Below are 56,869 nucleotides of genomic sequence, written 5' to 3'. Positions count from 1 at the left end.
TGAGCCCAGCGACTTCCTACCCGGCGCCAGTCTTTCCAGTCCGCGCGCCCATGTCGACCTGCTCTCGAAGCAGGACAGGCACAGCCTGTTCGTGAGCGGGGAACAGGAACTGACCGCCGGCCTCACCTTTTATGCCGAAGGCCGCTATTCCGATCGCAAGTTCGATGCGAAATCGCAGCCGTCGCTCACCATCATGAGCGTGACCCGCGCCAATCCCTGGTTCGTTTCGCCCACCGGCGGTTCGTCAGTGGCGATCGCCTATGATTTTGGCAGGGATATCGGCCCGATCCTCACCAGTGGCCGGGTGCGCAGCCATTCGGTGACAGCGGGCGTCCGGGCGGAACTGGGCGGCGACTGGCAGGTCGACGCCTATATGTCGCACGCCCGTCAGGTTGATCGGCAGCTGAGCGATCATCTGCTCAACAGCAGCGCGCTCAATGAAGCGCTGGGCCTCACCGCCGATAATCCGCTAACCGCCTATAGCGCGGCGCGCGACGGCTATTTCAATCCTTTCGGTGATGGCAGCAGCAACAGCGCCGCCATCATCGATTTTATCGGCAGCGGCTTCATCCGCCAGCGCTACAGCAGCGAATTGCTGAATGGCAGCATGATCGCCGACGGCACGCTTTTCGACCTACCCGGCGGGCCGCTGAAGCTCGCCTTCGGGACGCAGGCGCGCGAGGAGCATTTCTCCCGCTCGGTCCAGACCTTCGCCTCGGGCGTCACGCCGCCCGCGCCGGTGACGCCGAAGGCGAACCGGACGATCGTTGCCGTATTTGGCGAACTGGCCGTGCCGATGGTCGGCCCGGGCAATGCGCGCCCCGGTGTTGAGCGCCTCGACCTGTCGGTCGCGGTCCGCCATGAGCGCTATTCCGATTTCGGTTCGACCACCAATCCCAAGATTGGGTTGGTGTGGGAGCCGGCGCAAGGATTGCAGCTACGGGGAAGCTGGGGAACGTCGTTCCGCGCGCCTGCGCTCCCAGAGATTTTCGACCCGTTCCGCGTCTCCTACACCCAGCTCCCGACCACGGGTGGTGGCAACCTGCCGGTCCTCACCCAACGCGGCGGCAATCGCAGTCTCGAACCAGAAAAGGCCAAATCGCTGACTGTCGGCTTCAGGGTCCAGCCCAAGGCTGTGCCGGGCTTTGGCTTGGAGGCCAGCTATTTCCAGACGCGCTTCTCCAACCGGATCGGACAGCCGGTCACCGAGAATATTCTCCAGGCGCTCACCAACCCCATCTATGCGCCCTATGTAACTCTGATCGATCCCGCGCATAACGCCGCCGATCTGGCTCGCGTGCGGGAACTGCTCGCGGTGCCAGGGTCGAGCGTGCCGACGACCTTCGCCCCGGAATCCTTCCGCGCGATCCTCGACGGGCGCTATGTCAACTCCGCCCGGGTGGATGTGCGCGGGGTCGATATCCAGATGCGTCAGAGCCTCACCCTGGGTTCGAACCGGCTGAACATCTCGGTCAACAGCATGATCCTCATTGATTATAAGGATCAGCTCACGCCTGCTTCACCCATGATCGAGCGAGTAGGGACGTTGGGCAATCCCGTAGACTTCCGCCTGCGCGGCACTCTCGATTGGGCGCGAGGCGACGTCGGGGCAACGCTTTCGCTCAACCATGTTGGTCCCTACACTGACAACATCAGTGCGCCCGCGCGTCCGATCTCGTCGTGGAACGGCGTCGACCTGCAATTGCGCTATGAACCGCGAACAGCGGAGGGTTGGCGCAAGGGGCTGAGCCTGGCTGTCACCGTGCAGAATCTCTTCGATAGCGATCCGCCCTTTGTCGACCGCAATTTGGGCTTTGCCTACGACCCGGCCAATGCCGATGTGCTGGGCCGCTTCGTATCGATGCAGGTGAAAAAACGATGGTAGCGCCGCGCGGCTAGGCCGCCGCTTCGCTCAGACCCCACCAATCAGGAATCCGTGACATGCGTTTCCCATGGCTGGCGGCGCTATGCCTGGCGATGGCCGGCATCGCCGACGCACGCCCCTATGGCGTGGACGATATGCTGCGCGTCGAAAGCTACGGCCAGGCGCTCATCGATCCCGACGGCCGATGGGTGGTGATCGATCGCTATCGCCGCTATGACAGCGCCGCGAGCTACCGCTATGACGGCTTTACCCGGCGGGGGCTGGGGGTCGTGATGCGTCTCGACCTTCAGCATGGCGGGCGTCTTGAACCGCTTTTTTCGCAGGATGATGGCGCGGGCTATTGGATCGCAAGCCTGTCGCCTTCGGCCAAGCGCCTAGCGGTTTTCAGGCTGAAGGACGAGATGCTCTCGCTCGGGATCGTCGATATGGCGACGCGGGAGGTGCGCTGGCTCCTGCAGCATCCCGTGACCTCACTGTTGCATCCGGCACCAGACTGGCTGGACGATCAGCGCCTGTTGTTGGTTGCAGCGGACAGTCCGGCGCTGCCGTGGCCGTTCGCGACGGGTAGCCGCTATCAGGCCGAGGTCATCCCTCTCTGGGCGCGCACGGCACGGGGGCAGGAGCCCGGTGTCTCAGTCGTTGGCGGCACAGGCGAGGCTGCGCCGCTTCCGCAGCGTCGACTTCTCATGATCGATGTCGAAACCGGACAGACCACCCAGCTTGGCGATGGACCGATTGCGGATGTCGCCATTTCTCCTGACGGCGCCTCGATCGCGCTGCTCCGCGAGGGACCGGAGCCGGTCATCCCTTTGAACGTCCCGGTTCGGTCGAGTGACCAGAACCGGCAATATCGACTGTCGGTCCTGCGCACTAAGGGCGGATTGGAACGGGAGGCCTGCATCGGCTGCGACATCCAGCCGGGTTTCCTCGAATGGGCACCGAGGAGCGACCGGCTGATGTTCTTTGCGCGAGCGCCCGGCCAAGATTGGGCGGCAGGCGAGCTACGTCTGTTTGACGCGCGGACTGGCCGCATTCGTGCAGCTTTCGACGACGTGACCCCCTTCCTGCCGCCCGACGACAGCGGCGTGCGTTTGGTGCGCGCGGGCTGGTGGGGCGAAGTTCCACTCGTCTTTGGCCAGCGGGGCGGGAGATCGAGCCGCTGGAGTGCTCCGCGTGCCGCAGCCTCCATCAACAAAGCTCTGGAGCGGCTGCCCTGTCAGCCACCATTGCTGCAGGCGGGGAGCGCCCGACTGCTCCTCGCCTGCCCTGATGGACTATGGACGATGGACCGCACTGGAAATTCCAGGAGGATCATAAAAGGTGGGCCGATCAGCATGCCGCGATCGACGAGCGAAAGCTTCGATATCGGCATTCGCGCCAACCATCGTTCGATTACTGCCATTAGCGACGATGCCCCCATTGTCATCCCGCAGGGTGCGCAGGCGCAGCTTCGTTGGCTAGGCTGGGCCAATCGAACGACTGATCACACAACCGATCCGATCACGCGCCTGCTTTTCGGCAGCAGGCGTGCAGGTATCGCGCTTTTGATCACGCGCGATGCCTGCGGTGTCGGCCGGCTCATGGCCTCGGGGCCGGCCGGCATTCGCGAGATCGATCGGACCAACGCCCATCTGGCAGATGTCGATCTGCCTGACATGCGGCCGCTGACCAACCCCGCTACGGGCCTTACGGATTGGCTGATCCGTCCAGCAGGAAATAGGAGCAAGCCATTACCGCTCATTGTCGTGCCCTATCCTGGGATGACCTTCACCATGGATCGTCGACCGGCCGTTGCGCCCGACATGGTCGCCGCGTCAGTCAATCCATTGCTGCTCACGAGCCTTGGCTACGCCGTGCTGATGCCCAGCCTTGTCGATGCGCGGGATGGCATGGACCGAGGTGCGACCCTTGGCACGCAGGTTGAGCAGGCGGTAGATCGGGCCATTGCGACCGGCTTAATCGATAGTGAGCGGGTGGCAGTCTACGGCCATAGCTTCGGTGGTTACACCAGCCTCAAGATCGCCACCCAAAGTCATCGCTTCCGCGCCTATATCGCGAGCGCGGCACCTTCTGACCTTGCGATTCAGCATGGCGCGCTGTCGCCGGCCGACCGGGTTGCACTTGAGGAGGGGTTTCCGCTGACGGTCGGCTTTGGTTGGGCGGAGGGCGGGCAGGGGAGCATGCAGACAGGGCCGCAGGCAGCGCCAGAACGCTATCGGTTGAGCAGTCCCTATTATCAGGCCGATGCGATCAGCGATCCGGTGCTGCTTATCCACGGTGATATCGATCCGGTACTCGCCATCAATTCCGAGCGGATGTTCACGCAGTTGCACCGTCGCGGCCGCGACGTGACCTTGCTGCGCTATTGGGGCGAAGCGCATAACCTTCGCAGCCCCGGCAATATCCGCGACATGTGGCAGCACATTGCCGCTTGGCTTGGCGATCGGCTGGCGGTCGGAGGAAGCCTCAAGCCCAGCGCTGCGCCCACAATTCCATCGCCACCAGCGTTGCGAGCAGCGAATGATCACCGCGCCAGAGCAGCGCTTCACCGTTCAGCATTGGCTCCAGCGCTGCGCGGTCGATAATATTTTGCCGCACCAGATGACCCTCGCGCAGAAGCGGCCCCAGGCGGTCGAGCTGAAGAGCGATGGCCCGGCTGTAGAAGCCGGTGGCCTCACCCTTTGTACGACGCTCGCGCACCGCTGGCGGCAGCCAGTCTGCCAAGACGTCGCGCGCGCCGCCCCGGTCGCGCTCGTCGGGAACCAGCTCCCATGTCGGCACGCGAAGGCAATGCTCGACCACCGGTTGCGACAGCATGGGATGGGCGAGCCGAAGGCCAGCGGACGTCAGCGTCGGTGCGTGGAATATCTGGCAGTTGGAGAGCATGGCGATCTGCAGCCGCTTGCCTGGCGGCAGTCGCTTCGCCTCCTCCATCCAGGGATGGAGCGGCAGACCTGCTTCCAACTGGGCACGCAGCAGCGCTCCGGCCAAAGCCGGCTGGAAATTGGCGGCCGCGCGCATGGGGAGTGGGCGCAGCGATCGCCAGAGCGACGACCAGATGGATCGGTTGGTCGATGCGGCGCTCTCAGCGAGCAGGCGCCAATAGGTCGGCCCAGGCCCTTTGGCGCGCAGCCGGTCAGCCGCGATGTGGGGACCGCGTGGCTGGAACAGCACCGCGTCGCCGCCCTGGCCGCTCAATATTGTCGTTGCGCCGACAAGGTCGGCGGAGCGCACCGATGTCTGGTCGGCAATATGGTCGAGACCATAGACGAGCGGCTGCTCTGGTCGCGATCGCTCCATATGCGCCATATAGTCGATCTCGCTGGGGTGGATACCGACCTCTACCAGGGGCACGTCCCAGTGATCGGCGACCGCGCTGGCAAAGCGGCTCTCTCCGCCTCCGGTCGCGCCCGGCACGAGATTGAGCGCGTGGATCGCCGGTCGGTCTTTGCGTCGGGCGAGGCCTCCCAGAATGAGGGAAGAATCAAGGCCACCCGACAGTTCGATCGAAACCGGGCTGGAGCCATTGCCCCAACCGGCAATGCAATTCGCCAGGACGCGCGGGAGATCGGCAAGGGGCGCCGGATCCTGGCGGGCGATCGCCGTCGGAGACCAGATGCCCTGCGTGGTGATGCCGTCCTTGCCGACATGATAGATAGTTCCCGGCAGGGGGATGGTGACATCCGTCAGCGCGCTCAGGCTTCCCACCCGTTCGGGCAAGGCCGTCAGTGTTGCGAGCGCGGACCAGTCGACCACGGGTCGCACGCCTACGCTGTCGAGCAATGCGTCGGGCAGGCCGCTCGTGATCAGCGTCAGACCATCGACCTTCCAGATATAGGCGCGCAGCGCCCCCGACGGATCGCGCATCAAGCTTGTCTGTTGGCGTTCCGGGTCGTGAATGAACGCGACGTAGCGGCCCCAGCACAGCCGGGTGATCGCGGACATAGCTTCGACGGGATCGGTGGAGGTCTCCAGCGCGGCGGGCAGCGAATCCTTCGGCAGCGTTCCCGGCAACAGGGAGCCGAGTACCTGGGTTCTGCCCTCGCGCGCAGCGTGCAAGGCCCATCCCGGATTCGGAGCGCCCGCCAGCAGCAAAAAGCCGGGGTCGTCTGCCTGCACCATGAGGTCGGGGAGGCGCGAGCGCAGCGCTCCGCCAATGGTTCGAGCGCGCTCCATGGTTGAGGCACCCGGTGGCGCCAGGAGTGCGCAAAACCGCAGGGGATCAGAAGCGGGCAATGGGGTCGTACCAGCGGACATGATCGGCCCAGTCATTGAGAACACGCCCCTGCCATTCGACCCAGCAATGGGCTTCGAAGGGATAGGTGCGAACGCCAAAAATCCATTCTGCCGCTACGCCGCGCTTGCGCAGCAGGCGGAGCAGGAGCCAGGACTGAACAAAACAGCGACCACTGCGCGGCAGCAGAATCCGCAACTGCCTGAAACGCTGAACGAGACGTATGACCCCTGCATCATCCAGCCTCACTTTCGCAGCGGTACGGATCGGGCGGCGCAGCAGCGCCTTGCGGCGAAGCCCATAGTGGACGAGGCCCAGGATCACAGCGGGAATGAGGGTCAGGCTGGCAAGGGCGTTGCCGCGCGGCGGCATGCCATCGACCGGCCATGTCGGATCGAGTATGGTCGGGACATGGTTGTCCACTGCGCGGAGCAGCCCTGCATCGATCACTTCACGGATGACGGGATTGCCGGGATCATGGTCATCACCGCGAAGGGCGAGAATGACATCCTCGCCATCAGCGCCCTGCAGACACAGATAGCTGTCGTCGGAAAGGTCGAGGAGGATGAGGTCTTTGCCGACATCGGCGGCACGAACATGGGGTGCAGTGGTGAGTGGCATGGAAAGCAGCCCAGGAAAATGGGGAGCGGCGTCAGATTTGGAGCCGCTCCCGTTGAAGGTCAGGGCCAGCAGAGGACAGGCATGAAGTCTTCGCTCTCGCCCATCTGCGTGATCGCACGGGTATCGCGCGAAACGCTGCCTAGGCGCCGAAGGCGCAGGGTCAGTGGCTTGGTCATTACAAACCTCCTTGGGGGTATGAAGGTCATCGTCCCGGCGGTGAGCCGCGAAGGTCACAGTGCGCCGAGCTATTTCATGAAAGGGAGGAGCGGCCTCCACAAAAGAAGGCCGCTCCCGGTGGGGTCAGGCGTAGGACAGGACGGGCAGAAATTCTTCCTGTTCGCCGGTCTGAACGATCGCCTTGGTGTCGCGGGAGACGCTGCCGAGGCGCCGCAAGCGAATGGTCTTCACTTTGGTCATCACGAACCTCCTTCATTGGATTTGCCGAACATCGGCATGTTCATGAGGCGCCCCGGCCCGAAGCTATTCAAATGATATTGAGACTATTTTCATTGTGTAGCCGATCGTGCGAGGGAATCGTGTCGCCGCGCGATTTCAAGGGCGGCTTTGCGACGGCGGCTGTAATAGGCGTTGGTAAAGCGCTGGAGGAGTCGCCGATCGCCCGCGGCAATAAGGGCGAGAAACTCAGCGGACTCAGCTGTCGGGTTGAACATTGTCGCTTCGGCGGGTTGCACGGGCGCCAGCCTTGCATCGAGATTGGCGGCGATCAGGCAGAGCAGTGAATTCGCGGTCTGGCCAGCGAGCGTCACCAATATGGTCCCGCTGTCGAACAGTGTTTCCTCAGCGCCATTGCCCGCGACGTTAGCGGACAGAACGACCGGTTCACTCAGCAGCGAAACCGCCGTGCTCTGCGCGACAGTGTAGAGCTCGCTCAACTCCACCGGGCCAAGCCGGGGTACGAAATAGCCAAGGCCGCGCCGCTCATCGAGCAGGCCTTCGCCCGCGAGGCGGGCCATGGCTTCACGAACCGGCGTTGGGCTGAATTTGCAGCTTTCTGCGCACCTGGCGACCGAGACATGTTGGCCTTCGGGCCAATAGCGCTCGCGTAGTGCCTGACGGATGGCTTTATAGGCTTGTAGATACGCCCTGTCTTCTGAGGTGCCCATGAACATTCTGCGTCCCTTCCAATTCGGAATCATGGAAGTTGCGGTCATGCAAGCCGCTGGCGAGGACAATTTGATCCATATGGGGTTAAATGGAGCACGTTTCGGATATTGGGGTCAAAGCCCGCAGTTGTCTGCCGATTTCCCGCAGCTATTTGCGCATATCACGCCAAAAAATGGCGCGGATTCGGCATTTAGCCGATCCATTTAAAATCAACGGTTTATTTGTGCCTGATTTTCTGGTTTTCTTGTGCAACTGGCGTTGCTCCCTGTCAGCGCCGGGCCAGCCGGAATGCATGGGAAAGATGTGGAGATGAGGGAAAAATCGACCGAAGAGACGCTCGACGTGGAGCTGATCGCGAAGGCCATGCGCATGATCCGCACGGAGCGCCGTCTGAAGCCATCCGAGGTCGCGAAGGTCATGGGTCTCCCTGTGCGGTCCTACGAGCATCTGGAATCTGGCAAGGGGCGGATAAGCTATGAGCGGGTCTGCCGATTTGCCGAGGCAACGAATAGCGATGCCGATGCACTGTGGTCGGTTCTCCAGATCGGGTCGCCGGAGTTTGCTCTGCTCTGCGCTGACAATAAAGGGATGAGTATCGTCATTTCTTTCATGCGCGAACTCCATGAAAAACTCGGCGAGGATATGATATTCCTGGAACCCGGCGCCATGATTGGCGGCATGTCTAGGCTCGTCAATGAATGGGTCGCGCACGTCCGCCAGCGCGACACTTATGCCGAGAAATGGTTGGAGCTGCAGAAAGGCAAATCGCGTAAGTCCGCCGCTTTGCCGGCTGGGTTGAGAAAGGGGCGGCTTGCCGAAACCTGAGCGAGCCATCATGTTCGGTGCATCTTTTCGTCGGAATAACATTTCAAACCAAAAGGGCTTTTTTGTGAAAGTTTAGGTCTCCGCATTGGGCTAACAGCGATAGCTGCCTGCACTTTGGCGCAGTGGATCGCGACGGTTCGGGATCCGCATAGATAGAGCCAACGTGATCCCGACCACCGTCCTCAGAGTCGACGGCCGTCGACCCGAATGCCAGTTCGAACCGCGCCTTTCGAATCTGTCTGCCCTCCAATCACTTGTAGTGGTGCGGCAGGCCGCTATGTCAAAAATTGCGCATCTTATGTTATCATGCTATGCCGCTGAGGGACATGAATGGAGGGTCGGGTGAACGTTTCTGTTGGCGAACGCTGGGAAGGCTTTGTGGAAACCGTGGTTAAATCCGGCCGTTACGGTTCGGCAAGTGAGGTTGTGCGCGAAGGCCTTCGCCTGGTCGAGGAACGGGAGGTCAAGCTAATATCGCTGCGAGACACGCTGAACGCTTCGATCGCCGCGCGTGGCGAACATGACGCTGACGATGTGCGGAGTCATCTGACGCGTGTGTCGGAAGAATTGAACCGCAGCAAAAAACTGAGTGCGTCGCCTCGTCTATCTGACGTCAGCCAGAAACGATCTGGCTGACGTCCTGCGTCGTATCGCGGCTGAAAGCGGGGATCTGGCGGTCGCTCAAGCCTTTGTCGAAAAACTCGTGGCCCGATGCGACAATCTTGCCGATCTGCCCGGTACGCTTGGAACCCATCGCCCTGAATTGCGGTCCGACATCCGGTCTCTTCCGCATCAGGGGTATGTCATTTTCTTTCGTTACGGCGAGGAGCGTGTGGAAATCGTGAATGTTCTCAATGGTCGCCTGGACATCGAGCGTTACTTCGAAGGCCACTAAAGATGAGAATTATGCTGGGCGTAAACGCCGGAGATTTTTGCGGCTGTCCGACATCGATTGACTGCTGATGAAAGAACAGCCCCGACAATGCGGGGCTGCCTTCAAAATTGCAGGTCTATTTGGCGTCCGGCGATCAGCCGTTGGCCGGGGGCACCTCCGCCTTGGCCTTCGCATCCCCATTCAACGCCGGGGCGGCTGTCTTGGCGGCCTTTTTCGGGGCATCCGCAGGTTTGGCCGCCTTAGGCGCAGCAGCCGGCTTGGCCTTGGGCGCGGCTTTCGCCTTGGGAGCGGCAACAGTCTTCACTTCCGGCTTGGCGGCAGCTTCAGTCTTTGCAGCGGGCTTTTCATCCTTGGGTGCGGCGATCGACAGGCGCTTGCGCGCATCAGCCTTTGCCGGTGGGGCCTTGGCCTCTGCGGCAGGCGCTGATTTCACCGGGGTGGAACTCTTCGGCGCGGCCGTTGCCGCGGCCGAAAGAGCAGCAGGCTTCGCCTTGGCATCACCATTCACGGCCTTCTTGGCGGGAGCGGGCTTGGGCGCTGCCTTGACCGGGGCTTTCGACTTTGCCGGAGCGGGTGCGCTCGGGGCGGCAGCGGCCGGCTTCACTTCGGCGGCGGGGGCAGCCGGAGTAACGGACTTGCGGCCAAGGCCGATCTTCGAGGCAACGGCGCGGCGCGCGTCCGAGTAGCTGCTGGCGACCAGCGGATAGCTTTTGGCCAGATTATAGCGGGCGCGATATTCCTCCGGGGTGAGGCCATGCGAGGCGAGGTGGCGCTTCAAAGTCTTATACGGCTTGCCGTCAATCAGGCTCAGAATGTGATCGGGCGAAGACAGGCTCTTACGTACCGAGACAGCCGGCGTGTAAGTCGGCGCTTCGGATTCTGCCGGGGCCGGATTGAGTTCATTGACGAGCGCGGCGCGCGTCGACTGGATCAGGCCGGCAAGGTCGGCACTCGGTACCGTATTGTTGGAGACGAATGCGCTCACCAACTGAACAGTGAGGGTAGTGATATCGGAAGAATTGTTGTCGGCCATGCTCGCGGACCCGTCTTCGAGGGATGTTCTGCGCCTCATGCGCGCAATCCAGAAAAATGTAAATCTCCAATTGCATCGATCAAGACGAGATGAGTGAACGACTTGGCGTCTGCCATGGTTCCAGTTGCGTCTGTCCTGTAAAAAATATGGTGAATCAGATTAAAGTCATGACAGGATCATGTCGATCAACATTGGCCCTATTCGTCGGCGCTCCGCGTCCTTCGGTGTGACTGGCAAGACAGGCGCGATCTGTTGCATGCGTGGCAAGGTGACGGCCTTCGCCGCGAGGTAGACATCGTCGTGAAAACCCATCGCCTCGATGATCAATTGCCGTACTTCGCCGGACTCCCGCGAACGAGCCTCGATCATGAAATCGGGCCTGCATGGTCCGAAGTCGGTTAGTCGATCGAAGACCGGCTTTTCGATCGAGAGATCAATATTCATGCGATTGAGATGCTGCTGGGCTTCCAAAAGCTGTCGCAGGACCAGTCGTTCGAACTCGCTATCTACTGGAACAAAGCGGCGTCCTGAGTAGATGGGCTGTGCATAGGCGCGCAGTGGCGCGAAGCCGCGGGACTCTGGATATTGCCCGATAACGACCAGGGCGAGATAGGGGCCTTTGATGACATTGGTCCGCACCGATGGCGACTGCACGCGATTGGCAATCAGCACCGGATCGCAGCCGGGCACATCGATACTGCTGCCTTGGAAGGCAGGGGCGAACAGGGTGAGGAAAGCCTGGGGCGCATGGCCGTGCGGCCATCGCTCGGAGAGCCTGCGCAGCGAGGCATAGACCTGTTTGCTGTGAAGCGGCCCGGCATGGGTCCAGAACGCGCTCGCCAGTTCCATGCCAGGCGCGATCTCGATCTTGGCGGCGGCCTGTCCCAAGGCTTTGAACTCGTCCCCGATCGACATGGGACGGTGTTGGTGACTGATAGGCTGGCAATGGTTGAGGCCCGCAGCGTCGATCAGTCGCCAGAGTAAGCGCGCGAGACGGGGGATCGACGCGTTTCGCGTACGGTCATCGGTCAAATCCTCTTCCGGCTTTTGGGCGAGATTTTGAGGGGCGGGGCGCAAGACCTCGAAAAAGCCTGCGGGCGGATCAGCCGGGTTGAGAGGGCTTCGCACCTCGGTAATGCGGTTCGTCGCCTGGTCGCGGAAGAAGGGGCAGTCGGTCCGATGTTCGGGCCGCTTCGCACTGGTGAGCCGCCGCAGATAATAGGTTTCCGCTTCGCTCAAATAGGCCGGCGTCAGGATGGGCGGCGGCTGACCCTCCTCCAGGCAATCACAGGCAATCCACTTCTCGCCAATGCGCGCCTGCTGGACGAGGAGAATGCCCGCCTCCTCATCATGATGATCACCCACGCCTTCATACCAGCGGACGAGCGCCATGCGGACAGGGGGAGGGAGGGCTATGCGCCGTGTCTGGAGGCCGTCGCTATTGCGATCAATTAACCACATGAGGGCCTCGCCGAGCGGCACCGAGGGGAGGGGTGTCCGGATGCTCCGAATTGACAGCCGCCATGGCGCTGATCTCCACTTGGGCTTCAACAGTCAGGAGGATGGTATGCACAAGGCGTTGCTGTTTGCTGGAATGATGCTCGTGGGGACCGATGCCGCAGATGCTGCGCCTCCCAGGAATGTGCGGATCGTGCAGATGATCACGATGGGCGGAAGTCCATCTGTAGATGGGGAAAACGGACCGAATGCGATGACCGGCGCAGTCGTCGAACGCCTTGGTGAAGGGCACGTCGCGCTTGCAGGTGGCCCTCATCGTCGATCGGTCGAAATCGAGATGGCGAACAGTTTTGCGGAGCGGGGGCCGGTGCCCATTGATAGCTGGAACGACCTTGGTCGCGGCGGCCCGGCGAACACCGAAACGCCCACGGGTGCCCTGACAATCCCGTCGTGGATGACCCGCTCGCCGCTCTATCCTTCGGCGGCGGCGCGCTGGGTACCGGCTTGCCTGCCCATTGCCTACCGCCCGACAGGGTTTCTCAAGGCGGACGCGGAGAACCGGCGGCAGGGCTATTATGGCCTGATGAGCCAGGTTGCCTGCGAATTCGGCATCCCGGTCGGCCTGTTCGACGCGATGATCATCCAGGAGAGTCGTTATCGCCATCATATTTTCTCGTCCAAAAATGCCTATGGATTGACCCAGCTCATGCCCGACACAGCAGCGGAATTGGGGGTCGATCGCTACGCGGCTGACCAGAATTTGCGCGGTGGTGCGCGCTATCTGCGCCGACAGCTCGATCGTTTCGGTCAGGTCCATCTGGCGCTTGCCGCCTATAATGCCGGGCCTGGCCGGGTTCGCAACGCGACGATCCCGCGCATCCGAGAAACCCGGCTCTATGTCGACGCCATATTGCACAATTGGTCGCTGCTGAGCGGTGTCGCGGTACCGAACCGGCGCATGGAAACGCTGCCGATGCCCGGCGATGGGTGGGACCAAGGCCCATACCGCATCGTGCGAGTTTCGACATTTCAGGAACGGATCAGAAGCGCAGATCGGTGAGCGCATTGCGCCGTTCAACGACGCGGGTGATCTCATGCGCCATGCGCTTGGCAACCGCGTTGGAGAAGGGCTCCGACCATCCACGGCGCAGCTCCGTGCCGTCAGCGCCTTCGATCTGCGCCAGAGCGTCGAGCAGCTTGCGGGGGAGATCGAGATAGAATTCCGCGAGCAGGGGCAAGAGCCGGTTCAGCCGGCTATCGCCATATAATCCGATATGGATGAGTGCTTCGCCCCTGAGCCAGGCCTGCAGGATATGGATGTCGAGCGCGTCGAGCAGCATTGCAAGCTCGGGCACGGTGATCGGCGGCCGCTTGGCCACATTGCGGTGCAGAACAGCGCCCAGGCGACTTTTGCCGATGCCTGTCGCGCCGGAAAGATCGCGGACACTCAGGCGCTTGTGCGCCATATCTTCGAGGATAACGGCAAGAAAGCCCGCCTGCACATCCGCGCGCCTGTCATTGGACCTGGAACTGGATTGATTGGGGTCATCACCGTCAGATTGCCATACCATGTCTTTCTCCCTGTTGGTCGCTCGTTACTTTTCCCCCGGATTTGCGCATAGTTGGGCTAAGAAATGGGCTGCCCGACCCATCGTTCTTGGCCCAAACGGAAAGCTGCTGGCCCTTGAATTCAAGGGACCAACTGACTTGCCGCAGTGCAAGATGCGGCCCGGCGAATTCGATATTCAATCAATTTTCATGCGATTGCGGGAACCGAGTCAAAGGAGCGAGCCCGAGCATCCTGTTTTGCCGCCGGAGCAAGTGAAGTTCTGGTCGGTTTCGATATCATGACGCCCTGAGATGGATGATATCTTCAAATCGGCAAATCCGTGAAGACTGTCCGAATCAGCTTCAATGCAATATTCAACTGTCCGCAATCGCGGGCAGAAATCCGCGAGATCGGACAGTTGCCCGCGAGCGCGGACAGTTTCGCGCAATTTTCTGTCGAGGCTCACGGGATTGTCCATTTATTTTCTGATTTGAGGACTTTTTCGCCGCTTCCTTCTTGGTGAAGAGCCGGAACGCACCCAGCCTTTCTCTGGAGCACGGATCAGCCGCGCTCGGAACATAAGGAACATCTCATGCAGTCTGTTCTGAAACAGGCCGGGCGCTTGGAGATGGCGGTGCTCGCGCTCGCTTTTCTCGGCTTTGCCCTGCTGCTGATGGTTGGCCCCGCCTTTGCCGGCGCCGACACGACCTTCGATACGGCGGAAAACACCTTCACCGGGTTTCTCGAAGGCTCGGGCGGTCGGATCATCACCATCCTCTCGCTGGTCGGCGGGGTCGTGGGTCTCGCATCGGGCCGTTTCTCGCTGGGACAGATCGCCATCCCCGTGGGCGTCGGCGTGGGCGCGGGCACCGGCGTTCCCATCGTCACCTCCACCGTCACCGCGACGATCTGAAGCTTCAAGTGGTCCATAGTGGCTTTCAGCCACGCCGGACCGACAAGAGGGTGGTGTATGGCACAGGACAAATATGTGATCCCGGCTCATCTGGATGATCCTGAATTGATAGGGCTCTGGACGCTGGATGAGTTCCTCGCGCTGATCATACCGTTCACGTGGGGTATCCTGACCCAGCATATCTTCATTGGCGTAGCGCTTGCGGGCGCGGGTTGGTGGGGACTTAAAAAGGCAAAGGCTGGCCGGGCGGGATCATGGCTTTTGCACCTGGCCTATTGGCATCTTCCGGCCGGTTTTACGGGCCTGAGAGCCACACCACCTTCCTATCTCCGGCTGATGGCAGGCTGATATGGACCTTAGCTACCAACATTCGCACCACCAGCGAATCCTGCGGCAACGCAATCTGCTGTTCGCGGCCGTCGCGGCGCTCGGGGCATTCAGCCTGCTGCTGCTGACCATGACCCTTTTTCGCGGTCGGGAGATCGTGCTCCAGCCGGTCCTGCGCTCGCCGCTCACCATTTCCAGTTCGGGCGTCAGCCGGGACTATCTGGAGATGATCACGCGTGATGTCGTGGTGCTGACCCTCGATCGCAATCCGCAAAATCTCGAATATTGGATGGAGAGCGTGCTCGCCATCGCTTCGCCGCGGGCACAGGGCAAACTCAAGGCCGATCTTATGCGCATTGTCGAGGAGCAGCGCGGGTCGTCGATATCGCAGTTCTTCACCATCCAGTCGATGACCATCGATACGAAGGCGCTCAGCTCGGAGGTGACCGGCGAACTCCACACCATCGTCGGCAGCAAGGTCGTCTCCAAACAGCTGCGCACCTTCCGCTACCGCTGGGAATATGCGGGCCTCACCCTGAGGCTCATCGGCTTTGGCATGGTGGAGGATGAGAAGGGCCACCGTGAGAAGGGGAGGGCGTCATGATGTCGGCTTATGTCATCGGCAGCGCAGCGGGCGGCCTTGCCTTTCTCTCCCGTCTCCAATGTTTTGCAAGCCGGATGATCGGCCTGCTCCTGCTCGGGCTGGCGATGCTCCTCATCAGCGCACCGGCCTTTGCCGACCAGAATATCGTGGCGGCCGACAGTGCGCAGGTCGATTGCCAGGCATCAGCCAAGGACCTGACCCGCATCAGCCTGGTTGAAGATGAGTTTGCCAGCGTGTCGAAAATCTCGACCGGCAACCCGACCGAGGATTTCTCGGTGGTGAACGAGCCTGTTCGCGGCGACATCTATCTCTCGGTGCCCGACGGTTTCCAGAAAGGTGCGCTGTCCTTCTTCGGAACGAGCAAGCGCGGCTATGTCTACAAGTTCCTCTGCCGGATCACAGGCGATCAGGCCGCGCAGATCTTCGTCACCAATCCCGCCATCGCTCGTGAGAGAGCGGAGGAGAATAGCCCGCAGGGCAAGATCGGACCGCAGGACGCGGCGGTTGCCTTGATGCAGGCGATGGCCGCCAATGGCTCGGCGCCGGGCTACGAGATGCGGCAGCGTTCGCTCCGCCCTGTCTATGTGGGCACGCTCAAGGTGCAGATGATCGCGGAATATCGCGGCGCGGATTTGACCGGCAAGGTGCTGCGCATCGAGAATAAGGGGGCGGCGGCCATCGAGCTTAATGAAGCGACGGTTGCGCCGTCGGGCACGCTGGCCGTCTCGATCGCCGAGCCGCGCCTCGGCCCCGGCAAGATCACGACCGCCTATCTCGTATCGCAAAATGGGAGGCCCTGATGGCATTGGCTGATCTTTTTTCGCGCAAGCGCCGGACGCTCGATGCCGATCAGGAGGCGGGCGAGGGCGTCTCCCCTGTCAGCGCTGACCTCGCCGGCAACGAGGCCGTCCGCCGCAAGCAGCAACTGCTTCTCGCCGGCGCAGCCGGCATCGGCCTCATCGCCTCCTCCTTCTGGATCTTCAGCGGTGACGAGAAAAAGGAGGATCCCAAAGCCACAAGCGGCGAAGAAATCGATGTCTCGACCAAGGATCTGGTGAACCGCAACCTCTCCCAGCAGGAGTGGATGGCGATGTCGGAAAACCAGTTCCAGGCCCAGGAAAATCAGCTGAAGGCCGTGGGCGGCCAGCAGCGGCGGATGGACCAGCTCGCCTCGCAGGTCGAGGCGCTGAAAGCCCAGAACCAGTCGATGCAGGCCGACGGGCAGCGGGTGCTGACCGCTTATCAGGCAGAAAATGAGCAATTGAAGCGCCAGATTTCCGAGCGGCGCACGGCACAGCCAGCGATGGCAGGCCCTTCCGCGCTCTACGGCCCCAATGGCCCGCAAGTCTATCAGCGGCCCGATGCACCGGGCGACGCAGGTGCGGTGCGCGCCGATGCGCTCCCCCGCGGCAATGAGGTCAAGATGGTGAGTTTCACCAGCAGCGATAGTGGGATCGCGTCCAAGGTCGCCAAGGGCAATACCGTCTATACCGACAGCCCCAATTATCTCCCGCCCAACAGTTTCGCTCGCGCGCGGGTGATTGTCGGGGTCGATGCAAGCGCGGGCGTCAACAGCCAGACCGATCCGTTGCCCGTCGTGCTGCGCATCACCGGTCCCGCTCGCTCGGTCTTCGCCAATGGCAAGCTGCTCACGACCAAAATCGAAGGCTGTCTCATCAATGGTGCCGCGCGCGGCGATCTCTCGAGCGAGAAAGTCTATGTGAAGCTCCAGAAGATGACCTGCCCGCAACCGGGCGGCCGCTATGCGGTGTCCGAGGTCAAGGGGTTCATCGCCTTTGGCGGCAAGACGGGCGTGCGCGGCCGGGTGGTGTCGCGCGAGGGATCGCTGGTCACCCAGGCCTTCATGGCGGGCCTGGTGGGCGGCTTTGGCCGCGGCTTTTCGGCCAATGCGAACAGTGTGTTCCAGGGCACCAACATCTCGACCAATGGCAAGCGTGACAAGCTCTCGACCGGGGACATCCTCGAAGGCGGGCTTGGCGAAGGCGTCGCCCAAACCGGCGACATTGTGTCCAAATATCTGATCGAACGGGCCGAGCAATATCAGCCGGTGATCGAGATGCCGACCGGCATCGATGTCGAGATCGTCTTCCTGGAGGGTGTTTATGTTCGCAACTAGGCTGCGGCGCCTTGGGCGCTTCCTCTCATATCGACCTGCATCGATCGGGTTAGCCTTCGGTTGCGTCGGCCTCGCGAGCCTCAGCCTCGCGGCCGATGTTGGCGGCGCGGAGGGCGGGGTCAGAGAGGCGCTGAAGGCCCGGCTCCCCAAGACCCAGGTTGGCGCAGTCGATTGCCAGAAGGTCAGTGGCTTGTGCGAAATCACCGCCGGCGCCAATCTCTTCTATGTCGATCCCGCCGCACGCTACCTCATCATCGGCCGTGTCTATGACATGCAGACCCGCCAGGACCTGACGGCAGCCAAGCTGCTGGAGATGAACCCCGACATGCTGGTGGGCGCGGCAGCCTCGGCCAATGCGGCGGCGAACCTGACGGGCGAGGATGCGCAAAAGGCCGCCTTCGCCGCTGCCGCCAAGGGTGGCCGGATGGAAAAGCCGACACCGGAACGCCGATCGCCCAAGCTCTCACTCGAAAGCCTCGGCAAGGACGGCGCCATCATCTGGGGCAATCCGCAGGGCCAGAGCCTCACCATCTTCACCGATTTTCGCTGCAGCTATTGCCGCGCGCTGTCCAATGTCCTGCGTTCGATGAACGTCAAGGTGATCGAGCGGCCGATATCGGTCCTGGGCAGCCGCGACATTGCCGACCGCGTCTATTGCGCGAAGGACAAGGAGCGGGCCGTACACGCCGCCTATGCCGGAGAGCCGCTGGCGGGCGGCGCGACCTGCGACACGTCGGGGCTTGATGCCAATGAGGCTTTTGCTCACAAACACGGCCTCAATGGCACGCCGGTCATCGTCCGCAGCGACGGTGCGGTGCTGGAAGGGTATCGCCCGCGCGAATTTCTCGAAGCCTGGCTTAAGGACGCACGGTCGTGAGCGGGGCCGTCACGACAAGGCCGCTGGCCGCGATGATCAGCAGCGTCCTGGCTTGCCTTCTTTCAACCGGCTGCGCGAGCCTTGGCGGTAATGTGAAGGGCAGTTTCGCCTGCGCCGCGCCCGATGGCATTTGTGCGCCGAGCGCGGTCATCGATGATCGAGCGCTCGCCATGATCACCGATGATCCCTCGGCCACGCCGACCCCAGCAGGGCCCTATGAGGAGCAGCGCAAGAGTCCGGCGGCCACCAAGGTCGCGGCGGCTGAGCCGGTGCGCATGGCGGTCAGCGCCGACGCCACGCGCAGCCGCGAGCGGTTGATGCGCATTGTGTTCCCGGCTTTCATCGATGAAGGCGGTCGGCTCCATGAAGCGAGCGCCATCCGCGCCGTGGTCGCCCAGGGAGAATGGCAGAGCGCGCCCGAACCTCAGGAAGCGGTCCTGCCGCGCAACGCGTTTTCGGCCGCGCCGCAGATGCAGAGCCTGGCCGAGGCCGTCACTACCACCGAACCACCGCTCGCCGTTGATCCCGATCTGCCGACGCCGGCAGCCGTCGAAGCGGCGCGGGCGCGGAAGGCGGATCCCGTAGCGGCCATCAAGGCTGATGTGGCGCGTCGGCTTGGGACCGCCGCGCGGGCCGGTTCGCCGTCGGTTCCGACACCTTCCGCGCCGCAAGCGGCCTCATCTACCCCAGCGGCGCTTCCGAGCAAGCTGGTTCCGGCGAAAGGCGCCGCCGCAGTTTCCGTGCCCGCGTCGCCTAAGCCGGTCGTCCAACCCATCGTGCGGGCAACCGCCTTTCCTGCCGCCATCCCGGAGGATGAATGATGGCTGATCCCAATATTTTCGAGCGCCTGATGGCGGGGATGCTGGGCGACACCAAGCGCCCGGACAGCGGCCGCCCGGATCTCGGCGTCCCGATGCTGGCGCATTGGTTGCCCTACCGCAGCTACGACGCGAAGAGCGGCATCTTCTACAACAGCGCCTCGCGCGGCTTCGTGCTGGAGGTGGCGCCGATGGTGGGCGCGGATGAGCGCAGCGGCGAGATCCTTGCGCAATTCCTCTCCGAAGCGATCCCGACGCCCGGCTGCCTGCAATTTCACCAATGGATGAGCCCGCGCGTCGGCGAGCTGCTCTCCAAATGGTATGTGCCGCGTTACCGGGCGCACGGGATTTACGAGCGCATGGCCAAGCACCGGGTCGAGCATATGACCCAGGGCGTCTGGACCTCGCTCTCGGCCGACGCGCCCTTTGGCCTGCGAAACCACCGTGTCGCCATCTCCTATTCGACGCCGGAAAGTTCGCGCGTCTCCAACGAGGAGATTGTCGGCGTCATGGACGGGCTCATTTCCGCGCTGGCCTCGATCAACGTCACCGCCCGCAAAATGGACCCGCCCGCGCTCATCGCGTGGATCGACGACATCACCTCGCCCACCACCGCGCCGGGCGACGACGCGGTGAGCTATAATGCGTTCGATCCCATCGCCGACCAGGCGATCCGGCGCGATGTCGAGATGCGGGTTGAGGCGGATCGCATATTGCTGCGCACCGAGCGCTTCCGTCCCACCGGCCGCGAGATCGACGGTACCCCCGAGATCGGCGAGATTTACCCCGACACCTTCGATGTCCGCTCCTTTTCGGTGCGCAACTTGCCCCAGCGCTGGGCGCCTTGGGATGTCGCGCGGCTGATCGGCGACATGTTCACCGACAAGCTGCGCATGCCCTGTCCGGTCGCCACCAATCTCTGCATCGATTTTCCCGATGTCGAGGCAGCGTCCAGCAAGGCGGGCTTCAAATTCATGCGCACGACCAGCCTGGCCGACAGCAAGTCGGCGCGCTTCCTGCCGCAATTGAAGGAGCAGAGCCAGGAATGGCGCTATGTGAATGACGAGATGAAGCAGGGACGCAAGCTCGTGCGCCTCTTCTATTCGGTTACGGCCTTCTCGCCCAAGGGGAAGGGGGATACCCATGAGCGGGTCCTCAAATCCGTCTATCGCGCGGCGGGCTGGGATCTGCTCGACGATCGCTATCTCCAGGTCATGGGCCTGCTCTGCGCCATGCCCATGACGATGGCGAACGGCCTTTCCAAGGATCTCGAGCGCATGAAGCGGATGCGCACGATGCTGACCACTACGGCCGCCAATCTGGCGCCGATCCAGGGCGAGTATCTGGGCGGCCGGACGCCGCATCTGCTGTTGATCGGCCGGCGGGGCCAGCCCTTCTTTTGGTCACCCTTCGAGAATGCGGCGGGCAATCATAATGTCGCGGTGTTCGGCAAATCGGGGTCGGGCAAATCGGTCGCCCTCCAGGAACTCTGCGCCTCGCTCTGCGGCGCGGGCGCGCGGGTGGTGGTGATCGACGACGGTCGCTCGTTCGAGCACAGCGCCAAGCTCCAGGGTGGCGCCTTTGTCGAGTTCACCATGTCCTCGGGCTTCTGCCTCAATCCCTTCAGCATGATCGACGCCGATCTCGCCGCGCGCGACGAGGATTATCAGCTCGACTGCATGGCGATGCTGAAAGCCATTGTGAACCAGATGGCCCGCCATATCGACCGGCTGAACGATACCGAGCGGGGCCTCATCGACGGGGCGGTGAATGAGGTCTGGGAAGAAAAGGGGCGATCCGGGTGCATCGATGATGTGATCGCGGCGCTCGACCGGACCGGCAACGAACTTGCCAATGCGCTGGGCATCGCCATGCGGCCCTTCTCGTCGCGCGGTACGTTCGGCAAATTTTTCGAAGGCGAGGTGTCGTTCGAACTGTCGGCGGACCTCACCGTCTTCGAGCTTTCCGATCTTTCCGCGCGCGAGGAATTGCGCAGCGTGGTGCTCACCGCGATCATGTTCCTCTCCCAGCAGATGATGCGCAAGATTGACCGATCGATCCCCAAGGCCTTGCTCCTGGACGAGGCCTGGCAGATGCTGCGCGGCGGCGCGATGGCGGACTTCATCGAGACTTATGCGCGCACCTGCCGCAAATATGGCGCGTCGCTGGTAACGGCGACCCAGTCCTTGAACGACTATTATAAGTCGCCAGGATCGATCGCGGCACTCGAAAATAGCGACTGGTTCGTCATTCTCCAGCAGAAGCCGGAAACCATTGCCGACTTCAAGAAGCATGACCGCTTCGAGATGGATGACTATACCGATGCATTGCTGCGGTCGCTGAAACGCAACGGTTTTGAGTATTCCGATATCATGATCAAGGGACCCGAGACATTGGCGGTCGGCCGCCTCGTGCTCGATCCCTATAGCGCGACGCTCTTTTCATCGAGCCCCAGGACCTTCGCTGCGATCGAACACCTGGTGGCGCAGGGTCTCACCATGGAGCAGGCGATCGAGCGCGTCGCATTCCCGGACATGCCGGAAAAATGGTCGGCGGACCCGGGCGATCTTCCCCTGACAGCGGAGTGATGGAGTCATGCGAGAACTGACAATCAGTGCTAGTGAGGAGATCGTGCGGAGAGCGGAGCGGCGGCGGTCGCGCCAGTTTTGGGCGGGCCTGGCAGCGCTGACGCTGAAACTGGCGGGCTTTTTGGCCACGACCCTGCTCCTGAGCTGGGGTCTCCTTGCCCTGTTCTTCTTCGCGATCGGCGGCTTTTCAATCGATGGCATGGTGATCCAGCTCCATAATTTCACCACGCGCTATTTGGCGGCCGATCCTGCGCGGCTTGCCGCTTTCCGGCACTTGGCCGTCGCCATCTATTGCGGCGCGGCCCTTCTCCTCATGATCCTGCGCCGCCATCATATCCTGCCCGCGCCGCAGAGGAGCGCCCGCCATGGCTGAGCAGCAGGAACTCGATCTGCCCGCGCCGGACCCCGTCCTCCGTCCACGCCGTACCAGCCTGTTTGCAGGCTTCACCCGCGGCCAGCTTCTGGGTGGCGCGGCGTTGGCCGCGGCCCTGGTCTGGGGCATGTGGGTCACCAAGACCTTGCTCGCGCCACCGGCCGAGCGGATCGTGTCGGCGCGCCTCTCGACCATTGTCGGCGAATATGTCCAGGCGCAGGCGCATTCGGCATCCTCGCCCGCCCAGGTCGAGGCCGAAATGCGCCGTTTCATGGGCACGCTCGACCAGGAGTTGCAACGACGCTCGCGCCAGGGCGAGATCGTCATGGTGGGCGAGGCGGTCCTGTCCAAAAATGTGCCGGACATCACCGAGAGCATCAAAAAGGCCGTCTATGCCTCGGGCATCGCCATGCCAAAGCAAGCGAGCGCCCAGCAATTGCTGAGCCTTCAGCGCGAGACCGGTGGTCTTGAAGGGCCAATGCCAACTCCACAATCGCAGGCGTCTGCTCCGTCGCCGATGCCCGCCATGCCGTCGCCCGCCGGAGCCTCGTCACCATTCGCGCCCGTGCCTCTGGCAGGTGAGTATCCCGGCGGGATGGGCGCTTCGGTCTCAAGCTTTGGAGGGCACGATGGCGCTGGTGGTCAGTGATAGCCCGCGCGTATCGGGCTGGCGTCCGCGCAAGCGGCTCTGGGCGCTGCTCGGCATCGCCGTCATCGGCTATGGCGCCTGGCAGGCCCTTCACGGTTGGCGCGAGCGCCATGCGGTGCTGATCAACCTCACCGACTCGCTGCCCAACTGGGCGTTCCTGATCCACCGCACCAAGGTTCCGGCGCGCGGTGACTATATCTTCTTCGATCCGCCCGCCAATGCGCTGGTGCGACGGCACTTCGGGAACCCAACGCCGCTATTCGGCAAGATTGTCTACGGCATGCCGGGCGATGTCATCAGCCATGACGGCACCGACGTTCGCATCAACGGTCGGCCGGTCGCGCATAGGAAGGCGCGTACGCGCCTCGGCGAGCGGCTAACGCCGGGACCGACCGGCGTGATCCCGAATAGCTGCTATTATGTCGGCACGCCGCACAAGGACGGGTTCGACAGCCGCTATGGCGAGATTGGTCTTGTCTGCGCGCGGCAAATCTTCGGGGCAGGGGTGCCCGTGCTGTGAGGGTGCTGCTCACCGTCCCCATCGCCGGCGCTGCGCTGGCGGGTGCCCTGCTGATCATCGGCCCAATGCGTTCGGAAGCGCGGGACTATGGCGCGGTCGGCCAAACCTTCCCGGTCATCGAACCCGATCTCCTGGCCACTATCGAAGCGCGGCTGAAACGCGCCGAGGCGAGCGGCGAACTGGCGCGGATGAACGCGGCTTTTGCCAAGAGGGTGGAAGCCAAGGTCCGCCGGCCCGATCCCGTGGCCGGAATCACGCCTGCGCAGGCGGCGCGCAGCTGGCAGTTCGATCCGACGGTCACGCTCGAGCAGGATATCAGGGACCAGAAGGGGACACTTATTGCGGCGGCGGGGCAGAAGATCAATCCGCTCGATTTTGTGCGGCTCACCCAGGCGCTGGTGTTCGTCAATGGCGACGACGCGGCCCAGATGACCTGGGCGACGACCCGGTACAGCGACGCCAAGGCGAAGATCATCCTGGTCAGCGGCTCACCGATCGATGAGATGACCAACCGCAAACGCCGTTTCTATTTCGATCAGGAGGGGCGGCTTACCGCCAGGTTCGGCATCCAGCACACGCCCGCCGTGGTGCGGCCTGCGGGCCGGGTCATGCAGATCGAAGAGCTGCTGCTCGACGCGAAGAGGGCCGGATGATGCCGCTCTGGCTCGATCTCCTGCGCACGCCGATGGCGGCGCCCGAAACCCGGTTCCTGCGGGCGATGCGGCATGTCTGGCAGGGTCTTTACCTCGCCCTCGCCACCACCATCCTGCTGCTCGACCCATTGAAGCAACTCCTCGGCAGCAGGGCCTCGCTCCTCATCGCCGGGCTCATGCTCCTCACCGCCACCCACAGCCTCATCTATCTCCGCGTCAAGAATCGGGCGGACACGGAGTGGCTCACCCAAGCCGGGGAGGGCGAATGATGCGCAGCCTTCGCGCCTTGCTGATGATCCTCGGCCTGCTGGCGGCGTTCGCTCTCACCCCGCAGCGCGCCGAGGCAGCGGGGCCGACCTGTCACGGCAAATTCGCCAATCCCATCACGGATGTCTGCTGGTCCTGCCTGTTTCCTCTTTCGGTCGGCGGCACGAAGATCTGGCCGGGCAACCGGCCCGATACCGGCAATCCCGCCTCGCCCATCTGCGCCTGCGCCGACCCGCTCCCGCGCATCGGCATTTCGGTCGGCTTCTGGGAACCGGCACGCCTCGCCGATGTCACCATGAAGCCCTGGTGCTTCCCCAATCTCGGCGGCATCCGCGTCGCGCCCGGCTTCGATATCGGCCAGGGCTATATGACCGGGCCCTCGATGGTCGGGGGGCGCTCGCAAAGCACCGCCAAATGGCATGTCCACTGGTATGTCTATCCGCTGCTCTATTGGATGGAGGTATTGACCGACTTCGTCTGCTTCGAGCAGGCGAGCTTCGACATCGCCTATATGACTGAGGTCGACCCGCTCTGGCAGGATGATGCGCTCTCGGGCCTCATCAACCCCGAAGCGATCGTCTTTGCCAACCCCGTCGCGCAGGCCGCTTGCGCCGCGGACTGCATCGCGGGCACCGTCGGCGTGCCGCTCGATCCGCTCTTCTGGTGTGCGGGCTGCCAGGGGTCCATGTATCCCATGAACGGAAATATTCCCTCATCGATCGGCCATGTGCAATCCTCCCGGCTCGCCCTGTCGCGCTTCGCCTACAAGATGCACCGCCAGGCGCTGGCCTGGGGGACGATGGGGTCCAAGGGCCTGTGCAAGAAATATCTGATGCCGATCATGCGCAAGCAGCAATATCGCTTCCAGATGGTGAACCCAATCCCGACGGTCTCGGGACGTTTCGCATGTTCGGCGATCGGCGCCTCGACCTTTCCGCCCGACGCGGGCCGGGCCTTCCCCGCCGTCGGCGAGGATATGGGCTATCTGGTCTGGCGCAAGCGCAACTGCTGCGTGTTTTAGGGGAGGGACGCCATGCATCTCGCCAGGATCGGGCTTGCCGCCCTTTTCGCCACCGCCGGCCTCTCGGCACTGCTCGCCCAGACTGTCGAGGGGATCGACGTCCAGGCGGTCAAGAAGCGCGCGGCGGACATGCAGGCGGAAGCGAATGCCTTTGTCGATGAGGTCAAGGATCGGGGCGACGCATTCCGGGAAGAGGCGCTCAGCGTGCATGAGTACGGCACGGAAAATATGAAGCGGGTCGCCGCGAGTGATCTCCCGACCGGACCTGCCGGCCCCATCGACTTTGACGCGATCGTCGAGGGGGCGGCGCAGAATCTCACCGCCAAGCCCGGCGAGGCACCGCAGTTCATCGCCTTTGCCAGCCTCTCCATGCCGCCAGCGTCTTTAAAGCAGATGGTGCGGGATACAGCGGCGGCCGGCGGCATCGTCGTATTTCGCGGTTTTCCCGGCAACAGCATGAAGGTCTTCGCCGGCCAGCTTGGGAAAATCGTGGACGAACAGGATATGGCGAATATCGGCATCGATCCACGTCTCTTCCGCGCCTTCGATGTGGCGGCGGTCCCGACCTATGTCGCGGTCTCCTCCGATTTTGACGTCTGTGCGGGCTTTGATTGCCAGACACGGGTGCCGCCGCATGACCGGATGACGGGCAATGTGACGGTCCGCTATGCGCTCAGCAGCTTTGCGGAAGGCCATGGGCCAGGCGCACAGGTTGCAGGAATCGCGCTCGCTCATATGGACCGGGCAAAGCCGTGAGATACAGGGCCGCGCTGCTGCTGCTGATCAGCGCTGCGGCCGCGGCAGCGCCATTATACGCGCAAATGACGCAGGAACAGGCGCGGGAAGAGGGGAAGGGTCTCGGCAACGCCATGCGGTCGAACGGCGCGCTGGTGCCCAGCGAGCAATCGCAGGCTGAGGCCGTGCCGGGCTATGCTGGGTCGAGCCTGCAGCAGGGGGACTATTTCGATGACCCTGAGAAACTCGAAAATGACAGTGCGGCGCTCAAATCCACGAGCGAGAGCTACCGGATCACCACGGACGCGGATCGAACACGGGCGACCTTCGACAATGACGAGATCAAGTCGACAGCCAGCAGGGCGACCACGATTGAGAATGATCCGGGCAGCTATTTGCAGGGCCAGGAGATCGGCGGCACGAGTGGCAGTTGCACCGCGCTGCCGCCGGGCGACGGGCAGTCCAGCAGCTATGAGGCAACCTGCAATGCCGGCGCCAGCGTTGACCAGAGCCAGCCCAGCTGCACCGTGCCCCAGGTTCCGCAGTTTGAGGAGAAGACGGCATACCGGTACAGCTGCGGCTACTGGTATAATGAGGTGTGGCATAAGCAGATCCGATGGGATCCCAACACGAGCAGCAGCAGTTGCACCGGCTTTGAAACCGCCCCGACGTGTAGCCTCGAAAGCACGAGCTTCACCGTAGAGCGCCGCTATGTGGGCCGCCTCAATAAGGATCGCTCGCTTTATCAATCCAACACCGTGCGCACCTATAGCTGCACGGCGCCCGCAGCGTCGACAAACGGCAAGAAATATTGCGATGCCTTCGGCTGCTTCACCCCGGCGCCGGTGGTGGACTTAGGGAGCGGCACGACCAAGGTGCATGTCGGAACGGCGGATGACCTGGCTTCCTGCGTTGCGCCGGTCCGCAATGGACAATGCACGCTCACATCGTCGGTCTGCACGGACAGCGAACCCAGGACCCGGATGGTCGATGGGGTGAGCGTCACACAGGATTGCTGGGCCAAAGCGAACAGCTACCAATGCACCATTATCGGCGAGGGCAATGACTGCGCTGATCTGGAGGCCAATGCCCAATGCAGCTTCCTGCGCAAGGAATGCATCGATGACGAGGAGGATCCGGCCTACGACCCTGGCGCCTGCAAGGTCTTTGAAAATGTCTATCGCTGCCCGGTGCCGCAGAGCGAACGGGGTGCGGAGAAGCAATATATTTGCGGCGGCGACGTCTACTGCATCAACGGCGACTGTGAACCGATCGTCCGTGAGGCCTCGACCGAGTTCAAGGACGCGCTGGTGGCGCTCCACTCGATCGACCAAGCCGGCAAGGAGTTTGACGAAAATAATTTCACCGTCTTTTCAGGGGAACGGGACAGCTGCCACAAGCCGGTATTTGGGCTCATCAACTGCTGCGCGGGGAAGACCTCCGGGCTGTTGACCATCGGCGCGGGCGCGGCGGCGCTTGCCGGCGGCCCCGCCGCGATCGCGGCGTTGGCGACGCCTTTCTTGACGCTCTTCGCCTGCTCGCAGGGCGAGATGAAGCTCGATATCAAGGACCGGATGGGCTTTTGCCACAAGGTCGGCACCTATTGCTCGTCCAGCATCCTGGGCATCTGCAAGACCAAGCGTACCGCCTATTGCTGTTTTGAGAGCAAGCTCTCGCGCATCCTGCAGGAACAGGGCCGTATCCAGCTGAACAAGCCCTGGGACAAGCCCAAGAAGGAGCAGTGCAAGGGCTTTACCATCGAGGAGTTTGCGAGCCTCGATCTCTCGGTGATGGATTTTACCGAAGTCTATTCCGAGTTCATGGACGCGGCCAAGCTGCCTGATGAAGTCCAGACCATGACGGACATTCAAGCGAAGATACAGGGATATTATGATCTCCATGGCCAATGAGATGATGGCGCCCCGCGCTCCCTTTGGATGGGACATGACCGCCTTCGAGCTTGCCATCTTCATCTGCGTCTATCGCAGCCCTTCGCCGATGCGCGCGCAGGAGATTCACGATGGAGTAGGGCGATGGTTCGACTGCGGGATTCCGGGTGAGTCCCTTGCCGATAGCGTCGGCCACATGACCGGGCGCGGCTGGCTCATCAAGCGCGGCGACCGGTTTCGCGCAACCATCCAGGGCCGCGACATGGCCCGACCGCTCATGAACGGCATCATCCGCATGCTCGACCAGGGCACGCGGCTGCTCGATGTCGCGCTGATGATGTCGGTGCTGCAGCTCACCAAGGGGGAACTGGACAGCGCGCCCGGCGGCCATTGAGGTCGCGTGTTTAAGGCAAGGAGGGTCGATAAAATGGCGATGAAAAGCGTGCTTGTGGCGTGGATGCTGGCATCGGCCATAATTTCCGCTCCCGTCCACGCGGACGAACCCGGTGCGGCGACCGATGGCGTGGAGCAGTCCGATGCGGGAGACGATTTCTATTGCCGGGAACGCCGCCTCGGCCAGTGGTTCTATTGCGTCAGGCCCAAGGCTGAACCGGAAAAGCCAGCGCAAACGCCCCAGCAAAGCGCCGCCGATCGGATGGCGGCGATCACGAAGGAACTGGATGAGCTCAAGGCACGAGCGATCCTCGAACCGACAGAGCAGAATGTCATCGCCTATGTCCGTTTCCAGCGGGAGCAACTCGATCGCGCCTCGACCTTCTCAGACACCTGGCAGCGGGCGCTCTGGCAGAACCCCGATCTCGATTACACGCTTCAGCGGCCGGTCAGTACGGTCGGCAAGCGCGCCTGGCTCGATAATCGCAAGGCCGATCGAGACGCAGTGCTGGAAACATTGGGGCAGCGCTACGGGCTTTTCTATTTCTACGCGCAAAGCTGCGGCGCCTGCGAGATATTCGGGCCGATCCTCAAATCCGTGGCCGACAGCCATGGCATGGCGGTGATGGCGGTGTCGATGGACGGCGGGCCGAACCGCGATTTTCCCGATTATGTGGTGGATGCGGGCCAGCGCGTGCGCATGGGTGTGCCGGGCAACGAGACGCCGGCGCTGGTCCTGTTCGACACCGCGACCAAGCGGACGGTCCCCGTCGGGTTCGGGATGCTGAGCGCCGACGAGATCATGGATCGGATATTCATGCTGACCAACACCAAGGTGGGGAGTGATTATTGATGGCACAGCCAAGCAAAGACAGCAGGCTCCGTTCTCTACTTCAGCGCGGGGCTGCTGCCGTCACCCTGATGACGGCGGTGCATCTGAGCGTCATCGGCGTTGCCGACGCCAATGTGGCGTCCGAGATGAACAGCTTCTTCAATGATGCGGGGGGCGCTGCCAACATCACCGGGCCCACCGCCTTCCAGGGCCAGTCGGCGGGCTATTATTCGCTGGGCAATGTCTGGACGCGCTTTCCGCAGAAAAGCGTCTCGCCCTTCAACCTCCAGCTTCCGAGCGCGCGTGCGGGCTGCGGCGGCATCGATCTTTTCTCAGGTTCCTTCTCCTTCATCAACGCGTCCGAGATCGTGGCGATGCTCAAGGCCACCGCCAACAATGCGCTGGGCTTTGCCTTCAAGCTCGCGATCGATTCCGTCTCGCCTGAAATCGGCAAGGTCATGGACGAGTTCAGCCAAAAGGCGCAACTGTTGAACCAGATGAACATCTCCAGCTGCGAGACCGCGCAGGCGCTGGTCGGCGGCATATGGCCGCAGATGGACACGACCCGCGCCACTATCTGCGAGGCGGTCGGCAACAGCCAGGGTGTCTTTTCCGATTGGGCCGCCTCGCGCCAGGGCTGCAATAATGGCGGGAGCCGCGACAGCACAATCGCGGGTAATTCCGACGCGGCGATGAAGGACCAGCTGGTCGGCGAGAAGCATAATTATACCTGGGAGGCGCTCAGCAAATCCGCCAAATTCGGGGCGTTCGACCAGGAATTTTCCGAATATGTGATGACGTTGGTCGGCACGATCGTCACGACGCCCTCGACCGATGCCAGCGTCGGCGGCAAGGTGGTGATGTTCGGGCCTGCCGAGGATGCGGTGGTGACGGCGCTGCTCGATGGCACCGAAGGCGGCTCGGCGGTCAAGATTCTCAAATGCAATGATGGGGATTGCTATGATGTGGGTGAGCAGACGTTGACCATCCCCCGGGCGAGCGCCCTTCGCCCCCGCATCCAGCAGATGATCGATGACATGTATGGGAAGGTCCGCTCCAACACGGCGCTCACCGCCGCTGAACGCCAGTTGCTCAACCTCGCCACCGTCCCGCTCTACAAGATCCTGACCGTTTACGCCTATGCGCATACGCAGCTCACCTATGGCGAAACCGAGGCGCTGTCGGAGATCGTCGCGGTCGACCTTCTGAACGCCATGCTCGACAATATGATGGACCGGGTCGAGCAGTCGAAGGTCCATTATCAGACGGCCGACCAGGCGACCGCCGATCAGTGGAAGCAGCAGATCACCGCAGCCCGGCAGCGCTTCTCCCAGCGCGAGATGAAGCTCAACACCAAGCTCCAGGTGACCATGCAGGTGATCAACCGGACCATGGCACTGGAATCTACGCTCCAAAACAGCATGTCGCCAGGCATGGCCGCGGCATTGAGCTTCTCACGCGGGCTGTCCGCCCAGGGCCTCAACTAGGCGGGAGGGACGGGCGATGCTGGAGGTCTTCACGGTCGGCGGCGGCGAATATCTCGTCAACACCTTCAACGCCGTCGCGGCCTGGTCAGGCGGCGGGGGCTATCGCTCTATGATCCGCGTCGCCATGGTGATGGGCCTTATCTACTCGCTGTTCGTCGTCGCCTTCACCCTGAACTACAAGGCCTGGCTCAACTGGTTCCTGCAGGCGACGCTTATCTATATGTGCTTGATGGTCCCGACGGTCAGCATCAAGGTGACCGACCGCATCAATCCCAGCCTTGCCCCTGCCACCGTCGAAAATGTGCCGTTAGGCCTCGGCGTACTGGCAAGCTTCACCACCCAGATCGGCGATTATCTGACCCGCACGGCCGAGACCGTGTTCGTCATGCCAAGCGAGCTCAATTATTCCACCAACGGCCTCATCTACGGCGCGCGGCTCTTTGACGCGACCCGCAATTTCATCATCCGCGATGCTGAATTTTCGACGAACCTTGAGCAATATATGAAGCAGTGCGTGTTCGGCGACATCATGCTCTATCAAAAATCGCTGACCGATTTGGCCAAGGCGACCGATCTCTGGGCGGCGATCGCCACCGAGGCGGAATCGCGCTCACAGGAATGGCTCGAACGCAGCGGCACCACGGTCACGCCTTATATCGTGACCTGCCGCCAGGCCTATCAGATGCTCGACGCGCAATGGGCACCGATGATCGATGCGCATGCGCCGATCTGGGGGAAGGAAGCCTATCCCAAGCTCAGCAACACGCTGGCCGCCGACAAGCTCAAACATGACATCCCTGTCGTCAATGGCGCTTTTACAGGGTCCGGCGATGGCTTTGCCCAGGCGATGCGCCAGAATACGGCGATCAACGCCTTCATGCAGGCGCGTAACAATATGGTGGGTGGGGCGGCGGCCGGCGCGATCGACAGCTTCGCGCAGACCCGCGCCGACATGCAGGCGCGCAACACCTATAACAGCATCGCCCAGCAGGCGATGGCCTGGGTTCCGATCCTCAACATCGTGCTGACGGTCGTCTTCTTCGCCATGTTCCCGGTGATTTTCCCGCTGTTCCTCATGCCGCAAACCGGGGTGTCGGCGCTCAAGGGCTATGCGACGGGCTTTTTCTATCTCGCTGCCTGGGGACCGCTTTATGTGGTGCTTCACATGATCTGCATGACGCGAGCAGAGGAAGCCGCGACCGGCGTGGCCGAGGGTGGCATGACGCTCGGATCCTATGCCGGCATTGGCGCGGTCAACGCTGAAACCGCGACGATCGCCGGGTTCATGCTGATGAGCGTGCCGTTTCTCGCCGCCGGGCTCGCGCGGGGCGCCATGTCGATCGCCGGCCAATCCATGTCGATGCTGGCGCCGGCGCAGAATGCGGCGGAGGCAGCCGCGCTCGAGCAGACCACCGGCAATTACGCCTATGGCAATGTGAGCTGGGCAAACCAGACGTCCAATATGCGGCAGAGCGACCAGTGGAACACTGCGGCGACGTACCAGGACGGTGGGCCGGCCTATAGCTTCCGCAATGACAATGGGTCCGTGATGTCGGCGTTCGGCAATGGCAGCGAGGTGATCGACATGCATCAGGCGATTTCGCGCCTTGATGTCGAACCCCGCGCATCGACCGGCTTTGTGTCCGAACTCAGGGAGCAGGCGAGCGTCGCGGAGCGGCAGGCCAAAGCTTATGAAGCCGCGGCTTCGGACATCCTCACCAGTACCCACACCAATCGCAGCGCCTTTGGCACGTCGAGTGAGCAAAGTTCCGGGTGGGACAGCAGCCGCGGACGCTCATCTGGGACGTCGATCGAACGGTTCGATCGTAACACGGCGTCGTCCAGTGCAGGAACAGAGGAGAGGTCGTCGGTTGGTCAAAGTCAAAGCATTTCGCAAGGTCATGATAGGACGGCTGGAACAATTGACGCCGTCGCTGGCGAGATACGTGCCGGCATCGGTGGTGCAGGGGCTGGTGCAAAGGGAAAAAGCGGCCGCGGTATTGGTAGCGTATTACCAGGTGTTGGTGGGACAGTTAGCAAAACCGGGCAGCAAATTGATACGATGCGTCACAGCAACTCCGATCAACGAAATACGGAATCAAATAATTCCTCTTCGGTCAATATGCGTGACGAGCATGCAAATGGTTCAAATGCCAACGAGACGCTTGGAACCTATGACCGTGATGGAACATTCGATCGGGCTTCAATGTCTGCGAGTTCATCCAGAAGTACGGAGGATTCACTTTCGCGCGCCAAATCGTACCAAGAGACCGCACGAAAACTCCACGAACTATCGGAGCAGCTTAGTCGTGACGCGAGCTATGCCGAAACCCATGGAATGCAACTAAGCGCCAATCTTTCGCAAGAATTAGCGGATTGGTATCGCATGGAGCAGTCCCGCAATCCTGGAATGGGTGCTCCAGAATTGTGGGTGACCACGCTGACCGATCAGCAGCGTGATGCGAGGAATGCGTTGATCGGTTCATGGATGCAGCAAAAGCAATCGGCGATCCGAGAGGATGTGCAGGAATTGATACATAGCCCAAACCTTGTGGACGTTCCTCATCGAGAGATCGGAAATTTCGACACCGTCCGCGCGACATATCATCCGCATTCCGTGGAGGGGATTCCGAATGGACCAGATACCGGCGATGCAGGAGCAGCAGGCCGAATCATCAATCAGGGTAAAGATTCGATCGATAATGTTCGCGACAATGCAGAAATCCAGCGTGCGTCTGCGGTACGGGGATCAGCGGATGTTCAGGCAGATGTGAACGCTGATCATGAAATAGGCTTCTTCCAGGATCCCCGCTTACGGAGATAGATTGGGATCAAATGTAGATGAAATAGGCGACGCACGAGAATGCGATGAGATAGGCGATGGCGTAGCCAATACGTTGGGCGGTAGTCTCGTCTCCGTCTCCAATCTGATTGGGCTGAAGCGGATCAAACTCATCCTGCGTCATGTGCACGATTGGACAAGCAGGGCTATCCTGCGTCATTCCATATGTGTTCAGGTCGATCTTAAGCACAGCAGCCTCCAAGAGGCTTATATTCGAACCGACGTTCTTCATCAATATCAGGTGTTTAATTCAACTTGAGTTCCGCTCTAACTGCCGAAACACTGTATCGCTTGAGCCGCTGGTCCCAAACGGTGGAAGCGCTGAATGGATGCAGTCGATCAATTTGCAACCCTTCAGAATTGGGCTGAGTCGCGGATCGACATGCGTATCGAATGTGCCTGTGGCCGGACCGTCAATATTCCCTCCAACCCGATTCTGGGTCGTTTCCGGTTTGATAGCGCCGTGTCAGAGGCGGCGAAACCGCCGTATCGGGGGTTCCCGTACGGGTTTCGCCAAAAGTAGCGGTAGGAAAACGGGATAAATTCAACGATTTAGAAATTACCATCGTGAAGTTTCCTCATTAATTCAGTAGCTTGGGATTTTGTGCAGGTTATGGGGTCGCAGCCTTGCGCGGGTGCCCACGCTCCCTGATCGGGAAGTGCAGCTTTCCGTGCATGTTGCTGTGGCGGACCGCGACAGGTGCTACGTGCGCGAGATATTCCGGCGGGTAGCGGCCCGGTCGCGCATCAACGACCTCCTGCATCGCTGCAGTTTTCCAAGCCATGACGATGTTTGTCAGCAGCGTCAGCGCGCCTGAGACTGCCACAATCTCGCTGTGCTTGCGTCCGTGTTTCGCCTCGATCCTGCCCGCCAGGATTGCCCGTTGCAGCTGGTGCACGGATTCTCCCTGAGACAGATTGCGATGCACCTCGCGTCGAAAGTCAGGCTTGACCAGGTAATCGAGCAGGAAAAGGCTACGCAGGACCTTCCCGACCAATGTCCCGGCCTCATAGGTTGCCGTGCCTCTTGCCGCACTTCCGTGCCGATCGATGATTGTCGCGGCCGAACTGTGGCCGGTCTTCAGCGACATGATCACATGGAGCAGGCTGTCCCAGCCTTCCTTGGCAAGCCGCGAGACTTTGACGCGCACCACCATGGGTTCGAGGGTTTGCGGAACGGCTACGCCATCGGGCAGGTACAATTTCCTCGTCGCCAGATCGGCCAGTCGTGGAGCCAGATCAAAACCAAGGAGCTTGGCGGCGGCCATGGCAAAATGGGTGAACCCATGGGTGTCGACGGCGAGCCTTTGCAGTTCGCAGACTTTCTGGTTCAGCGCGCCTTCGATCGCGACGCCCGCCTGTCTGAGGTTCAGCAGCACGGGCTGATCGTAGATGATTGCCCATTGATCGACGACATGCGTGTACGTGCCAACTGCCGGAGTGCGCCGCCGAGGTTCAATCCGGGCCAGCCAGAGATGGCGCGTCGCATCCATGCTCATCATGTCGGCCGAGCCAGCAATGCCGGAGCCCCACAGGCGCGTGATGGGATTGGCGAGCATCGATGCAGCCACACGGTCACTTGCAGCCCGAAACTGTGCGTTCTCTTCCAGCGTTCGCATCATCATCTCGATGCGATCATCGCTCACGCCGTCCAACATGCGAGCCATGTCGGCGGCGGTCTTTTCCGTACCAAGCGCCAGCAATGCAGCGTAGAGCACTTCCAGCTCGGCAGGACGGGTAGGGGCACGGCCCAAAAGCACGCTCGAAAATCCCGTCGAGCAGTCGACGGAGACCATCACCGCGGGAAGTTGGACGTCGCCGATCTGACCGAACAACGCAGACCTAGTTTCGTCGACAGCGGGATCCTTTGGCGCAGCCGACAGCCGCGGAACCTGGAACCGATCGTTGGCAATGCCGATTTCGCCATCGGCGATGGCTTCGCCGAGCATTTCCATCCGCAATGCAAGCGGTTCCTGAAACCGGCGAAGGTAAGCCTCGATCGTCGTTGGCCAGCCATTGTTCCGCAAGGCTTGTGCCCGAGAATTCGCCCAGGTGATAGCTGGCATGAGCTGATCGGCAATACTACGGTGATGCACGCTGTGGCGTGAGCTGGCAGATCCATTGCGAAGGGCGCGTTTCAACAACATAGCCGTAGCCACTTCGAAGGCTGCAAACCTCTGGCCAGGGTTACCGCCCAATATTGCGGCGCCGGAAGGCGACCGAAGGAACGGCTCGCATTCCCACTCCATCAGATCTGTTTGGCGTTTGGAATATTTACTAGCGAGGGTTTCCAGTGCTTGCTGAAGCGGATGAGCAGCCGCGACATCGATCGGCAACGTGCAGACCTGTTGCATGAGGGCGCGAAGTCGCGATGGCGCTTCGCTCATTTGAACGCGAATGGCGGCAACCTTGCCTTTTGTCGCAGGCAAGGATCGCAAGGGCTGCATCGCGCGCAGCGCGACCTGTCGAAATTCGGCATCGATCATTTGGCGGTCGTCGAGCGCGCCGATCATGATGCCTAAACTGGACCGATAGAGTTTCAGCTCGTTCAGCGCGCGCTCTTCCACCGTATTCCGCGCCTGACTCCACAGCTGCCCAATTCGACGACCGGTCTGCATCAAAACGGCGTCAGTCGCTTCCAGTAATTGCAGCCTCAACCAGCAGCCAATCTCGACCGTGCGCCGGGGCTCGGTGAGGCGGGAAAGGGTGGCCGCTTTTTGGCGCGCAATACGGACAGCGTGGAGGCGAATCCGGCCGACTGTCAGGTTCGGCAAGGCAAGCCGATCAGCACCAAGCGATTGAAGTTCAGTGATACGGGATTGCATCATTTGGATATCGTTCCGCCCGAAGCCTTTGGCAGGTGCGCGGAGCCAGTCGAGCAAGGATACGCTTTTGGGGATGGATCTCGCGGCGGAAAGACGACTTGACCAACTGAACCGCACCGAGATTGCCGGAGGCAAGTTTTCTTAAATTAGGCAGCCAGTGGGACGTCGTCCAGCATGGCGTAGTAGCGTTGCTCCGCTTCGACGGGCGGAACGTTTCCGATCGGCTCCAGCAGGCGCCTGTTGTTGAACCAATCGACCCATTCCAGCGTGGCGTATTCGACGGCTTCGAACGAGCGCCAAGGTCCTCGACGGTGGATCACTTCGGCTTTGTAGAGGCCGTTGATCGTTTCGGCCAAAGCGTTGTCGTAGCTGTCGCCGACGCTGCCGACGGATGGCTCGATGCCGGCTTCAGCGAGGCGTTCGGTGTACTTGATGGACACGTATTGCGATCCGCGGTCGCTATGATGGACCAGGCCGCCGCGATGAACGGGCTGTCGGTCGTGGATGGCCTGCTCCAACGCATCCAGCACGAAGCTGGCATGCGCTGTTCTACTGACGCGCCAACCCACAATGTAACGGGCGTAGACGTCGATCACGAAGGCAACGTAGACGAACCCCGCCCAGGTCGCGACATAGGTGAAGTCGGAAACCCATAGCATGTTCGGCGCCGGAGCATGGAACTGGCGGTTGACCTGATCGAGCGGGCGTGGGGCCGCCTTGTCTGCAATCGTGGTGCGAACCGGCTTGCCGCGGATCACCCCTTGCAGACCAAGATTTCGCATCAACCGCTGCACAGTGCAGCGCGCGACATCGAAGCCTTCGCGCTTCATCTGCCGCCATATCTTGCGCGCACCGTAAACACCGAAGTTCTCGGCAAAGACCCGCAGAACTTCGGGCTTCAGCTCCTCATCTCTCCGGACACGAGCAGATTGCAAAGCCGGGTCTCGCCGCTTGGCAAGGCGTTCGTGATAGGTGGATGGGGCGATCGGCAGAACCCGGCAGATCGGCTCGACCCCATAGGCATCGCGATGTTCGTCGATAAAGGCGATCATCGTTTGAACGGGCGGTCGAGCTCCGCCTGGGCAAAATATGCCGACGCCTTGCGCAGTATCTCGTTGGCCTGCCGCAGTTCGCGGACTTCACGCTCCAATGCTTTGAGTTTCTCGGCGGTCTCCGTCGGCACGCCTCCGCGCTTGCCGCTGTCCACCTCCGCTTTCTTCACCCATTCCAGCAGCGTGTGACCGGAACACCCGATCTTCTCGGCAACCGATGTGATCGCAGCCCAGCGTGAGGGATAATCGCCCTCGTGATCCAGCACCATCCGGATCGCTCGCTGCCGAACCTCAGGGGCGAACTTGTTCGTCGTCTTGCTCATCGTAGACCCTCACTCTCAGGAGTTAAGGCCTCCGGCAATCTCGGTGCGGTTCAAACTGCCTGTCAGTTCGGCCCCAACTGCAGCTTCGATCTCCGATCTCAGACCTTCCAATACATGATCCTGCGCCGCGGCGGCAAGTCGCTCAAGCAACCGTTCCCCTGGCAAGACATACGAACGATCGTACAACCACCGACGCGCTTGACGTATCAAATCGGGCCTCGAGATCTGTGTCTCGGCTTGGCATCGCAAGAAGGCCGTCAGCATTCGCAGCACACCGTCTTCCGCAGACCGCCAGCCGATCGCTTCGGCAGCCAGCCGTTGATGCGCGAACAGCGTCTCCGGCGTCGATAGATTGCACGCAACGTTGCGATCTGTGGCGCTGGAATGCCGGCATGATTGGCAACGAACTCGAGGATTCCGGGCGGAATTCTTTCGAACCCGGCTAACGGACGGCCGGTCATACGCAGGAATCCGATGTGCAGGAGCGCCCTAAGCGGGTCAAAGGCCGCCGACGCGAAGAGACATATGGGAGCATATGCTCGGCCGGCTGGAAAAAGTACTCGATCTCCGCATGGGTCAGTGAAGTGGGCAACGCGTCAACGCCCAGATATTGCTCTCGCCAGCTTTCCATCGGCAGCTCTCCTTTGCCGACAGACAAGGCTATGGGAATTCTTGCGGAGAGTCTTTGAAAACCTGAATGCCACACAACCCATTGATATTACGCGGAGCGGCAATGCGGCGTGTCGGCAACATGCTGATTTATCACAACTATTCTTACCGCTACTTTTGGCAAAAGTGGTACGGGAACCCCGTTACGACCAACTGAGGAACTTCCATGCAGCGGCATGACATGATCGACGCGATGCGCGGGCTTGGACTCAAGGGGATGGCTGGCGCGTTCGATGAGGCCGTTACCACCGGCCTTCAGCGGCAGCGCACGACGATGGAGATACTGACCGATCTGCTGCGCGCGGAGGCAACCCACCGCCGCGCAGCCTCGATCCGATACCGAATGACAGCCGCCAAGCTGCCGGTGGTGAAAGACCTCGATGCCTTCCACTTCGAAGTGACGCCGATCAACGAGGCGCTGGTCCGTTCGCTACACAGCGGCGCGTTCCTGCCTGCACAGCGCAATGTCGTCCTGGTCGGCGGCACAGGCACCGGCAAGACCCATCTGGCCATCGCCATCACCGCCAATGTGGTCCGCGCCGGGGCGCGGGGGCGTTACTTCAACACCGTGGATCTGGTGACCCGCCTCGAAGAAGAAGCCCGGATCGGCAAGAGCGGCGCGCTTGCCGCCCAGCTCGCCCGGCTCGATCTCGTCGTCCTAGACGAGCTTGGCTATCTGCCGTTCGCCCGCTCAGGCGGGCAGTTGCTGTTCCATCTGGTCAGCAAACTTTACGAGCAGACCAGCGTCATCATCACGACCAATCTGGCGTTCGGGGAATGGCCAACCGTGTTCGGCGATCCCAAGATGACCACCGCTCTTCTCGATCGTGTCACCCATCATTGCGACATCATCGAGACCGGCAATGACAGCTGGCGCTTCAAGAACCGAAACTGATCCCTGCGGCACGCCGGGATTAAGATGCCTTGCGCTGCGCGCGCCTCCGGTCGGGCTCCGCCCTCCCTACGCCGCTCGCAGTGCAAGGAGCATTCCTCGACCGTCGTGCCATACTCGAAAGGGGGTCCCGTTTGCACGCCGATTGACAGTCCAAGCCTTCAAATTCGTACCGGGCTCAAACGACGCGCGGTGGCGCCAGGCCTTCAGCACGGCTTCCTGAACAAGGTCCTGTGCAGTATCGGAATTCCTGACCAGCGATCGCGCATAGCTCGCCAGCCTAGGCATCAGGTCGCTCAATGCGGCGCCAAATTCCGGCCACTCCTCAGTCGATACATGCGATCGGTTTTCCAATAGTTCGGACAAGAAAGATAGGCCCCTGTTCGATGAAATTAGGCGGCAATATATATACCGACCGGTTTACTTTTCGGAAAAACGCCACCTGTCCTGGATTGTTCCACTCCCTCAGCGCCTCTGCCTGCTTGCGAACCAAGCCCAGGCTGCTGGCAGCACCGCAGATGCCATCATCATTGCGCCGACAACATCATGGTCGCGCTGAAGGATCGCGCCGGCGACGAGCAGCCCGGCTGACAGGATGTTGGGATCGGCGCGCCAGGGCGACGTCGGATTTGGGGAAACCGCGCCTCCCTGTAATTCGATCGGCAGCGCGCCCGACCGCGCTACCCGCTCGGCGAAAGCCACCAGCTCGGGCGAGGCGGCGGCGAGACGGCCCAGGCTCGTCGCCAGCCGGCGTCCGCCCCGCTTGAGGCCGGCCGGGCCGATCCGCTCCCGCAGCAGTTCGCGCGCGATCGGTGCGGCGCGCGCCGCGATGTCGAAGCCGGGATCGAGCCGTCGTACGAACCCTTCGGCGATCAGCAGGGTTCGCAGCAGCAGGGCCAGATCGGGTGGTAGCGCCAGGCGGTAGGTGCGCAGCAGCGCGAAGACGCGACCGAAGACGTCGGCGAGCTCGATCTGCTGGAGTACCGCCCCGCGAAACTGGCCGATCAGCGCGTCGAGTTCGCGGGTCAGCGCCTGGCGATCGACGTCTGTTTCGCCCGACCATTGCAGCAGCACGTCCGTCACCGATCGCGTGTCCTCACCGGCGATCGCAAGGACGAGCGTAACAACCTCGTTTCGTCGGGCGGGGCTGAGCACGCCGACCGCCCCGAAGTCGATGAACGCCAGCGACGCATCGGCGAGGACAAAGACATTGCCGGGATGGGGGTCCGCATGGAACCGGCCGTTGAAGATTATCATCCGCAGGACTGCATCTGCATATCTGCCGGCGATATCCGCACCGCAGTCTCCCGCTCCATCAAGGATAGCGCGGACGGGCATGCCGTCGAGCCGCTGCTGCACATTGATCCGGCGGCCGACCTGATCCCAGTAGAAGGCGGGCGTGCGAACGCCGAGCGGCTGCAGGAACGCGCCGATGCTCTCGCAGGCTGCCGCTTCGGCACTGAGGTCCATTTCCTGCGACAGGCTCTCCGCGAAGAACCGGAGCAGCTCGTCGGGCCTGAGGCGGCGGATCTCCGGTGAGTGTCTCGCGGCGAGCCGCGCAATGCGGCGGAGCAGCCTCAGGTCGGCATCGACACGTTCCGCGATCCCCGGTCGGCGTACCTTTACCACGACCTCGGTTCCGTCGCTCAGGGTGGCTGCATGAACCTGCGCGATCGAGGCCGCGGCGATCGGCTCGCGGTCGAAGCTCGCGAACACGTCCGCGATCGGGGAGCCAAGCGCAGCCAGGATCGTCGGCTCCAGCGCCTCGAACGGCAACGGGGTCACCCGGTCCTGCAGCGTCGACAGCGCGCGCACCCATTCCGGCCCGAGCAGGTCTTCACGGGTCGCCAGCACCTGCCCCAGCTTGACCGCAACGGGTCCAAGGTCCCGCAGCAGCGCGACGACCCGCTCGGGCGTACCGACGTCCACCGGCTGCTCGGAACGACCGGGCAGCAGGCCCAGGCGAGAGGCGAGCCCGTTCAGGCCGTGGCGCCCCATGATCTGGATAAGCTCTGCGAGGCGCGCACGCTCACCGATCTGAGGCTCGTCGTCCGTGGCGGGCATCACTTGCTGCAACCATCCCCGTCTCGCGGGCGGCAGCCATCAAGGAACAGGTCGATACCGCGCGAGATACGATCGCGCGCCGCCTCGTCATAAGCTGGCGGAGACAACCCCAGCGCTGCACGGCGCATGGGGGCAACCACGACGAGTGTGACGAACTGCTCGGCAGCGAACACGGGGTCGGCCAGCGAAAGCTCTCCCTTGGCATTGGCGTGGGCGAGGATCGATGCCACCCACTGGACGGCCCGCTGGTAACCGAAGTCGTGGATGTTCGCCGCGAGCGCGGGGAAACGCACCGCTTGCGCAATGACGACGCGTTCCATGGAGGCGATCCGGGGCGTCAGGAGCCACTCGAGCAGGCGATCGGCAATCACGTGAAGGCGCGCTCCAATGTCGGGTTCGTCGCTGCCGGAGGGTTCGAGCGCGCGCAGCTGCGTATCGATCTCGTCGAGGATCACCGCCTCGAACACGCGCGCCTTGCTACCGAAGCGCGCGTACAGTGTTCGTTTGGAGATGCGCGCTTGGTCCGCGATCATGTCGGCACTGGCGCCATCGAACCCGTGTTCGAAGAACAGTTGGCGAGCGCTCTTGAGGATGTGCGAGGTCAGGCGGAGCGCGTCCTCGGTGGTCGGTCTGCCCATCTTTCGGGGGCGCCGCGCCTTTTTCTTCTCATCATCGCTCAATCTCTTTCTCCTGGACCGAGAATAGCGCGATCCGAGCACTTTGACGAGCAATGCCGCAAGGACCGTAGGCTCCGTGGCCGCGGCTCGGACTCCGCCGACGGCTTGAAAACGTTGCAAGCAGATTATTTCCCAGGCTCTGCGTCAGGCTTGTATGTGGGGAGGGACGGAGAGCCTAGACCCAGCCCCTCCTGATCGATACGAACGGCCGTCTCCCTGACGGCGCTTACCTTGCTCCTTACTGAACCTATTGTCTCGACCAGGCGGTCCTGCAGGGCGGTCGCCCGCTCGATCTCGGGCCTCAGAGCCTCGGCGCGGGCAGCGAATCCTTCAGCTGAGTCACGAGCGATCCCTAATTTGCGGTTCGCCTTAGCAAGAGCGGATGGACCGCGATCTTTCAAGGTGACCCTCAGACTTTCGGCGCGATTGCCTGACCGTTGCAAACCCTCTCCCAAGGCAACCATACGCCCTCGCGCACCGATGAGTCCCTCCGACGCCGTTCCAACCTTGTCTACCCACCCCGCGGAGTTGTGCGCGAGCACCGCAAGACGCTCGTTCGCGCGCTGCTGCTGAGCGGCACCAAGGTTGCGTGAAACGGAGTCCACGGTGCGGCTTACCTTCTCCACAAGTGCTATCGGGTCTCCCCCACCACCAAGAAGCCCGTCCTCCTTGGCAGGAATGATCGGGAACTCCCCGTCTTTTGCGGCAACGATCGGGAGCGCATCATGTGTTGCGCCATCGAGACTGATGTTCGCCGTTCCGCCTAATGCTGATCGGACAATCGTAGCCTTGACGCCGGTAACGATAGGGATTTCTGGTTCCAAATTGACAGCTACCAGAACCACGGACGGGTCTTGGCTGTCGAATCCGACAGATGTAACATGCCCAGCCGGCACGCCCGAAAATGTCACCGGTGATCCCTTTTCAATGCCGGCGACGCTTCCCGAGAAGCGGATCATATAGGGCCTGCGGTTCCCGTTGCGAGGCTCCAACAGCCACAGCGTAAAGACCAAGGTGCCCAGCAGCAAGCCCGTCACCGCGAGAACCAGAAAGCTGTTCGACCGTGTCTCCATCGAGATGATATCCCATTAAGGCGGCAGGTAAGTTTTAGGCCGTACCGTCCCCGCACATCAGCCAGTGCCTGAAGGACGCCGATTCTCGGTGTGCGAACAGCACGGTAAGCCTGCCCTATTGCACATCCCCTCACGTTAAGTATACCGTATCGTACCATAAACGGTTTTGGGTGTGATTTTGCCGTTCTCTGAACCCGTCATTCATTCCGAAAACAACGTAACGAAAATTTCGGGCGATTGGTTGGCCTCAACGGTCCAATCGGCGGGAGCAACGACCGATGGCCATTTGCTGGCTTCAGACGAGCAGATCGACTGGAGCCAATTAGGGCGGGTCGACAGTGCAGGCGCGTTCGCGCTTATTCAGGCGCTTGGTGCCAGCGATCTAGGAAACGATGTACCAGATCGGCTTCGGCGTGTCCTAGACATCGTTGCCCCCGCAATCCAGGAACATGCGACCGAAAAACCCAAAAAGTCTTACGGTTTTTTCACACGCTTAGGCCGCAAAGTGGTTGCAGGACTAAGCGAACTATATGGTAACATCCTGTTCCTGGGCCGCTCTGAGGTGGGCGTTGGAAGAGCGGTTATCAACCCTCGCAGGTTACGCGTGCGAGCGCTAGTAAGCGTGATGCAGCAGGGAAGTCTCGAGGCGCTCCCAATCATCATGACGATGACATTCTTCATCGGGGCAGTGGTGGCTTTGGTCGGCACGAACCTGCTGCGGAACTTGGGGGCATCGGTTTTCACCGTTCAGCTCGTTGGGGTATCGGTGTTGCGCGAGTTTGGGGTGCTAATACCAGCAATTCTTCTGGCTGGCAGATCGACGTCTACATTCGCTGCCCAAATCGGAGCTATGCGAATGAACCAAGAAACAGATGCAATGGTGGTCATGGGTGTCGATCTCACGGAGGCGCTTGTAACCCCACGCGTGCTGGCGATGATCATTACTCTCCCGCTTTTATCAGTCGCAGCGATGATTGCCGGCATTCTTGGTGGCCTGCTTGTGAGCTGGGCTTCTTTAGATATTTCACCAGTGTTTTTCGTAGAGCGTCTTCGGCAGACGGTGGACCTTCAGCATTTCTGGCTTGGTCTGATCAAGACACCTGTAATGGCCATCATCATTGCACTGACTGGCTGCCGCCAGGGAATGGCCGTCCGTGGCGACGTCGAGGTGTTGGGTAGAAACGTCACGACCGCAGTCGTTCAGGCATTGTTCGCCATCATCCTCCTCGATGCAGCTTTCGCCCTCGTTTTCATGAAATTGGACCTGTGATGGCCGAGCGGGAAAGGGTGATCGAAGTACGCGACCTTAAAACAGCGTTCGGTAAAACGGTAATCCATGAAGATTTAGACCTCGACGTCTATCGCGGGGAGATTCTTGGAATAGTTGGCGCTTCGGGCGGCGGAAAATCCGTGTTGCTCAATACGATGTTGGGATTACAGAGACCAGTTTCTGGATCGGTAATAGTAGACGGTCAGGACATCTTTAATAGTCCTGATCGGCAATGGCTCGCATCGAACATGGGCGTCATGTTTCAAAACGGTGCGCTATTTTCGTCCCTGACGCTTCAAGAGAATGTCGAAGCGCCGTTTCTTGAACATACCGAAATTCGAGGCAAGTTTCTAAGCCGATTGGCCCAGATGAAGATCTCTCTGGTTGGGCTTGCTAATGATGCAGCTTATAAGCGCTCGGCAGAACTTTCCGGCGGCATGAGAAAACGTGCTGGCGTTGCACGTGCACTAGCGCTCGATCCCAAGCTTCTTTTTTTAGATGAGCCAACGGCAGGCCTCGATCCCCTCGCGGCTGCAGAGTTTGACGACTTGATCGTATCGCTGCGTGATGCCTTGGAATTGACTGTCGTCATGGTCACCCACGACCTGGACAGCCTGTTTCAAATTTCTGATCGAGTAGCGGTTCTGGCGGACAAAAGGATCGTCGCGTCTGACGCAGTCGAGAAACTGCGTGATTCTGAAGACGAATGGACACGCTCTTATTTTCAAAGCCGAAGAGCACGGCGATTCAACTCAGGTGGCGACTAAATGGAGAGGCATGCCAATTACGCTCTGGTGGGTAGTCTGACAGTTGGTCTGCTGGTGGCAGCGATCGGCTTCATTCTCTGGCTAGGTAACGACCAATTTGGTAAAGGCTTCGACCATTATCGAGTTGTTTTTGACGGACCTGTGCGCGGCCTAACCGAAGGTAGCGAAGTTGACTTTAACGGCATCAAGGTCGGGGAGATCACGAAGCTTCGTGTAGATCCATCGAATTCTCGCCGTGTGATTATCGATGTGAAGGTCGAAGAGAGTACACCCATAAGGGTAGATACATTTGCCTCAAAAGAGTCCCAAGGTGTGACAGGGGTCAGCATTATCCAGTTAACTCCTGGTTCGCCTACAAGGCCACTGCTTCGCGATGCTTCGCGTGAGCAGCCCCCGATAATAAGGGCGAAGCCCGGGTCGTTGGATTCGGTGCTGGAAGCGGGAGGGCAGACCCTCGCTAAGGTTTCTGAATCATTCGATCGGGTCAATCGGGTGCTTTCTGACCGAAATATCGCAAAGGTCGATGGCATGCTCGCTGACATCAGATCAGTGACGGCAGAACTTAACAGTCGAAAGGCAATGTTTGCGGATGCTCAAAATGCAATCCGTCGCCTTGATTCAGCGTCGGGTGACATCGAGCAGGCTGCGGCGGCTGCGAGAACCGCTATTCAGGGCGATGGTACGCAAGCCTTTGCAGACATCCGAGAAGCGGCCGCGAATGCGAAGAGCGCGACGAACGATGCACGGGCTTTTATAGCTAAGTTGAACGCGAGTGCAGAAGGTCTTGAGGGGCCAGAAGGTAATCGTGTGGCGGGGGCTCTACGTGGGCTTGAAAAGGCTGCCGAGTCACTCGATCGACTTACCCGACAAATACAGCAAGATCCGCGTTCTGTTCTCGGAAGAGGGAAAGCGCGAGAAGTGGAGCTGCCAAAGTGAAAAGTTTGCTAAAAATCTCTTCAGCGCTCCTCTTAGTCTCGCTGTCGGGCTGTGTTGGTGGGCTTCTGGGCGGAGGTAAGCCTGCGGACCTATATTCCTTTCGCAGTGAGCCCCCGCAAAGGCAGCCTGATGCCGATGCACGGGTTGTTGCTGTCCGCCAGCTTTCATTTCCGAATAATCTGCGGCCTGACAGCATTGAAACCAATGCCAACTCGCGGGTTGCTGCTCTCGCAAAAGCACGTTGGTCCCAACCCGTCCCGGAGATGTTCCGTCTAGCTCTGATTGACCAGCTGGAGCAGTCTTCCCGAACGCGAGTTGCGCGAAGCGACTTCCAAAAACCGGCGGACATCATGTCGGCGGAAATTTCGCAGTTCACGGCCACCTTTGATCAGGGACTGAAGGCTCCCCCATTGATCACTATTGTCGTGCGCGCAGAGGTCACAAGCGGGGCAGCACGTGATGTGGCAGTGCGGTCCTTCGAATCGCGAACAAGAGCCACTGATGCGACGGTGACGTCCATCGTTGCAGCTTATCGTGCTGGCGTCTCCAATATCACACAAGAGATTACCCTGTGGTACAGGAATATCTGAATATTATCATAGTAGATAGGGACGGATATGACGAAATTTTCAGCTGCCTTTACTATCTTGGTACTGACTTTTGCGTCTGCCGGCGCGGCTCAGGAGGGACACAAGGAATCCAAAAATACCGGAACGGATTCAGTTCGATCTATTGCCTCCCAACCAGCTAAAGACGTTGGAGCGGTAAAGCAGGATATCCCACCCATTCTCTTAAGCGCTTCTTCTAACCCATATGATCGGGCATCGACCCGCACCTGCAACGAGATAAAGCGTAATATCGCTGAGTTGGACGATGTTCTCGGACCGGATTTCGATGTAGGGTAAGCGGGGTCTGACGCTTCCAATTACCCACAAGTGACACGGCTGACGTCGGCACCGATTTTGATGTCCATCAGTCGGGACCATCCACTCCAGAGTAAGCGCCGACGGAAGGCGGCCTTGCTGCCGGCAGCGGAATAGGAAAGCTCGCGGCTTTTGAGGAGGCGTGAGCATGGACATCGAGCAGTCAAACGAGCCTCGTATGAGCGGTCGCGGTGATGGCGGAGCGCTTGTACGGTTGGAGCGGCGTCGGAACTGGAGCGACGAGGAGAAGCTGGCGATCCTGAAGGAGACGACGGCGCCTGGCGCGATCATATCGACCGTAGCTCGACGGCACAGCATTGGAACAGGCCAGCTCTATACCTGGCGCAAGCAGCTGCTCCGCGGAGCGATGGCAGGCTTCGTGCCGGTCGAACTGGCATCGTCTTCGCCGTCGGCTAAAACTGGGGAACCAGGGCGGATCGAGGTCCGCGGGCGGTGCGGCCTGACGGTGTTGGTTGATGGCGAGGTCGATCGGGCCGCCCTGAAACAGGTGCTCGATGTCCTGCGGGAGCTGGATCATTGAGCCTGGCGTTCCCGCCTTCGACGAAAATCTATCTGTCGCTGGCGCCGTGCGACATGCGCAAGGGATTTGATGGGCTGTCGGCGCAGGTGCGCAATATTCTTCAGCTTGATCCCTTCTCGGGGGCGGTTTTCCTGTTCCGCGGGAAAAGGGGCGACAGGTTGAAGGCCTTGGTCTGGGACGGGTCCGGGCTATGCGTGTATGCGAAGCGTCTCGAGCGCGGAAAGTTCGTGTGGCCTCGTGCTCATGAGGGCGCGCTCCGCCTGTCGGCAGCCCAGATGGCGATGCTGGTTGAAGGGCTGAACTGGAAGCAGGCGATCGTCCACGACGAGGTGATCACGCCGAGGCTCGCATAGCCAAAAAGATCAGGAAAACCGCCATTTTATGTAGGATTTACCGTGGGCTTCGGCTATTATCGGCGGCATGCGGTTCGCCCTTGATCGCCTTCCCACAGACCCGGTTCTCTTGCAGAAAATGCTGCTGGAGATGGCCGATGTCATGGAGCAGGAACGGGCCGAACTGACGGCGGCGCAAGCCACCGTCAAAGCCCAGACCTTGCGGATCGAAAAGCTCGAGCATCGTGTCGCGCGGCTGCTGCGCGTCCAGTTCGGCCGCAGCTCCGAGAAAATGGATATCGCCCAGCTGCGGCTGATGTTCGAGGAGGTCGAAGCCCCGGAACCGGCAAACGATGAGGTGTCAGCGCCGCCCGTGATGAAATCGGCCCGCAAAGCCGGCGGCCGCGTTCCGCTTCCCGCACACTTCCCGCGTCAGACCGTCGATCATCAGCCCGGCCCGTGCAGTGCCGGTTGTAATGGACCGTCAGTGCAGATCGACGAGGCCGTCACTGAGGTTCTCGACTATGTCCCGGCGCGCTTCCGGGTCATCCGCCATGTCCGGCCCAGGCTGGCGTGCCGATCCTGCGAACAGATCCGACAAGCGCCCGCTGTCGATCTGCCGCTGCCCAAGGTGATGGCGAGCAGCGCCCTGCTGGCCCACCTCGTCGTCAATCGCTTTGTCGATCACCAGCCCTGGCACCGGCAGTCGGTAATCTTCCGCCGCGTTGGGCTTCACATTGATCGGGATGTGATGAGCCGCTGGGCGCGAAAACTGGCGTGGCTGCTGGCGCCGCTGGGCGAGCGGTTGTTCGCCTATATCCGGGAAGCCGCCAAAATCCATGGGGACGACACGTCGGTCACGCTGCTGGGCAATGGCGACGGCAGTCGAACCGGGCACTTCTGGGTGTATCTGCGCGATGATCGCTCCAGCGGCGACATGAGCCCGCCCGCCGTGGCCTTCCGCTTCAGCGCAGATCGTGGCGGAGCGCATCCGGCAAAGCATCTCGCCGGCTATCAGGGGTATCTCCAGGCGGATGGTTTTGCGGGCTATAACGCGCTTTACCGCGACCCCAAAACCAAGGCTCCCAGGGACATCGTCGAAGTTGGATGCTGGAGTCACAGTCGTAGGAAATTTACCGACATACTGGAAAAGAGCCCGTCACCGATCGCGGCGGAGGCGGTCGTGCGGATCGCCGAACTCTTCGCCATCGAGCGCGATATCAAGGGTGCGCCACCTGATGAGCGAAGACGTATCCGCCAAATCAAGGCGATGCCGAAGCTGGAGGCATTGCGCGTCTGGCTCGAAACCCAGAATCGTGGCCTGTCTTCCGACAGCAATCTGGCGCGTGCCTGTCGCTATCCGCTCAACCGCTGGCGGGCCATGATCCGCTACTGCGATGATGGTCGGCTCGAGATCAGCAACAATCTGGTGGAAAACGCGCTGCGCGGTGTCGCTCTTGGGCGCCGGAACTGGATGTTCGTCGGCTCCATGAAGGGTGGAGAGGCCGCCGCGCTCTTTTACTCGCTGGCCGGCACATGCCGCCTCAACGGTGTCGAGCCCGAGGCCTGGTTTACCGACGTCATCGAGCGCATCGGCAACCATCCGATCAATCGGATCGATGACTTCTTGCCCTGGAACTGGCAGACATCGAGGATGACCAACGATCTGGAGAAGGCTGCGTGAGCAACGGCACCGTGGTGCGGATGAAGATTACGCTGGACGATGTCACACCGACCGTCAGTCGGACGCTGGAGGTCCCGCTCAATATCCGGCTCGATCGCCTGCACACCGTCTTCCAGACGGCCTTTTCCTGGACGGACTCTCACCTGTGGGAAATGAGCTTCGGGCAAACCGGCTTCGGCATCCCCGATCCTGAATACGGCTTCGACGGACCGCTCGACGCCCGTAAAGCTACCCTCGCCCAGGTTCTGGCGGATACCAGGCGCAAGACCTTCCAATATCTCTACGACTTTGGCGATGCCTGGGATCACAGCGTCAAGATCGAGCGCGTCAGCCCGGCCAGGCCGGACCTGACATATCCGCTCATCCTCGACGCAGTAGGCATGAGGCCGCCAGAAGACTGCGGTGGCCCGTGGGGCTATGCTGAAAAGCTCGAAGCGCTCGGCGACCCCCAACATGAATATCATGAAGAGGCGCTGGAGACCCTCGGCGACGACCATGATCCCAACGCCCAGCCCGATATCCCCCTGATCGAGGCAAGGCTGGAAGCGCTCGCGAAAAAATGGGCGCCGCGGACACGCCGCAAAGCCTGACTGGCCGCGTCAACGCCACCTTCTGTCGGCGCTTACACTCCAGATGACAATGTTGCCGGGAGGTGGATCATGGGCTCGCGCAAGATAGCCTCCGAGTCGAGCGATTTGGGTCAGATAATCGGCGAGGGTTCTGCTTGCGGATCCGTTCTTCCGGTACGCCGCAAGACGGTCGATCAGCGTGATTTCACCATCGGTCAGGACCAGCCGAGGCGATGCATCAGGAGCGGTGCGGTTGATCATGGTCATCCAGAACAGACGCCAGGACAGAATGCAGAATATGGCGATCAGGTTGGCGAGGCGTTCGGCGGTCCGCAACCGTGCATCCTCGGCTCGGCAGCCGGATTTGAGTATCTTGTGGAAAAGTTCAATCTTCCAACGCTGGGCGTACCAGTCGAGCTTTTCGATGGCTTCGTCCGGCGTTGTTACCGGTAGATCGGTGATGAGCCGCCAGTCGATCGGGGGTCGACCCTCCGGTGTTCCACACTCACGGGCGTGCAAGATGGTCAGGCTGAGGGAGGGATAGCGCTTTTGCTTTCCAATCGGCGGCAAAACCTGGATGCGCCGATAGCGTAGCTCAATGTCGGCATGATCATCCTTGCCAACGCTGACCCGATGCACGCCCTTCACGGTGGTTTCGCTCATTTCATCGGCTATTGTATGGCCACCGTCACCGGCCAGACGGTCGACACAGGTGCGCACCAGGAAATGCGTGCCGAGCGCCTGTGTTTCGCAGAAAAACTCGTAAATGTCGTTCTCCCGGTCGCCAATGTGAACCAGTCGCCCCGGGTCGCCCAGCAGCGCCGTCGACTGGCGCATATTTTCGAGCCAGCGGTAGCTCTCCTTCTCCTCGATCGGCACCCGAGTGGGGTTGATCCGCCGCTTCAACGCGTTGGTGCCCTTGAACTTGGTACGGGTCCAGAATTTCGCCGCTGTCAGGCCCAGTGGCAATCCCTCGGTTGTGACCGCCAGGCTGGAGTGCATGAGCAGGCCGCAGACCATATGAAGCCGAAGCCGACCATTCATCGCGCCGGCTCGGTGAAAGACCGATGGCACCAATCCGCTCGGGATTGCGCCGTTGATAGGAAAATTCGGTGGTGTCCTGCAAAACGAGGATGAACCCGTCAAGGGCAGCCACACGCGCCTGAGTTGCCTGAAAATGCCCGGCGAGAATCTCACCCTCGTTGACCGCGCCGTTCGACAAAAAGCGGTACGCCGCCTTGGTATTGGCCCAGTCCTGACAAGCCATCGGAATCGGCGCGCCGATCGCACCTGCCATCTGCTCAAGCATCGTGCGAAGCCGTTCGCCCAGCCGCTTATCACGAAAGGCGCCGGGATCAACTTCTCCATCAGCCCATCCGGCCGCATCGAAAACAGAATTTCCCACCTTGCACCCCCGCTCCAGCGAAATGGTGCTTGGGGATGAATCATGGGCCGCTCCCTTCAGGCAATAGCCATGAGTCGAGCGGAATCAGTCGTGCGGCGAGATGTGGGTAATTGGAAGCTCCAGCCCACGCTTACGATGTAGGAGCGGACCGTAACGAAAATCGTCTTGGTAAAGTGGCGGAAGCTGGTGGAAAGACGATTGTCAACTCGATCATACCTTTTCGTGGCTTGGTGAGGGAAATAACAGGCGCAGCCCCAGCACTACGTCGCCTCAATACCGCAATCGATGCGGGGTTTGCGCGGCGGGGCTTTTTACGGGGAGCCGCCATATCCCGAGGCTGTCGTCTCTGATGAGCTCACGCTAACAAGCTCAGCATTTAAAGGTGGGGTTCATGTGACTTCCTCGATCATTAAAGATTGGGGGGTGGAACAACGCGAACCCAACACTCGCCGCTCTGTCGGGCTGCCGGAGTTAAGCTCCATACGAAAATCAATCAGAACAGGTGGAATAATATCCGAAGCCCACTATGATACGGCGCGGTTTACATATCATAGGGTTGTAGAGTGGCTGACGAGCGGGCTGAAGAAAACGGCAGTGACCCTAAGCAGGATGCGCAATCGGAGACCCAGGCTGAGAAGAAGCCCTCGCTTCTCGAGCGCTACCCGATAGTCCGCTACGTCCTCATCGCCGCGCTTGCCGCCGGCATCATCGCGGCCATCGTCTGGTATATGAATTACCGCGCAAGCGGCCAGTACCTCCAATCGACCAACAACGCCTATGTGCGCGCGGACTTTGTGACCGTTTCACCGAAGGTCGGCGGCTACGTCGAGCGTGTCCTCGTCGCCGACAACCAGCATGTCCGCCGCGGCCAGCTGCTTGCCATCCTCGATCCTCGTGACTACCGCGCCAATGTCGATCAGGCGCAAGCTCAGATCGCCGCAGCCGGCGCCAACATCACGACCGCACGCCGGACGCTTGACGAGCAACGGGCCACTGTCGCTCAGGCCGCCGCCCAGGTTGCGAGCGCCGAGGCTGCCGCGGCAGCGGCAGAGAACGAGGTAAGACGCTACGAGCCCCTCGCTCGGACAGGGGCGGAATCGCGTGAGCGTCTGGCAAACCTTGTCCTTCAGCGTGATCGAACCGCCGCCGATCTGCGCGCGCAGCGCGCCGCCTACCTCGCCGCCCGTCGCAGTATCGCGACACAAGCGGCTCGCATCGGCCAGGCGGAGGCGCAGCGCGGCACCGCGCAGGCGCAGCTTGCGCGCGCCTCGACGGATCTCGGTGCCGTCGAGATCCGCAGCAGCATCGACGGCGTTGTCGCCGACAAGGCGGTGCGGGCCGGGCAATATGTCCAGCCGGCGACCCGGCTGATGTCGGTGGTGCCGGTCTATCAGCTCTACATCGAGGCGAATTTCAAGGAGACGCAGGTCGCTCTGATGCGCGTCGGGCAGCCAGTGACCATCAAGGTTGATGCACTGGACGGCGCCGAACTGCGAGGCCGGGTCGCCAGCTTCTCTCCAGGGACAGGCGCGCAGTTCTCGCTCATCCCGCCCGAGAACGCGACCGGGAACTTCACGAAGATCGTCCAGCGGGTGCCCGTGCGCATCAGCATTGAGGCGGGTCCGGAAGCGCGCCGGGTGCTGCGGCCCGGCCTGTCAGTCGAGGTCACGGTCGACACGATCGGCGCAAAGGGAAGCCGGGAACGGATCGAGCAGGAAACCGAGCGGCTGAAGCGCGGTGAGATGCAGGGCGCGCGCTGATGGCCGCCGAACGCGCAGGCCTGCGCGACTGGCTCGCCGTCGCGGCGGGAACAATCGGGTCATTCATGGCGCTGCTCGATATCTCGATCGTCAATGCGGCCTTGCCCACCATCCAGGGCGAGATCGGCGCGAGCGGAACTGAGGGCACCTGGGTCGCGACCTCCTATCTCGTGGCGGAAATCGTCATGATCCCGCTCAGCCCCTTCCTCGTGCGCCTGTTTGGCCTGCGCAACTTCCTTCTGGGTGCAGCGGTCAGCTTCACCGGCTTCTCGATAGTGTGCGGTATTTCAACGACACTGCCGATGATGATCGCCGGGCGCGTTGGCCAAGGCTTTACCGGCGGTGCCTTGATTCCGACCGCAATGACCATCATCGCAACCCGGCTACCGCCATCACAGCAGCCGATCGGCACCGCTGCCTTCGGCGGCACGGCCATCCTTGGCCCGGTGCTTGGACCGATCATCGGTGGGTGGCTGACCGATAACTACAGCTGGCACTATGCTTTTTTCCTCAACGTGCCGGTCTGCGTCGGGCTCGTCCTCCTCCTTCTGCTAGGGCTAAAGCATGAGCATCTTCGGCTCGACCAGTTGCGCCATGCTGACTGGCTCGGAATCGCAGGGCTCGCAATTGGCCTAGGTGCGCTCACCGTGATGCTTGAGGAAGGGCAGAGCGAGATGTGGTTCGAGTCCGCCATGATCGTGAAGCTCGCTCTAGCGACGTTGCTGGGCTTCACACTCATCGCCATCGGGCAAGTCCGGTCTTCGCAACCCGTTCTCAAATTAACGCTGATTTTCAGCCGGTCATTTGGAAGTGTTTTCATTCTAAGCCTTGTCATCGGCGTTGTCCTTTACGGCGTCACCTTTTTAATCCCGCAGTTTCTCTCAGTAATGGCAAATTACAGTGCTCTACAATCGGGACAGGTCGTCTTCGTCTCAGGTATTCCCGCGATCATGCTAATGCCGTTTCTTCCTCTCGCATTCAAATATCTGGATGTCCGTGTGGCAGTGATCTTCGGCATGACGCTGATAGGTATCAGTTGCGCCATGGACTGGCACCTAACGGCGCAGTCAGCGGGTGGCGATCTGACGGCTTCGCAGATTATTCGCGGCGCCGGTCAGATTTTCGCTATGATGTTCCTAAACCAAGCCGCGATCAGCGCCGTGGCGCCCGAGGATGCCAGCGATGCTTCCGCACTGTTCAATGCCGGGCGCAACCTCGGCGGATCGATCGGCCTTGCCATGATGGCCACCCTTCAGGACCGTCAGACCTTCCTCCATTTCAATCGCTTGAGCGAAACGGTGTCGGCCAACGCGGCGACCACACAGGAATGGTTCACGAGGGTTATGGCCATGCCGTCCGGCGAAGCCGGCGCCTATCGGCAGCTCGCAGGTCAACTCCTCAAACAGTCTACCGTCATGGCCTATAACGACCTGTTCTTCGCGCTCGGCGTCGCGATCGCGATCACCACGCCGCTGGCGCTGTTCCTCCGCCCGATCTCCTCCGACACGCAGATGGCGATGCACTGATGAAGCGACTTGGCTGGACCATTCTCCCCGCCCTTTTGACCGGATGCGTCGTCGGACCCGACTATGGAGGCCCGCCGAGCGTCGCGAGCGGCGAGCGCGCCGGATCGACATTTCGCCGCGCGGATCAGGCAGTCACGGTACCGCAGCCCCTTGTCGCACGCTGGTGGGAAGGCATGGGCGACGCGCAACTCACGATGCTGATCGACCGCGCGCTTGCCTCTAATCCGGACGTGGTGATCGCCGAGGCGCGCATCCGCAAGGCGCGCGCCAGCTTGCGCGAACAGCGCACAAACCAGCTTCCCACCGTCTCGGCGTCGGGGACTGCGATCGTTGCCGATCTTCCCGCCGGCTCGCTCGCGCTGCCGACGCAAGGCGAGCAATCCGATCGTATCAGGGCCGAATTCTACAACGCCGGCCTGGACGCGTCTTGGGAGATCGATCTGGTCGGCGGGCGACGCCGTGCCGCCGAAGGTGCCGAAGCCCAGGCTCAGGCAGCCGAAGCCAGCAGGGCCGATGCGCAGGTTCGTCTCTCGGCGGAGGTCGCCCAGAATTATGTGACCCTGCGGGAACTTCAGCAGCGCCTGATCCTGGCCCGTCGCTCCGCGGAGCTTCAGCAGCGATCACTCGCCCTGCTTCAACAGCGTGAGCAACGCGGTGCATCGTCGCGCGACGAGGTGGTTCGGCTCCAGACTGAGCTGACCCGCACGGAGGCCGGGCTGTTGCCGCTTGAAGGGCAGATCGCAACCACGCTCGACCAGCTTGCCCTGCTCACCGGCGACGAACCCGGTGCACACGACGCCGCGCTGTCTACCCCCGCGCCGATCCCGATGATCCCCGGGACTGTCGCGATTGGCGATCCGGCCGCCATGCTGCGACGCCGGCCGGACATTCGCGCAGCCGAGCGGCAGCTGGCGGCATCGAACGCAAAGATCGGAGTCAACGTCGCCCGGCAGTTCCCATCCGTCAGCATCATGGGTATCATCGGCCTCGGTGGCCCCAATATTGCCGATGTGATCGATCCTGACAGCATCGCGGGCCTTCTTCTGCCGCGGATCAGCTGGAGCTTCCTCGACTTCGGCCGTAATCGTGCTCGGGTCGAGCAGGCCCGGGCCGACCGCGACGAGGCGGAAGCGCAATATCGCAAGGCAGTCCTCGGCGCGCTGTCGGATGCGGAAACCAGCCTGACCCGCTTCGGTAATCAGCGCCGTAATCTGTTTTCGAGTATCGCAAGCCGGAACGGCGCCAGGCAGTCAGCGACCTATGCCGGGCAGCGATACGCGCAGGGAGCGATACCGATGACCACGTCAATCGATGCCGAACGGGCGGCGCTGGCTGCCGATCAGTCGGTGCTGGAGGCGACTGGCGAACTTGATCGTGCATTTGTCGCCCTGCAAAAGGCGTTGGGACTTGGATGGAGCCAGCGGTGACCGTTGTGCAACCATGCCGGGGAGGGGCGCTGACCGAGTGACGGCGCGCTTCTTCCTCCTCCTGTTGGGTATCTGCGTGATGACGCAATCAGGGGAGGACTAGCTGTCTGGTTGCGACACATCATTGGGATATGGTAAAGAATGCCATCGCGGATCACGCGTGGCGCTTTGCCGTCCTTGCTGATGAGGTTTCGTGATGGTGCAGATACATCCCCAGGCTCGAACCACGCCTGCTGTAAGGGCGGAAATTGCCCGTTCGACCGAGCCTGCCAGTGTCGTGGCGAAACGCTATGGCATCAGCGATGAGACGGTCCGCAAATGGCGCAAGCGAGGAGAGCAGGCGATCCTGGATCGCCCAAGTCGGCCCCATCGTCTGGCTTGGCGTATGAATGAGGAAGAACGCGCGATCATCTGTGCTGTACGCAGGGCGACAGGCTTTGCCCTGGATGACCTGACCTTCGTGCTCCGGCACTTCCTGCCACACCTCAATCGCGACAGCATCTACAGGGTACTCAAGGTCGAAGGGCTCAATCGACGACCGCCCAAGCCCACGGCGCAGCCGCGTAAAGGACAGGGGCGCTTCCAGGACTATGACCTGGGCTTT

The 56,869-nt window shown here is 61.4% G+C and carries 56 protein-coding genes, 3 pseudogenes and 1 other annotated feature (1 of these 60 cut by a window edge); of the genes and pseudogenes, 42 read left to right on the top strand and 17 right to left on the bottom strand.

The annotated features are described in order from the left end of the window. Positions 1-1,885 carry the 3' portion of a TonB-dependent receptor gene (locus K7W03_RS05300; protein ID WP_052757587.1) on the top strand. Its footprint begins 1,106 nt before the window's first position, so the window shows 1,885 of its 2,991 coding nt (coding positions 1,107-2,991); its start codon lies beyond the left edge, outside the window; it ends in the stop codon at positions 1,883-1,885. A gap of 56 nt (positions 1,886-1,941) precedes the next feature. Then, positions 1,942-4,470: an alpha/beta hydrolase family protein gene (locus K7W03_RS05295; RefSeq protein WP_046766258.1), complete on the top strand. Its 2,529-nt coding sequence runs from the start codon at positions 1,942-1,944 to the stop codon at positions 4,468-4,470. Here the strand turns inward: K7W03_RS05295 and K7W03_RS05290 are convergent. The 3 genes from K7W03_RS05290 to K7W03_RS05280 all read right to left on the bottom strand — a co-directional run bounded on the left by K7W03_RS05290 (position 4,352) and on the right by K7W03_RS05280 (position 7,870). Continuing rightward, on the bottom strand, positions 4,352-6,061 hold the full coding sequence (locus K7W03_RS05290) for an asparagine synthase C-terminal domain-containing protein (RefSeq protein WP_158230105.1): 1,710 nt from the start codon (positions 6,059-6,061) through the stop codon (positions 4,352-4,354). The genes K7W03_RS05295 and K7W03_RS05290 overlap by 119 nt on opposite strands. Before the next feature lie 46 nt (positions 6,062-6,107). Beyond that, positions 6,108-6,740: a lasso peptide biosynthesis B2 protein gene (locus K7W03_RS05285; RefSeq protein ID WP_046766257.1), complete on the bottom strand. Its 633-nt coding sequence runs from the start codon at positions 6,738-6,740 to the stop codon at positions 6,108-6,110. Positions 6,741-7,246: 506 nt separating this feature from the next. Next, entirely contained in the window at positions 7,247-7,870 is a 624-nt protein-coding gene (locus K7W03_RS05280; protein ID WP_061938806.1) for a GntR family transcriptional regulator, read from the bottom strand. Between K7W03_RS05280 and K7W03_RS05275 the strand changes: the two genes are divergently transcribed. From K7W03_RS05275 to K7W03_RS05260, 4 genes are all read left to right on the top strand, one after another. Beyond that, positions 7,863-8,072, top strand: coding sequence for a hypothetical protein (locus K7W03_RS05275; protein WP_046766255.1), 210 nt, complete (start codon positions 7,863-7,865; stop codon positions 8,070-8,072). The two genes, K7W03_RS05280 and K7W03_RS05275, sit on opposite strands and share 8 nt — an antisense overlap. A gap of 102 nt (positions 8,073-8,174) precedes the next feature. Then, positions 8,175-8,690: a helix-turn-helix domain-containing protein gene (locus K7W03_RS05270; protein WP_052757586.1), complete on the top strand. Its 516-nt coding sequence runs from the start codon at positions 8,175-8,177 to the stop codon at positions 8,688-8,690. Positions 8,691-9,032: 342 nt separating this feature from the next. Beyond that, positions 9,033-9,326 (top strand): type II toxin-antitoxin system ParD family antitoxin, encoded by a 294-nt coding sequence (locus K7W03_RS05265; RefSeq protein ID WP_076605794.1) that lies wholly within the window; start codon positions 9,033-9,035, stop codon positions 9,324-9,326. Continuing rightward, positions 9,280-9,585 carry a type II toxin-antitoxin system RelE/ParE family toxin gene (locus tag K7W03_RS05260; RefSeq protein WP_076605793.1) on the top strand — a complete coding sequence of 102 codons (306 nt, stop codon included), beginning with the start codon at positions 9,280-9,282 and terminating at the stop codon, positions 9,583-9,585. Before K7W03_RS05265 ends, K7W03_RS05260 begins: the two co-directional genes overlap by 47 nt. Before the next feature lie 133 nt (positions 9,586-9,718). Here the strand turns inward: K7W03_RS05260 and K7W03_RS05255 are convergent, their stop codons facing one another. Both K7W03_RS05255 and K7W03_RS05250 read right to left on the bottom strand, forming a co-directional pair. Then, on the bottom strand, positions 9,719-10,618 hold the full coding sequence (locus K7W03_RS05255) for a MucR family transcriptional regulator (protein WP_046766253.1): 900 nt from the start codon (positions 10,616-10,618) through the stop codon (positions 9,719-9,721). 165 nt (positions 10,619-10,783) lie between these two features. Next, entirely contained in the window at positions 10,784-12,079 is a 1,296-nt protein-coding gene (locus K7W03_RS05250; protein ID WP_061938803.1) for a hypothetical protein, read from the bottom strand. A gap of 40 nt (positions 12,080-12,119) precedes the next feature. On the opposite strand from K7W03_RS05250, the gene K7W03_RS05245 reads away from it, so the two are divergent. Next, positions 12,120-13,136, top strand: coding sequence for a lytic transglycosylase domain-containing protein (locus K7W03_RS05245; protein ID WP_052757585.1), 1,017 nt, complete (start codon positions 12,120-12,122; stop codon positions 13,134-13,136). Here K7W03_RS05245 and K7W03_RS05240 read toward each other — a convergent pair. Together K7W03_RS05240 and K7W03_RS05235 are read right to left on the bottom strand one after the other, a co-directional pair. Continuing rightward, positions 13,117-13,647 carry a hypothetical protein gene (locus tag K7W03_RS05240; protein WP_052757584.1) on the bottom strand — a complete coding sequence of 177 codons (531 nt, stop codon included), beginning with the start codon at positions 13,645-13,647 and terminating at the stop codon, positions 13,117-13,119. The genes K7W03_RS05245 and K7W03_RS05240 overlap by 20 nt on opposite strands. Before the next feature lie 207 nt (positions 13,648-13,854). Next, a complete protein-coding gene (locus K7W03_RS05235; RefSeq protein ID WP_139111428.1) occupies positions 13,855-14,103 on the bottom strand; it encodes a hypothetical protein in 249 nt (82 codons plus the stop codon). A 114-nt stretch (positions 14,104-14,217) separates the two neighbouring features. On the opposite strand from K7W03_RS05235, the gene K7W03_RS05230 reads away from it, so the two are divergent. The 20 genes from K7W03_RS05230 to K7W03_RS05135 all read left to right on the top strand — a co-directional run bounded on the left by K7W03_RS05230 (position 14,218) and on the right by K7W03_RS05135 (position 33,532). Continuing rightward, a complete protein-coding gene (locus K7W03_RS05230; protein WP_046766251.1) occupies positions 14,218-14,538 on the top strand; it encodes a hypothetical protein in 321 nt (106 codons plus the stop codon). A gap of 57 nt (positions 14,539-14,595) precedes the next feature. Then, positions 14,596-14,886 (top strand): type IV conjugative transfer system protein TraL, encoded by a 291-nt coding sequence (gene traL / locus K7W03_RS05225; RefSeq protein WP_046766250.1) that lies wholly within the window; start codon positions 14,596-14,598, stop codon positions 14,884-14,886. A gap of 1 nt (position 14,887) precedes the next feature. Beyond that, positions 14,888-15,469, top strand: coding sequence for a type IV conjugative transfer system protein TraE (locus tag K7W03_RS05220; RefSeq protein WP_046766249.1), 582 nt, complete (start codon positions 14,888-14,890; stop codon positions 15,467-15,469). After that, on the top strand, positions 15,466-16,269 hold the full coding sequence (locus tag K7W03_RS05215) for a type-F conjugative transfer system secretin TraK (protein WP_046766248.1): 804 nt from the start codon (positions 15,466-15,468) through the stop codon (positions 16,267-16,269). Before K7W03_RS05220 ends, K7W03_RS05215 begins: the two co-directional genes overlap by 4 nt. Beyond that, positions 16,269-17,606, top strand: a complete 1,338-nt coding sequence (locus K7W03_RS05210; RefSeq protein WP_046766247.1) for a TraB/VirB10 family protein — start codon at positions 16,269-16,271, stop codon at positions 17,604-17,606. Before K7W03_RS05215 ends, K7W03_RS05210 begins: the two co-directional genes overlap by 1 nt. Then, a complete protein-coding gene (locus K7W03_RS05205; RefSeq protein ID WP_046766246.1) occupies positions 17,593-18,483 on the top strand; it encodes a DsbC family protein in 891 nt (296 codons plus the stop codon). Before K7W03_RS05210 ends, K7W03_RS05205 begins: the two co-directional genes overlap by 14 nt. Continuing rightward, positions 18,480-19,304, top strand: coding sequence for a hypothetical protein (locus K7W03_RS05200; protein ID WP_061938797.1), 825 nt, complete (start codon positions 18,480-18,482; stop codon positions 19,302-19,304). Before K7W03_RS05205 ends, K7W03_RS05200 begins: the two co-directional genes overlap by 4 nt. Further along, a complete protein-coding gene (gene traC, locus K7W03_RS05195; protein WP_046766244.1) occupies positions 19,304-21,889 on the top strand; it encodes a type IV secretion system protein TraC in 2,586 nt (861 codons plus the stop codon). The genes K7W03_RS05200 and traC overlap by 1 nt, the downstream gene beginning before the upstream one ends. 7 nt (positions 21,890-21,896) lie before the next feature. After that, entirely contained in the window at positions 21,897-22,262 is a 366-nt protein-coding gene (locus tag K7W03_RS05190) for a hypothetical protein (protein WP_046766243.1), read from the top strand. After that, positions 22,255-22,911 (top strand): type-F conjugative transfer system protein TrbI, encoded by a 657-nt coding sequence (locus K7W03_RS05185; protein WP_046766242.1) that lies wholly within the window; start codon positions 22,255-22,257, stop codon positions 22,909-22,911. The genes K7W03_RS05190 and K7W03_RS05185 overlap by 8 nt, the downstream gene beginning before the upstream one ends. After that, complete coding sequence (locus K7W03_RS05180; protein WP_046766241.1) at positions 22,892-23,431, top strand: S26 family signal peptidase; 540 nt, start codon at positions 22,892-22,894, stop codon at positions 23,429-23,431. Before K7W03_RS05185 ends, K7W03_RS05180 begins: the two co-directional genes overlap by 20 nt. After that, positions 23,428-24,084 (top strand): type-F conjugative transfer system protein TraW, encoded by a 657-nt coding sequence (gene traW, locus K7W03_RS05175; RefSeq protein ID WP_046766240.1) that lies wholly within the window; start codon positions 23,428-23,430, stop codon positions 24,082-24,084. Before K7W03_RS05180 ends, traW begins: the two co-directional genes overlap by 4 nt. Then, the gene (locus K7W03_RS05170; protein WP_319024297.1) at positions 24,081-24,353 is read left to right on the top strand and encodes a hypothetical protein; all 273 of its coding nucleotides are present in this window, start codon (positions 24,081-24,083) and stop codon (positions 24,351-24,353) included. Before traW ends, K7W03_RS05170 begins: the two co-directional genes overlap by 4 nt. After that, positions 24,353-25,372: a conjugal transfer pilus assembly protein TraU gene (gene traU / locus K7W03_RS05165; protein ID WP_405053758.1), complete on the top strand. Its 1,020-nt coding sequence runs from the start codon at positions 24,353-24,355 to the stop codon at positions 25,370-25,372. The genes K7W03_RS05170 and traU overlap by 1 nt, the downstream gene beginning before the upstream one ends. A 12-nt stretch (positions 25,373-25,384) precedes the next feature. Then, positions 25,385-26,128, top strand: coding sequence for a type-F conjugative transfer system pilin assembly protein TrbC (trbC, locus tag K7W03_RS05160; RefSeq protein WP_046766238.1), 744 nt, complete (start codon positions 25,385-25,387; stop codon positions 26,126-26,128). Further along, the gene (locus K7W03_RS05155; RefSeq protein WP_046766237.1) at positions 26,125-28,017 is read left to right on the top strand and encodes a conjugal transfer protein TraN; all 1,893 of its coding nucleotides are present in this window, start codon (positions 26,125-26,127) and stop codon (positions 28,015-28,017) included. The genes trbC and K7W03_RS05155 overlap by 4 nt, the downstream gene beginning before the upstream one ends. Next, positions 28,007-28,390: a hypothetical protein gene (locus K7W03_RS05150; RefSeq protein ID WP_226869716.1), complete on the top strand. Its 384-nt coding sequence runs from the start codon at positions 28,007-28,009 to the stop codon at positions 28,388-28,390. The genes K7W03_RS05155 and K7W03_RS05150 overlap by 11 nt, the downstream gene beginning before the upstream one ends. 63 nt (positions 28,391-28,453) lie before the next feature. Further along, positions 28,454-29,242, top strand: a complete 789-nt coding sequence (locus K7W03_RS05145; protein ID WP_405053759.1) for a conjugal transfer protein TraF — start codon at positions 28,454-28,456, stop codon at positions 29,240-29,242. A gap of 68 nt (positions 29,243-29,310) precedes the next feature. Further along, positions 29,311-30,708, top strand: a complete 1,398-nt coding sequence (locus tag K7W03_RS05140; protein ID WP_405053760.1) for a conjugal transfer protein TraH — start codon at positions 29,311-29,313, stop codon at positions 30,706-30,708. Between the two features lie 16 nt (positions 30,709-30,724). Beyond that, entirely contained in the window at positions 30,725-33,532 is a 2,808-nt protein-coding gene (locus tag K7W03_RS05135) for a conjugal transfer protein TraG N-terminal domain-containing protein (RefSeq protein WP_046766235.1), read from the top strand. Between the two features lie 7 nt (positions 33,533-33,539). On the opposite strand, the gene K7W03_RS05130 is transcribed toward K7W03_RS05135, so the two are convergent. From K7W03_RS05130 to K7W03_RS28305, 4 genes are all read right to left on the bottom strand, one after another. Next, a complete protein-coding gene (locus K7W03_RS05130) occupies positions 33,540-33,740 on the bottom strand; it encodes a hypothetical protein (RefSeq protein ID WP_139111429.1) in 201 nt (66 codons plus the stop codon). Between the two features lie 421 nt (positions 33,741-34,161). Continuing rightward, positions 34,162-36,432 carry a Tn3 family transposase gene (locus tag K7W03_RS05125; RefSeq protein ID WP_062017345.1) on the bottom strand — a complete coding sequence of 757 codons (2,271 nt, stop codon included), beginning with the start codon at positions 36,430-36,432 and terminating at the stop codon, positions 34,162-34,164. A gap of 89 nt (positions 36,433-36,521) precedes the next feature. Beyond that, positions 36,522-37,750 (bottom strand): IS3 family transposase gene (locus tag K7W03_RS05120; protein ID WP_099187114.1). Its coding sequence is split into 2 segments (ribosomal slippage): positions 36,522-37,462 and positions 37,462-37,750, totalling 1,230 coding nucleotides; the frame shifts between segments, so codons are not numbered across the junction. Next, positions 37,353-37,469 (bottom strand) — a sequence feature (AL1L pseudoknot). Its footprint overlaps the gene before it by 117 nt. Positions 37,751-37,765: 15 nt before the next feature. Beyond that, the gene (locus tag K7W03_RS28305) at positions 37,766-38,221 is read right to left on the bottom strand and encodes a DUF4158 domain-containing protein (RefSeq protein WP_082718745.1); all 456 of its coding nucleotides are present in this window, start codon (positions 38,219-38,221) and stop codon (positions 37,766-37,768) included. A 364-nt stretch (positions 38,222-38,585) separates the two neighbouring features. Between K7W03_RS28305 and istB the strand changes: the two genes are divergently transcribed. Next, entirely contained in the window at positions 38,586-39,314 is a 729-nt protein-coding gene (gene istB, locus K7W03_RS05110; RefSeq protein WP_046766228.1) for an IS21-like element helper ATPase IstB, read from the top strand. Positions 39,315-39,380: 66 nt separating this feature from the next. Here istB and K7W03_RS27720 read toward each other — a convergent pair whose 3' ends face one another. From K7W03_RS27720 to K7W03_RS05090, 4 genes are all read right to left on the bottom strand, one after another. Further along, positions 39,381-39,599: a sigma factor gene (locus K7W03_RS27720; protein ID WP_226869720.1), complete on the bottom strand. Its 219-nt coding sequence runs from the start codon at positions 39,597-39,599 to the stop codon at positions 39,381-39,383. 177 nt (positions 39,600-39,776) lie between these two features. After that, positions 39,777-41,375 carry an ABC1 kinase family protein gene (locus K7W03_RS05100; protein ID WP_046766227.1) on the bottom strand — a complete coding sequence of 533 codons (1,599 nt, stop codon included), beginning with the start codon at positions 41,373-41,375 and terminating at the stop codon, positions 39,777-39,779. Next, entirely contained in the window at positions 41,375-42,055 is a 681-nt protein-coding gene (locus tag K7W03_RS05095; RefSeq protein ID WP_226869715.1) for a TetR/AcrR family transcriptional regulator, read from the bottom strand. The genes K7W03_RS05100 and K7W03_RS05095 overlap by 1 nt, the downstream gene beginning before the upstream one ends. A 122-nt stretch (positions 42,056-42,177) precedes the next feature. Further along, positions 42,178-43,125, bottom strand: coding sequence for an MlaD family protein (locus tag K7W03_RS05090; RefSeq protein ID WP_046766226.1), 948 nt, complete (start codon positions 43,123-43,125; stop codon positions 42,178-42,180). A 172-nt stretch (positions 43,126-43,297) separates the two neighbouring features. On the opposite strand from K7W03_RS05090, the gene K7W03_RS05085 reads away from it, so the two are divergent. From K7W03_RS05085 to K7W03_RS05045, 9 genes are all read left to right on the top strand, one after another. Continuing rightward, positions 43,298-44,395 (top strand): MlaE family ABC transporter permease, encoded by a 1,098-nt coding sequence (locus K7W03_RS05085; protein WP_046766268.1) that lies wholly within the window; start codon positions 43,298-43,300, stop codon positions 44,393-44,395. After that, positions 44,395-45,162, top strand: a complete 768-nt coding sequence (locus K7W03_RS05080) for an ABC transporter ATP-binding protein (protein WP_046766225.1) — start codon at positions 44,395-44,397, stop codon at positions 45,160-45,162. The genes K7W03_RS05085 and K7W03_RS05080 overlap by 1 nt, the downstream gene beginning before the upstream one ends. Further along, a complete protein-coding gene (locus K7W03_RS05075; protein ID WP_046766224.1) occupies positions 45,163-46,098 on the top strand; it encodes an MlaD family protein in 936 nt (311 codons plus the stop codon). After that, entirely contained in the window at positions 46,095-46,688 is a 594-nt protein-coding gene (locus K7W03_RS05070; RefSeq protein ID WP_076605791.1) for an ABC-type transport auxiliary lipoprotein family protein, read from the top strand. Before K7W03_RS05075 ends, K7W03_RS05070 begins: the two co-directional genes overlap by 4 nt. A gap of 27 nt (positions 46,689-46,715) precedes the next feature. Beyond that, a complete protein-coding gene (locus K7W03_RS05065; RefSeq protein ID WP_139111431.1) occupies positions 46,716-47,003 on the top strand; it encodes a hypothetical protein in 288 nt (95 codons plus the stop codon). Between the two features lie 166 nt (positions 47,004-47,169). Then, a complete protein-coding gene (gene tnpA, locus K7W03_RS05060) occupies positions 47,170-47,562 on the top strand; it encodes an IS66-like element accessory protein TnpA (RefSeq protein ID WP_082718744.1) in 393 nt (130 codons plus the stop codon). Further along, complete coding sequence (gene tnpB / locus K7W03_RS05055) at positions 47,559-47,915, top strand: IS66 family insertion sequence element accessory protein TnpB (protein ID WP_226869714.1); 357 nt, start codon at positions 47,559-47,561, stop codon at positions 47,913-47,915. Before tnpA ends, tnpB begins: the two co-directional genes overlap by 4 nt. 67 nt (positions 47,916-47,982) lie before the next feature. Then, positions 47,983-49,578 carry an IS66 family transposase gene (gene tnpC, locus K7W03_RS05050; protein WP_082718743.1) on the top strand — a complete coding sequence of 532 codons (1,596 nt, stop codon included), beginning with the start codon at positions 47,983-47,985 and terminating at the stop codon, positions 49,576-49,578. Beyond that, complete coding sequence (locus K7W03_RS05045) at positions 49,575-50,168, top strand: plasmid pRiA4b ORF-3 family protein (RefSeq protein ID WP_232307734.1); 594 nt, start codon at positions 49,575-49,577, stop codon at positions 50,166-50,168. Before tnpC ends, K7W03_RS05045 begins: the two co-directional genes overlap by 4 nt. Positions 50,169-50,177: 9 nt before the next feature. On the opposite strand, the gene K7W03_RS27715 is transcribed toward K7W03_RS05045, so the two are convergent. After that, positions 50,178-51,149, bottom strand: a complete 972-nt coding sequence (locus K7W03_RS27715; RefSeq protein WP_212611297.1) for an IS4 family transposase — start codon at positions 51,147-51,149, stop codon at positions 50,178-50,180. Positions 51,150-51,411: 262 nt separating this feature from the next. Further along, positions 51,412-51,552: pseudogene (locus K7W03_RS28300) on the bottom strand (transposase DNA-binding-containing protein); the annotation flags it as partial. Between the two features lie 137 nt (positions 51,553-51,689). Here K7W03_RS28300 and K7W03_RS27705 point away from each other — a divergent pair. The 5 genes and pseudogenes from K7W03_RS27705 to K7W03_RS05020 form a co-directional block, all read left to right on the top strand. Further along, positions 51,690-51,902: pseudogene (locus K7W03_RS27705) on the top strand (hypothetical protein); the annotation flags it as partial. 213 nt (positions 51,903-52,115) lie between these two features. Beyond that, positions 52,116-53,312, top strand: coding sequence for an HlyD family secretion protein (locus K7W03_RS05035; protein WP_061938787.1), 1,197 nt, complete (start codon positions 52,116-52,118; stop codon positions 53,310-53,312). Continuing rightward, entirely contained in the window at positions 53,312-54,838 is a 1,527-nt protein-coding gene (locus K7W03_RS05030; RefSeq protein WP_046766330.1) for a DHA2 family efflux MFS transporter permease subunit, read from the top strand. The genes K7W03_RS05035 and K7W03_RS05030 overlap by 1 nt, the downstream gene beginning before the upstream one ends. After that, positions 54,838-56,265 carry an efflux transporter outer membrane subunit gene (locus tag K7W03_RS05025; protein WP_046766331.1) on the top strand — a complete coding sequence of 476 codons (1,428 nt, stop codon included), beginning with the start codon at positions 54,838-54,840 and terminating at the stop codon, positions 56,263-56,265. The genes K7W03_RS05030 and K7W03_RS05025 overlap by 1 nt, the downstream gene beginning before the upstream one ends. Before the next feature lie 196 nt (positions 56,266-56,461). Next, positions 56,462-56,869: pseudogene (locus K7W03_RS05020) on the top strand (IS481 family transposase); the annotation flags it as partial.

Origin of the sequence: Sphingobium sp. PNB (genome assembly GCF_019873065.1) — a bacterium.
GTDB lineage: Bacteria > Pseudomonadota > Alphaproteobacteria > Sphingomonadales > Sphingomonadaceae > Sphingobium > Sphingobium fuliginis.
This window is presented reverse-complemented; position numbering and strand designations above follow the sequence as displayed.

Coding starts and splice junctions, on each gene's coding strand:
- K7W03_RS05295 (WP_046766258.1), top strand. CDS start 1,942: ATGCGTTTCCCATGGCTGGCGGCGCTATGCCTGGCGATGGCCGGCATC.
- K7W03_RS05290 (WP_158230105.1), bottom strand. CDS start 6,061: ATGGAGCGCGCTCGAACCATTGGCGGAGCGCTGCGCTCGCGCCTCCCC.
- K7W03_RS05285 (WP_046766257.1), bottom strand. CDS start 6,740: ATGCCACTCACCACTGCACCCCATGTTCGTGCCGCCGATGTCGGCAAA.
- K7W03_RS05275 (WP_046766255.1), top strand. CDS start 7,863: ATGAACATTCTGCGTCCCTTCCAATTCGGAATCATGGAAGTTGCGGTC.
- K7W03_RS05280 (WP_061938806.1), bottom strand. CDS start 7,870: ATGTTCATGGGCACCTCAGAAGACAGGGCGTATCTACAAGCCTATAAA.
- K7W03_RS05270 (WP_052757586.1), top strand. CDS start 8,175: ATGAGGGAAAAATCGACCGAAGAGACGCTCGACGTGGAGCTGATCGCG.
- K7W03_RS05255 (WP_046766253.1), bottom strand. CDS start 10,618: ATGGCCGACAACAATTCTTCCGATATCACTACCCTCACTGTTCAGTTG.
- K7W03_RS05250 (WP_061938803.1), bottom strand. CDS start 12,079: ATGTGGTTAATTGATCGCAATAGCGACGGCCTCCAGACACGGCGCATA.
- K7W03_RS05245 (WP_052757585.1), top strand. CDS start 12,120: ATGCTCCGAATTGACAGCCGCCATGGCGCTGATCTCCACTTGGGCTTC.
- K7W03_RS05240 (WP_052757584.1), bottom strand. CDS start 13,647: ATGGTATGGCAATCTGACGGTGATGACCCCAATCAATCCAGTTCCAGG.
- K7W03_RS05235 (WP_139111428.1), bottom strand. CDS start 14,103: ATGGACAATCCCGTGAGCCTCGACAGAAAATTGCGCGAAACTGTCCGC.
- K7W03_RS05230 (WP_046766251.1), top strand. CDS start 14,218: ATGCAGTCTGTTCTGAAACAGGCCGGGCGCTTGGAGATGGCGGTGCTC.
- traL (WP_046766250.1), top strand. CDS start 14,596: ATGGCACAGGACAAATATGTGATCCCGGCTCATCTGGATGATCCTGAA.
- K7W03_RS05220 (WP_046766249.1), top strand. CDS start 14,888: ATGGACCTTAGCTACCAACATTCGCACCACCAGCGAATCCTGCGGCAA.
- K7W03_RS05215 (WP_046766248.1), top strand. CDS start 15,466: ATGATGTCGGCTTATGTCATCGGCAGCGCAGCGGGCGGCCTTGCCTTT.
- K7W03_RS05210 (WP_046766247.1), top strand. CDS start 16,269: ATGGCATTGGCTGATCTTTTTTCGCGCAAGCGCCGGACGCTCGATGCC.
- K7W03_RS05205 (WP_046766246.1), top strand. CDS start 17,593: ATGTTCGCAACTAGGCTGCGGCGCCTTGGGCGCTTCCTCTCATATCGA.
- traC (WP_046766244.1), top strand. CDS start 19,304: ATGGCTGATCCCAATATTTTCGAGCGCCTGATGGCGGGGATGCTGGGC.
- K7W03_RS05190 (WP_046766243.1), top strand. CDS start 21,897: ATGCGAGAACTGACAATCAGTGCTAGTGAGGAGATCGTGCGGAGAGCG.
- K7W03_RS05185 (WP_046766242.1), top strand. CDS start 22,255: ATGGCTGAGCAGCAGGAACTCGATCTGCCCGCGCCGGACCCCGTCCTC.
- K7W03_RS05180 (WP_046766241.1), top strand. CDS start 22,892: ATGGCGCTGGTGGTCAGTGATAGCCCGCGCGTATCGGGCTGGCGTCCG.
- K7W03_RS05170 (WP_319024297.1), top strand. CDS start 24,081: ATGATGCCGCTCTGGCTCGATCTCCTGCGCACGCCGATGGCGGCGCCC.
- traU (WP_405053758.1), top strand. CDS start 24,353: ATGCGCAGCCTTCGCGCCTTGCTGATGATCCTCGGCCTGCTGGCGGCG.
- trbC (WP_046766238.1), top strand. CDS start 25,385: ATGCATCTCGCCAGGATCGGGCTTGCCGCCCTTTTCGCCACCGCCGGC.
- K7W03_RS05150 (WP_226869716.1), top strand. CDS start 28,007: ATGGCCAATGAGATGATGGCGCCCCGCGCTCCCTTTGGATGGGACATG.
- K7W03_RS05145 (WP_405053759.1), top strand. CDS start 28,454: ATGCTGGCATCGGCCATAATTTCCGCTCCCGTCCACGCGGACGAACCC.
- K7W03_RS05140 (WP_405053760.1), top strand. CDS start 29,311: ATGACGGCGGTGCATCTGAGCGTCATCGGCGTTGCCGACGCCAATGTG.
- K7W03_RS05135 (WP_046766235.1), top strand. CDS start 30,725: ATGCTGGAGGTCTTCACGGTCGGCGGCGGCGAATATCTCGTCAACACC.
- istB (WP_046766228.1), top strand. CDS start 38,586: ATGCAGCGGCATGACATGATCGACGCGATGCGCGGGCTTGGACTCAAG.
- K7W03_RS27720 (WP_226869720.1), bottom strand. CDS start 39,599: ATGCCTAGGCTGGCGAGCTATGCGCGATCGCTGGTCAGGAATTCCGAT.
- K7W03_RS05100 (WP_046766227.1), bottom strand. CDS start 41,375: ATGCCCGCCACGGACGACGAGCCTCAGATCGGTGAGCGTGCGCGCCTC.
- K7W03_RS05090 (WP_046766226.1), bottom strand. CDS start 43,125: ATGGAGACACGGTCGAACAGCTTTCTGGTTCTCGCGGTGACGGGCTTG.
- K7W03_RS05080 (WP_046766225.1), top strand. CDS start 44,395: ATGGCCGAGCGGGAAAGGGTGATCGAAGTACGCGACCTTAAAACAGCG.
- K7W03_RS05075 (WP_046766224.1), top strand. CDS start 45,163: ATGGAGAGGCATGCCAATTACGCTCTGGTGGGTAGTCTGACAGTTGGT.
- K7W03_RS05065 (WP_139111431.1), top strand. CDS start 46,716: ATGACGAAATTTTCAGCTGCCTTTACTATCTTGGTACTGACTTTTGCG.
- tnpA (WP_082718744.1), top strand. CDS start 47,170: ATGGACATCGAGCAGTCAAACGAGCCTCGTATGAGCGGTCGCGGTGAT.
- tnpC (WP_082718743.1), top strand. CDS start 47,983: ATGCGGTTCGCCCTTGATCGCCTTCCCACAGACCCGGTTCTCTTGCAG.
- K7W03_RS27715 (WP_212611297.1), bottom strand. CDS start 51,149: ATGCACTCCAGCCTGGCGGTCACAACCGAGGGATTGCCACTGGGCCTG.
- K7W03_RS05030 (WP_046766330.1), top strand. CDS start 53,312: ATGGCCGCCGAACGCGCAGGCCTGCGCGACTGGCTCGCCGTCGCGGCG.
- K7W03_RS05025 (WP_046766331.1), top strand. CDS start 54,838: ATGAAGCGACTTGGCTGGACCATTCTCCCCGCCCTTTTGACCGGATGC.